This is a genomic window from Microbacterium sp. CnD16-F (assembly GCF_024124465.1).
Classification (GTDB): domain Bacteria; phylum Actinomycetota; class Actinomycetes; order Actinomycetales; family Microbacteriaceae; genus Microbacterium; species Microbacterium gawkjiense.
Map to the genome: position 1 here is coordinate 1 of NZ_JAMXSA010000019.1, position 45,688 is coordinate 45,688.

The 45,688-nt window shown below is 66.7% G+C and carries 53 protein-coding genes and 4 pseudogenes; 21 read left to right on the forward strand and 36 right to left on the reverse strand.

Annotation, left to right across the window (positions count from 1 at the left end; genetic code table 11):
* The 6 genes from NH287_RS07150 to NH287_RS07175 form a co-directional block, all read right to left on the reverse strand.
* A partial coding sequence (locus tag NH287_RS07150) for a recombinase family protein (protein ID WP_253035028.1) occupies nt 1–359 on the reverse strand: 359 nt, incomplete at its 3' end.
* A gap of 235 nt (nt 360–594) precedes the next feature.
* Nucleotides 595–966 carry a fluoride efflux transporter CrcB gene (gene crcB / locus NH287_RS07155; protein WP_137751081.1) on the reverse strand — a complete coding sequence of 124 codons (372 nt, stop codon included), beginning with the start codon at nt 964–966 and terminating at the stop codon, nt 595–597.
* The gene (locus NH287_RS07160; RefSeq protein WP_181405609.1) at nt 963–1,466 is read right to left on the reverse strand and encodes a CrcB family protein; all 504 of its coding nucleotides are present in this window, start codon (nt 1,464–1,466) and stop codon (nt 963–965) included. The genes crcB and NH287_RS07160 overlap by 4 nt, the downstream gene beginning before the upstream one ends.
* The gene (locus NH287_RS07165; RefSeq protein WP_253035029.1) at nt 1,463–2,209 is read right to left on the reverse strand and encodes a 2,3-diphosphoglycerate-dependent phosphoglycerate mutase; all 747 of its coding nucleotides are present in this window, start codon (nt 2,207–2,209) and stop codon (nt 1,463–1,465) included. Before NH287_RS07165 ends, NH287_RS07160 begins: the two co-directional genes overlap by 4 nt.
* A complete protein-coding gene (locus tag NH287_RS07170; RefSeq protein ID WP_137751079.1) occupies nt 2,206–2,712 on the reverse strand; it encodes a universal stress protein in 507 nt (168 codons plus the stop codon). The genes NH287_RS07165 and NH287_RS07170 overlap by 4 nt, the downstream gene beginning before the upstream one ends.
* Before the next feature lie 468 nt (nt 2,713–3,180).
* On the reverse strand, nt 3,181–3,426 hold the full coding sequence (locus tag NH287_RS07175) for a hypothetical protein (protein ID WP_137751078.1): 246 nt from the start codon (nt 3,424–3,426) through the stop codon (nt 3,181–3,183).
* Between the two features lie 172 nt (nt 3,427–3,598).
* Between NH287_RS07175 and NH287_RS07180 the strand changes: the two genes are divergently transcribed.
* The 6 genes and pseudogenes from NH287_RS07180 to NH287_RS07205 form a co-directional block, all read left to right on the forward strand.
* A complete protein-coding gene (locus NH287_RS07180; RefSeq protein ID WP_253035030.1) occupies nt 3,599–4,258 on the forward strand; it encodes a CDP-alcohol phosphatidyltransferase family protein in 660 nt (219 codons plus the stop codon).
* The gene (locus NH287_RS07185; RefSeq protein ID WP_253035031.1) at nt 4,255–5,385 is read left to right on the forward strand and encodes a zinc-binding alcohol dehydrogenase; all 1,131 of its coding nucleotides are present in this window, start codon (nt 4,255–4,257) and stop codon (nt 5,383–5,385) included. The genes NH287_RS07180 and NH287_RS07185 overlap by 4 nt, the downstream gene beginning before the upstream one ends.
* Before the next feature lie 20 nt (nt 5,386–5,405).
* Entirely contained in the window at nt 5,406–5,795 is a 390-nt protein-coding gene (locus NH287_RS07190; RefSeq protein WP_137751075.1) for a 6-carboxytetrahydropterin synthase, read from the forward strand.
* Nucleotides 5,770–6,828: a glycosyltransferase family 4 protein gene (locus NH287_RS07195; protein ID WP_253035032.1), complete on the forward strand. Its 1,059-nt coding sequence runs from the start codon at nt 5,770–5,772 to the stop codon at nt 6,826–6,828. The genes NH287_RS07190 and NH287_RS07195 overlap by 26 nt, the downstream gene beginning before the upstream one ends.
* Entirely contained in the window at nt 6,822–7,682 is an 861-nt protein-coding gene (locus NH287_RS07200; RefSeq protein WP_137751073.1) for an SAM-dependent methyltransferase, read from the forward strand. The genes NH287_RS07195 and NH287_RS07200 overlap by 7 nt, the downstream gene beginning before the upstream one ends.
* Nucleotides 7,679–8,491, forward strand: a pseudogene (locus NH287_RS07205) (lysylphosphatidylglycerol synthase transmembrane domain-containing protein); the annotation flags it as partial. The gene NH287_RS07200 and the pseudogene NH287_RS07205, both read left to right, overlap by 4 nt.
* Before the next feature lie 102 nt (nt 8,492–8,593).
* Here the strand turns inward: NH287_RS07205 and NH287_RS07210 are convergent.
* Nucleotides 8,594–9,376, reverse strand: a complete 783-nt coding sequence (locus NH287_RS07210; RefSeq protein ID WP_253035033.1) for a RibD family protein — start codon at nt 9,374–9,376, stop codon at nt 8,594–8,596.
* Nucleotides 9,377–9,621: 245 nt separating this feature from the next.
* Nucleotides 9,622–10,533 (reverse strand): LysR substrate-binding domain-containing protein, encoded by a 912-nt coding sequence (locus NH287_RS07215; protein ID WP_253035034.1) that lies wholly within the window; start codon nt 10,531–10,533, stop codon nt 9,622–9,624.
* 84 nt (nt 10,534–10,617) lie between these two features.
* On the opposite strand from NH287_RS07215, the gene NH287_RS07220 reads away from it, so the two are divergent.
* The 3 genes from NH287_RS07220 (at nt 10,618) to NH287_RS07225 (ending at nt 15,598) form a co-directional block, all read left to right on the forward strand.
* On the forward strand, nt 10,618–11,781 hold the full coding sequence (locus tag NH287_RS07220; RefSeq protein ID WP_253035035.1) for a TDT family transporter: 1,164 nt from the start codon (nt 10,618–10,620) through the stop codon (nt 11,779–11,781).
* Entirely contained in the window at nt 11,778–12,350 is a 573-nt protein-coding gene (locus tag NH287_RS15435) for a uracil-DNA glycosylase family protein (RefSeq protein ID WP_374209366.1), read from the forward strand. Before NH287_RS07220 ends, NH287_RS15435 begins: the two co-directional genes overlap by 4 nt.
* A 587-nt stretch (nt 12,351–12,937) precedes the next feature.
* Nucleotides 12,938–15,598 (forward strand): excinuclease ABC subunit UvrA, encoded by a 2,661-nt coding sequence (locus NH287_RS07225; protein ID WP_253035036.1) that lies wholly within the window; start codon nt 12,938–12,940, stop codon nt 15,596–15,598.
* A gap of 60 nt (nt 15,599–15,658) precedes the next feature.
* Here the strand turns inward: NH287_RS07225 and NH287_RS15360 are convergent.
* A pseudogene (locus NH287_RS15360) lies at nt 15,659–15,945 on the reverse strand (putative quinol monooxygenase).
* Nucleotides 15,946–16,022: 77 nt separating this feature from the next.
* On the opposite strand from NH287_RS15360, the pseudogene NH287_RS07230 reads away from it, so the two are divergent.
* Nucleotides 16,023–16,304, forward strand: a pseudogene (locus NH287_RS07230) (IS5/IS1182 family transposase); the annotation flags it as partial.
* A 4-nt stretch (nt 16,305–16,308) separates the two neighbouring features.
* On the opposite strand, the gene hxlA reads toward NH287_RS07230, so the two are convergent.
* A complete protein-coding gene (hxlA, locus tag NH287_RS07235) occupies nt 16,309–16,932 on the reverse strand; it encodes a 3-hexulose-6-phosphate synthase (RefSeq protein ID WP_253035071.1) in 624 nt (207 codons plus the stop codon).
* Nucleotides 16,933–16,960: 28 nt separating this feature from the next.
* A complete protein-coding gene (hxlB, locus tag NH287_RS07240; RefSeq protein WP_253035037.1) occupies nt 16,961–17,539 on the reverse strand; it encodes a 6-phospho-3-hexuloisomerase in 579 nt (192 codons plus the stop codon).
* Between the two features lie 100 nt (nt 17,540–17,639).
* Between hxlB and NH287_RS07245 the strand changes: the two genes are divergently transcribed.
* Nucleotides 17,640–18,464: a LuxR C-terminal-related transcriptional regulator gene (locus NH287_RS07245; protein ID WP_253035038.1), complete on the forward strand. Its 825-nt coding sequence runs from the start codon at nt 17,640–17,642 to the stop codon at nt 18,462–18,464.
* 760 nt (nt 18,465–19,224) lie between these two features.
* Here the strand turns inward: NH287_RS07245 and NH287_RS07250 are convergent.
* Nucleotides 19,225–20,166: a GlxA family transcriptional regulator gene (locus tag NH287_RS07250; RefSeq protein WP_253035039.1), complete on the reverse strand. Its 942-nt coding sequence runs from the start codon at nt 20,164–20,166 to the stop codon at nt 19,225–19,227.
* A gap of 107 nt (nt 20,167–20,273) precedes the next feature.
* Between NH287_RS07250 and NH287_RS07255 the strand changes: the two genes are divergently transcribed.
* Nucleotides 20,274–20,585, forward strand: coding sequence for a putative quinol monooxygenase (locus tag NH287_RS07255; protein WP_033107114.1), 312 nt, complete (start codon nt 20,274–20,276; stop codon nt 20,583–20,585).
* 363 nt (nt 20,586–20,948) lie between these two features.
* Here NH287_RS07255 and NH287_RS07260 read toward each other — a convergent pair.
* The 4 genes and pseudogenes from NH287_RS07260 to NH287_RS07275 all read right to left on the reverse strand — a co-directional run.
* Nucleotides 20,949–21,283 (reverse strand): annotated as a pseudogene (locus NH287_RS07260) (transposase); the annotation flags it as partial.
* 78 nt (nt 21,284–21,361) lie between these two features.
* A complete protein-coding gene (locus NH287_RS07265) occupies nt 21,362–22,120 on the reverse strand; it encodes a glucose 1-dehydrogenase (protein WP_253035040.1) in 759 nt (252 codons plus the stop codon).
* 552 nt (nt 22,121–22,672) lie between these two features.
* On the reverse strand, nt 22,673–24,040 hold the full coding sequence (locus NH287_RS07270; protein ID WP_253035041.1) for a glutathione-independent formaldehyde dehydrogenase: 1,368 nt from the start codon (nt 24,038–24,040) through the stop codon (nt 22,673–22,675).
* A gap of 146 nt (nt 24,041–24,186) precedes the next feature.
* Nucleotides 24,187–24,888, reverse strand: a complete 702-nt coding sequence (locus NH287_RS07275) for a TetR/AcrR family transcriptional regulator C-terminal domain-containing protein (protein ID WP_253035042.1) — start codon at nt 24,886–24,888, stop codon at nt 24,187–24,189.
* Nucleotides 24,889–25,124: 236 nt separating this feature from the next.
* Here NH287_RS07275 and NH287_RS07280 point away from each other — a divergent pair, with 236 nt between their 5' ends.
* Together NH287_RS07280 and NH287_RS07285 are read left to right on the forward strand one after the other, a co-directional pair.
* A complete protein-coding gene (locus tag NH287_RS07280; protein WP_253035043.1) occupies nt 25,125–25,805 on the forward strand; it encodes a hypothetical protein in 681 nt (226 codons plus the stop codon).
* Between the two features lie 58 nt (nt 25,806–25,863).
* Nucleotides 25,864–26,235: a hypothetical protein gene (locus NH287_RS07285; protein ID WP_253035044.1), complete on the forward strand. Its 372-nt coding sequence runs from the start codon at nt 25,864–25,866 to the stop codon at nt 26,233–26,235.
* Nucleotides 26,236–26,278: 43 nt separating this feature from the next.
* Here the strand turns inward: NH287_RS07285 and NH287_RS07290 are convergent, their stop codons facing one another.
* Nucleotides 26,279–26,743 (reverse strand): MarR family winged helix-turn-helix transcriptional regulator, encoded by a 465-nt coding sequence (locus NH287_RS07290; protein WP_253035045.1) that lies wholly within the window; start codon nt 26,741–26,743, stop codon nt 26,279–26,281.
* 334 nt (nt 26,744–27,077) lie between these two features.
* On the opposite strand from NH287_RS07290, the gene NH287_RS07295 reads away from it, so the two are divergent.
* Nucleotides 27,078–27,422: a hypothetical protein gene (locus tag NH287_RS07295; protein WP_253035046.1), complete on the forward strand. Its 345-nt coding sequence runs from the start codon at nt 27,078–27,080 to the stop codon at nt 27,420–27,422.
* A 277-nt stretch (nt 27,423–27,699) separates the two neighbouring features.
* Here NH287_RS07295 and NH287_RS07300 read toward each other — a convergent pair whose 3' ends face one another.
* The 3 genes from NH287_RS07300 to NH287_RS07310 all read right to left on the reverse strand — a co-directional run bounded on the left by NH287_RS07300 (nt 27,700) and on the right by NH287_RS07310 (nt 29,895).
* Entirely contained in the window at nt 27,700–28,575 is an 876-nt protein-coding gene (locus NH287_RS07300; protein ID WP_253035047.1) for an MT-A70 family methyltransferase, read from the reverse strand.
* A gap of 80 nt (nt 28,576–28,655) precedes the next feature.
* Complete coding sequence (locus NH287_RS07305) at nt 28,656–29,525, reverse strand: BglII/BstYI family type II restriction endonuclease (RefSeq protein ID WP_253035048.1); 870 nt, start codon at nt 29,523–29,525, stop codon at nt 28,656–28,658.
* 100 nt (nt 29,526–29,625) lie between these two features.
* Nucleotides 29,626–29,895, reverse strand: a complete 270-nt coding sequence (locus NH287_RS07310; RefSeq protein ID WP_253035049.1) for a hypothetical protein — start codon at nt 29,893–29,895, stop codon at nt 29,626–29,628.
* 64 nt (nt 29,896–29,959) lie between these two features.
* Here NH287_RS07310 and NH287_RS15225 point away from each other — a divergent pair, with 64 nt between their 5' ends.
* Complete coding sequence (locus NH287_RS15225) at nt 29,960–30,469, forward strand: hypothetical protein (protein ID WP_290440420.1); 510 nt, start codon at nt 29,960–29,962, stop codon at nt 30,467–30,469.
* Here the strand turns inward: NH287_RS15225 and NH287_RS07320 are convergent.
* From NH287_RS07320 to NH287_RS07355, 8 genes are all read right to left on the reverse strand, one after another.
* Entirely contained in the window at nt 30,466–30,615 is a 150-nt protein-coding gene (locus tag NH287_RS07320; RefSeq protein ID WP_253035050.1) for a hypothetical protein, read from the reverse strand. The genes NH287_RS15225 and NH287_RS07320 overlap by 4 nt on opposite strands.
* Before the next feature lie 77 nt (nt 30,616–30,692).
* The gene (locus NH287_RS07325; RefSeq protein ID WP_253035051.1) at nt 30,693–30,935 is read right to left on the reverse strand and encodes a hypothetical protein; all 243 of its coding nucleotides are present in this window, start codon (nt 30,933–30,935) and stop codon (nt 30,693–30,695) included.
* A gap of 75 nt (nt 30,936–31,010) precedes the next feature.
* Nucleotides 31,011–31,376: a single-stranded DNA-binding protein gene (locus NH287_RS07330; protein ID WP_253035052.1), complete on the reverse strand. Its 366-nt coding sequence runs from the start codon at nt 31,374–31,376 to the stop codon at nt 31,011–31,013.
* Nucleotides 31,377–31,390: 14 nt separating this feature from the next.
* Nucleotides 31,391–31,633 carry a glutaredoxin domain-containing protein gene (locus NH287_RS07335; protein WP_253035053.1) on the reverse strand — a complete coding sequence of 81 codons (243 nt, stop codon included), beginning with the start codon at nt 31,631–31,633 and terminating at the stop codon, nt 31,391–31,393.
* A 314-nt stretch (nt 31,634–31,947) separates the two neighbouring features.
* Entirely contained in the window at nt 31,948–32,271 is a 324-nt protein-coding gene (locus NH287_RS07340; protein WP_253035054.1) for a hypothetical protein, read from the reverse strand.
* Entirely contained in the window at nt 32,271–32,903 is a 633-nt protein-coding gene (locus NH287_RS07345; RefSeq protein WP_253035055.1) for an AAA family ATPase, read from the reverse strand. Before NH287_RS07345 ends, NH287_RS07340 begins: the two co-directional genes overlap by 1 nt.
* Before the next feature lie 240 nt (nt 32,904–33,143).
* The gene (locus tag NH287_RS07350; RefSeq protein ID WP_253035056.1) at nt 33,144–33,344 is read right to left on the reverse strand and encodes a hypothetical protein; all 201 of its coding nucleotides are present in this window, start codon (nt 33,342–33,344) and stop codon (nt 33,144–33,146) included.
* Nucleotides 33,341–34,303 (reverse strand): DUF3560 domain-containing protein, encoded by a 963-nt coding sequence (locus NH287_RS07355; RefSeq protein WP_253035057.1) that lies wholly within the window; start codon nt 34,301–34,303, stop codon nt 33,341–33,343. The genes NH287_RS07350 and NH287_RS07355 overlap by 4 nt, the downstream gene beginning before the upstream one ends.
* 418 nt (nt 34,304–34,721) lie before the next feature.
* Between NH287_RS07355 and NH287_RS07360 the strand changes: the two genes are divergently transcribed.
* On the forward strand, nt 34,722–35,126 hold the full coding sequence (locus NH287_RS07360) for a hypothetical protein (RefSeq protein WP_253035058.1): 405 nt from the start codon (nt 34,722–34,724) through the stop codon (nt 35,124–35,126).
* A gap of 27 nt (nt 35,127–35,153) precedes the next feature.
* On the opposite strand, the gene NH287_RS07365 is transcribed toward NH287_RS07360, so the two are convergent.
* From NH287_RS07365 to NH287_RS07400, 8 genes are all read right to left on the reverse strand, one after another.
* Nucleotides 35,154–35,363 (reverse strand): hypothetical protein, encoded by a 210-nt coding sequence (locus NH287_RS07365; protein ID WP_253035059.1) that lies wholly within the window; start codon nt 35,361–35,363, stop codon nt 35,154–35,156.
* A gap of 52 nt (nt 35,364–35,415) precedes the next feature.
* Nucleotides 35,416–36,792, reverse strand: coding sequence for a ParB/RepB/Spo0J family partition protein (locus NH287_RS07370; protein WP_253035060.1), 1,377 nt, complete (start codon nt 36,790–36,792; stop codon nt 35,416–35,418).
* Nucleotides 36,793–37,041: 249 nt separating this feature from the next.
* Entirely contained in the window at nt 37,042–38,988 is a 1,947-nt protein-coding gene (locus NH287_RS07375) for a hypothetical protein (RefSeq protein ID WP_253035061.1), read from the reverse strand.
* 195 nt (nt 38,989–39,183) lie between these two features.
* Nucleotides 39,184–39,426: a hypothetical protein gene (locus NH287_RS07380; protein ID WP_253035062.1), complete on the reverse strand. Its 243-nt coding sequence runs from the start codon at nt 39,424–39,426 to the stop codon at nt 39,184–39,186.
* A gap of 59 nt (nt 39,427–39,485) precedes the next feature.
* Entirely contained in the window at nt 39,486–39,917 is a 432-nt protein-coding gene (locus tag NH287_RS07385; protein ID WP_253035063.1) for a helix-turn-helix domain-containing protein, read from the reverse strand.
* A gap of 80 nt (nt 39,918–39,997) precedes the next feature.
* Nucleotides 39,998–40,801 carry an FHA domain-containing protein gene (locus NH287_RS07390; RefSeq protein WP_253035064.1) on the reverse strand — a complete coding sequence of 268 codons (804 nt, stop codon included), beginning with the start codon at nt 40,799–40,801 and terminating at the stop codon, nt 39,998–40,000.
* Nucleotides 40,801–41,913: a M23 family metallopeptidase gene (locus NH287_RS07395; protein WP_253035065.1), complete on the reverse strand. Its 1,113-nt coding sequence runs from the start codon at nt 41,911–41,913 to the stop codon at nt 40,801–40,803. The genes NH287_RS07390 and NH287_RS07395 overlap by 1 nt, the downstream gene beginning before the upstream one ends.
* Nucleotide 41,914: 1 nt before the next feature.
* On the reverse strand, nt 41,915–42,442 hold the full coding sequence (locus tag NH287_RS07400; RefSeq protein WP_253035066.1) for a hypothetical protein: 528 nt from the start codon (nt 42,440–42,442) through the stop codon (nt 41,915–41,917).
* A 348-nt stretch (nt 42,443–42,790) separates the two neighbouring features.
* On the opposite strand from NH287_RS07400, the gene NH287_RS07405 reads away from it, so the two are divergent.
* From NH287_RS07405 to NH287_RS07420, 4 genes are all read left to right on the forward strand, one after another.
* Nucleotides 42,791–43,228 carry a DUF6668 family protein gene (locus NH287_RS07405; RefSeq protein ID WP_253035067.1) on the forward strand — a complete coding sequence of 146 codons (438 nt, stop codon included), beginning with the start codon at nt 42,791–42,793 and terminating at the stop codon, nt 43,226–43,228.
* A 10-nt stretch (nt 43,229–43,238) separates the two neighbouring features.
* Complete coding sequence (locus NH287_RS07410; protein WP_253035068.1) at nt 43,239–43,529, forward strand: hypothetical protein; 291 nt, start codon at nt 43,239–43,241, stop codon at nt 43,527–43,529.
* A gap of 21 nt (nt 43,530–43,550) precedes the next feature.
* Nucleotides 43,551–44,264, forward strand: coding sequence for a hypothetical protein (locus NH287_RS07415; protein WP_253035069.1), 714 nt, complete (start codon nt 43,551–43,553; stop codon nt 44,262–44,264).
* A 3-nt stretch (nt 44,265–44,267) separates the two neighbouring features.
* The coding region (locus NH287_RS07420) for a hypothetical protein (protein ID WP_253035070.1) at nt 44,268–45,688 on the forward strand (1,421 nt) is incomplete at its 3' end.

A 45,688-nucleotide genomic window follows, 5' to 3' on the forward strand; every position in this document is an offset into this window, starting at 1 on the left:
TCGTACTCCGCGAGCGTGGCCAACATGTTCAACATCAGCCGGCCCGTCGACGTCGACGGATCGATGCCATCCGAGATCGACCGCACCTGCACGCCGCGCTCGCGCAGCAGATTCACGGTGTTCAGCACGTCGATCAGGGAGCGGCCGAGGCGGTCGACTCGCCAGACGACGACGGTGTCGCCGTCTTCGGCGTACTCGAGGAGCTTCTTCATCCCGGTCCGCTCGATCGCGGTCTTGCTCCCCGAGGTGACATCCGCGAAGACGTCGCGCTTTTGCACCCCGGCAGCAACGAGCGCGTCGAGCTGCAGCTGCGCGTCCTGACTCGACGTACTCACGCGCGTGTATCCGAGAAGCCTCACGAGCCCATTCTGACTCGGAAACACCCTTTATGACCCCTGCTGAGACGAATTATGGCGAGACGCCTTTCTGAGACGACGCGCGGCCCGAGATTTCGGGCAAAGGGGCGCTGTCGAGGGCCACTTGGTCCGGCGTCTCAGAAAGCTACAGCTACCTGAGACGCTTCCTTTCGGGTCGAGCCAGCTACACAGCAGCTCCCGCGACGCAAGAGTTGTGAACGGTGAAGGGTGACGACGGTCATAGTGCGCCGCCGAGAAGGATGCCGACGGTCGCTGCGGAGACGGAGACGACGAGCATCCCGAGTCCGTTCACGGCGGCAGCGGTCAGCCGGCCGCTTCGGGCGAGTCGAACGGTCTCGAAGCTGGCCGTGCTGAAGGTGGTGTACCCGCCCATTACCCCGGTGCCGAGCACTGCGACCGGTTCCGCACCGAGGTGGCTTGCCGCTCCGACGATGACGCCGAGCAGCAGGGACCCGGTGATGTTGATCGTCAGGGTTCCGGCGGGGAGGCGGAATTGCCGGCCGGTGTTGATTAGGCCGTCAAGGAGGAACCGGGCGGCAGCGCCGACACCACCGCCGACAGCGATGAGAAGGACCAGGAGCGCGCTCATGCGGGTACCGTCCGCGGGCGCATCGAGGAGGCGGCCATGAGGCCGCCCGCGGTCGCGATCGCGCCGGACACCACGGTCAGAAGTGCGTAGCCGGTGCCGGCGAGGCCGTGTCCGTCGAGGAAGAGTGCGGCGGTCGCTTCTGCGAGGGCGCTGTAGGTGGTGAAGCCGCCCAGCACCCCGGTTCCCAGGAGCAGCCGCAGGGTGCGGCGGTGACCGTGATCGGGTCCGCGGCGCGCGAGTGCCTCCAGGAGCAGGCCGAGCAGCAGCGCGCCGACAATATTGATCCAGAAGATGGACCAGCTCACCCCATCGACAGCGGGGAACATCTCGGCGACGATCTCGCGTACCGCGGTACCGATGGCGCCGCCTAGAGCGACCAGCGAGAGGTAGCGCCAACGCAGGTGGATCGGACGCGTTGCCGCCGACGGTGCGGGGGTATAGACGTCGGGGTCGGGTGGGAGCTGATCATCGGGCATCGAGGTGTCCGTGGGGGTGTTCATGTCCCGCCTTCTGCCGCGACGAGTGCTGCGGCGTCGTGTGCTGCCGGATCGAGGTAGGCCCCGCCTCGGGGCGTGAGCGTGTTGTCTGCGTCGTCCATCCGGTAGAGCAGGGGCTGTCCTGTGGGGAGGTTGAGGTCGGCGAGCTCTGCATCGGAGAGGTCGTCGATGACGGCGCAGAGGGCGCGCCAGGAGTTGCCGTGCGCGACGATGAGCACGCTCTGCCCTGACTGCAACGCGGGAAGAAGCCGTGTCCGCACCACGGGCGTGAGGCGGTCGATGACATCCATCAGCGCCTCCGTCCGCCGGACCGCCGCTTCGGGGAGTCCGCGCAGTGCGGGTGTTTGTCGCAGAGCTCTCCAGTGGTCACCTGACATTTCCGGTGGTCGACCGTCCCGCGACCGACGCATGTGTGTGTACTGGTTGTCGCCGAGCTCGGCGCGGGCCTCTGCTTTGGTGCGTCCGGTGAGGGCGCCGTAGTTGCGTTCGTTGAACTCCCACATCGCGGTGGTGGGGGCACCCGTGCCGAGAGTGTCTCGAACAAGGTCAGCGGTGTGGACGGCGCGCTGCAGCGTCGATGTGAATATCAGATCCGGCATCACGTGGTGGGTTCGCAGTAGGAGCCCGGCATGGTGGGCCTGCTGGATACCGCGGGTGGTGAGCTGCACGTCGAGTAATCCCGTGAAGATCCCGGTTTGGTTCGCGGTGCTTTCGCCGTGTCGGAGGAGCGCGAGGGTCCCGGTCATGACGGATCCGCTGGTGAGTGGTGATTGAACCCGACGGGGTCTGTCGGCACGACCAGCACCGGGCGGTGCTGGTGACGGGTGAGTCGCGCAGCGACGCTGCCGTTGAACAACTCCGCCAGCCGATGCCACCCGGTGTTCGTGCCCACCACGATCATCACGGCGTCACGCTCCTCGGCGATCGTGGTGAGGGCTCGGACAGGATCCCCGACTCTCGTCAACACTGCGACCTCGACCGACCGGGCGGCAGCGATCGCATCAATCGCGGCGCGGTCGGGATCCGAAAGATGCTGCGGGTCCCTGTCGATGGAGTCCGGGTCAAGCGGCTCGATGATCGCGGAACCGTCCGCTCGCTTTCCCAAAGCCAGCAGCCCTGCATCGACGGTGACGCACACCACAGGTACGGCGAATTTTTCGGCTACCTGCGCCGCGACTTCCATGACGTCACGCACGTGACCCGTTTGTACGCCGATGACGACTGCGCCCGGCACCGTCAAATCTGCCATCACATCTCCCTACCTCAGGCGCGCGTGAGCGCGACCAACTGAGATAGGGACTGTTGTCGACGAGTGTCGAGGTTGGGTCCGGGCAAGCCCCACTGCCGGGTCCGAAGACACCACCAGTATGCACCCACCCGGGCACCTGTCATAGAGGCAGGTCGATAGCGCCCATCATCAACGACGCGGTCGAATCCGATGCGCCTGATCTCCACCCCCGCTGGGACTTGACCTTCCCCAGCGCGCGGAGCGGCCGCGATGTGATGCCTGGCTGGCGTCGCCCTTTGCCCCGGCAACGTACTCCGCACGGATTCGTCGACGAGTTGAACGATGTGGCGGTGCACCGGGTACACCAGATGACGGGTGTCAGCCGGTGACGAGGACGCTTGCGGTGGTTTCGATGTCGTCGTCAGTCATGGTTTCGAGTTGATTGACGCGCAGTACTCGTTGAACTTGGGAAAAGAGGCGTTCGAGGAGTCAGAAATTGCCGCGCGTGATGCTTTCGGTAGCGGCGACGGTTTGTGTCGGTGAAGTCGTGGAGGTCGAGAACGCACCGAGGCGTTTGCAGTGACAGTCGAGGACAAACAGGAGTTCGTCGAAGCCGAGCACTTCTGTACCGGTGAGAGAAGCCGAGCCGGCTGTCGACCGGCGGGCAATGGCGGGATCGTTAGTCGATACCGGGCATGCCGATGAGTGCGACCGCGATCCGGGTGCGGTCGTCATGGTCGCGGATCAGTTCGAGGCCAGTCGTCGCGTCGACAACGGCGTCGGAATGCGCTCTTAGCCGCGGATGTTTGCGTCGCGTTACTGTGAGGGAATGACTCCCCATCGATTAAAGACCGCTTCTGGCGAGGCGCGCCCGTCGCGGTCCGGCGGAGCGGTCGACGTGGGCGTCGTGGTGCTCTTGCCCCTGATCGTCGCGTTCGTGTGGGCGCGGCTGTACACCCCGCACGGCGTCGAGATCGTCGTGACGGTCGCCGTGGCCCTCGTCGTTCCCCTGGTCGCCGCCGCCTCGATCCTGCGCCGTCGGCCCCGCACGATCACCCCCGCCGATCGCGTCACTCTGGGGCGCGTAGCGCTCACCGGGTTGATCGCCGCCGTCACGGTGCTGGTCCTCTTGGACAGTTTTCCCGTCCGCACCTGGACGACGGCCGCGGTGGTGAGCGCGGCACTCCTCCTCGACGCCGTTGATGGGTGGGTGGCACGCCGCACGGGCACCGCCACCGACGCTGGTGCACGCCTCGACATGGAGTCGGATGCCGCCCTCTTGCTCGTGCTCTCGGTCCTCGTGTCGCAGACGGTGGGCTGGTGGGTGCTGGCGATTGGCCTCATGCGCTACGTGTTCGTTGCGGCATCCTGGGTGCACCCCAAGCTGCGGGCTGATCTGTCGTACAGCTCGTTCCGCCGTGTGGTTGCCGCGATCCAGGGGATTGCCCTCCTGCTCGCGCTCGTTCCGATCGTGCCGCCCGCGATGGCCGTCGCATCCGTCGCGATCGCCTTGGCACTGTTGACGGTTTCGTTCGGTCGGGACGTCGTCGCCTTGGAACGCGCGTGAGTATCGCGGACGACGACGGGTTCGCTCCGCGCGAGCGGCACCCAGCCGCTGTAACGGCCCGCGCCTTCTGGTTCGTTGCTCCAAATGAGGGTCGGATGCAGATTGAAGAGCTGCCTCCGGTGCGCGACGGCGAGGCGCGTGTGCGGACGCTGTACACGGGCATCAGCCGGGGAACCGAGCTCCTCGTGCGCCGCGGCGAAGTTCCCGACTCGCAGCATGCGCGCATGCGCGCCCCGTTCCAAGAGGGCGACTTCCCTTTTCCCATCAAGTACGGATACCTGTCGGTGGGAGTGGTCGAGGCGGGGCCCGACGCGCTGCTTGGTCGCCGCGTGTTCTGCCTGTATCCGCACCAGGACCAGTACGTCGTCGATGCGCGCGCGCTCACGCCCCTCCCCGATGAGCTGCCGTCGCGTCGCGCCGTGCTCGCCGGAACGGTCGAGACGGCGTTGAACGCCCTCTGGGATGCCCCTCCCTGTGCGGGCGACCGAGTGGCGGTCGTCGGGGGCGGGCTCGTCGGCGGTGCGGTCGCGCTACTGCTGCGGCGTTTTCCGCTCGCGCGCCTGCAGATCGTCGATCCGGATGCCGCGCGCCGGGCACGCCTCATCAGCGCGGGCCTCGACGTGGTGGAGGCCGGGGAGGCGATGAACGACTGCGATCTCGTGTTTCACGCGTCGGCGTCGGAGGAAGGCCTAGCGCTCGCCCTGGGCCTGCTCGGCGACGAAGCGGAGCTGATCGAGATGTCGTGGTTCGGCACTCATCCGACGCGGGTGCCGCTGGGCGAGGACTTTCACTCCCGGCGGTTGCGAATCACGGCGAGCCAAGTCTCGCGGATCGGCATGGCGCGACGCGCCCGCCGCGATGCAGCAACCCGTCTCGCGACGGCGCTCGAGCTGCTCACCGACCCTGCCTTCGAGGAGCTGATCGCCGCCGACGTCACATTCGACGACATCGGTGACGCTTACGCCGCGATGGAGAAGGGCGAGATCGGCCCCGGCTGCGTGGTCGTGGCCCATCCCGGGGCCTCCGACGATCCCCGCTCGAAGCGAGCGGCCACCCCCGGGCCGCTTGATCCCCCGACCGGTTCGGTCATCCGTCCGAACCCCTCCGCAGAGATCGCCGCGACCTGACGCGTCGCCGAAAGGACCCCATGTTCGGACTCACCGTCCGCGATCACATCATGATCGCTCACAGCCTGCCCGACCCGTTCTTCGGCCCTGCTCAGGGGCTCCATGGCGCGACGCTCGTCGTGGAGGCGACATGGCGCAGCCCCAGCCTCAACGACCACGCGGTCGTGATGGACATCGGCGAAGCGTCGCGCCATCTGTCCGAGGTGCTCGATCCGCTGCGGTACGCCAACCTCGATGAGCACCCCGCCTTCGCCGGGACGCTGAGCACGACCGAGGCCGTGGCCCGGCACATCGCCAATGAGCTGGCGGCACGACTGGAGGCCGACCGCGGAATCGCGAGCATCGGCATCGTGGTTCGCGAGCACCCCGATGCGTGGGTGACCTTTGAGATCGACCTCTCGGGTCGCTGATCGCGCTTTCGTCGTCCCCGCCGATCTCGGTGGTCCGAGCGGCGGCAGCGCATACAACGACGCGGTTCTCGCCGCGCTGCGGGCGGGCGGCACGCACGTGGCGGAGTTCCGTGTCGCGGGCGCGTGGCCACGACCCTCGAGGTCCGACCTCGAAATTCTCGCGCGCGCCCTTTCGCACGCGGACGAGGTCGTCGTCGACGGGATCGTGGCCTGCGCTGCGCCCCGTCAGATCCGGGACGCCGTAGCCTCCGGCATCCGCGTCGTCGTGCTTGTTCACCTTCCCCTCCCCGCCGAGTCCGGACTCGGGCGCATCGATGTTGACGCCCTGGCCCGGTCGGAGCGCACAACGCTCGAGGCGGCGAACGCGGTGCTCTGCACGAGCGATTGGACGCGCGCCGACCTCGCGGCACGGTACGGGGTAGATGCCGATATCGTGCGTCCAGGCGTCGAAGAAGCCGCACTGTCCGCGGGGAGCAGCCCACCGCGTCTGATGCTGCTCGGGTCGGTGACGCCGCGGAAGAACACCCTGCTCGCGCTCCGCGCGCTAGCCTCGGTTCGTGAGCTGCCGTGGGAGGTGGTGGTGGCAGGGCCCGTGATTCCCGGCGATCCCTTCCCCGCCGAGGTCGCTCGCGCCGTTCACACCCTCGGAGCCGACCGCGCCCGCCTCGTCGGCGCCGTGACCGGGCGTCGCCGCGAGCGTCTGTGGCACGAAACCGACCTCCTCCTTCTGCCCTCGCTCGTCGAACCGTACGGCATGGTCGTCACCGAGGCCCTGGCCCGAGGCATCCCGGCCCTTGTCGCCTCGGGGACGGGGGCCGTCGAGGCGCTCGGCGACGGCACGCCGCCCGGTGCCCCGCTGCCTGGCGCAGCACTTCCCCCCGGCGACCCCGCGGCCTGGAGCGACGCCGTCGCCCGCTGGTCGGACGATGCCTCTCTCCGCGGCGCCTGGCGGTCCGCCGCTCTGCAGGCGCGGTCTAGACTTCGACGATGGCCCGACGCCGCAACTCAGCTGCGAGAGCTGCTCCGATGGTAACCCGGCCGGTTCCCGCCGCCTGGCTGTCGCTGCGCCGAGGGGCCGACCACGCCGCCCGTGAGGCGTCTCTCCCCCTTGTTGATGAGCTCGTCGGAACCCTCGTCCGCCGAGATCGGGCCCGCACCGAGGGGACGGTACCCCGCCCCGACGAGACGGTCGAGGTCCGCGTGGTCGACGTCGGCGCGGGCACCGGGTCGAACCTCATGTGGCTCGCCGATCGCCTGGCGCCGCTGCCGCAGCACTGGATCCTCGTCGATCACGACGCTGAACTCATCGGCACGACCGATCTGGTCGCCCCGCCGTCCATCTCGCGACTCACCCGCCGTATCGCGACCGTCGCCGAGCTTCCGGACATCGTCACCGGCGGGGCGGGACCCGTCGTGATCACCTGCGCGGCGCTTCTCGATCTGCTCTCCCCCGATGACGCTGCCGTGCTCGTCGACGTCATCGTCCAAACGGGCTCCGCGGCCCTGCTGAGCCTCAGCGTGACCGGGGAGGTGTCGATCGATCCTCCTCACCCCGCGGATGCGCCGATCTCCGCGGCCTTCGACGCCCATCAGCGGCGTGATGACCTGCTCGGTCCAGATGCGATCGACCACGTCGGCGCTCTGCTGCGCGACCGTGGACACCGGGTGCGCGTGATGCAGACGCCCTGGCGGTTGGATGCCGCCGATCAGTCCGCACTCCTCGCGCGCTACCTCGCCGATCGTGGCGCCGTCGCCGTCGAGCAGGACCCGGCGCTCACCGATCTCGTCGCCGTGTGGGGTGCGGCGCGGCAGGAGCAGATCCGACGCGGTAACCTCGTCGTGCGCGTCGGGCATGCCGACATCCTCAGCTTGCCCCCCAACGGATGACGGGCACCGTGGGCCGGGGGCGATACGTGTTCTTCTCGGTCGCGCAGGCGGCCGCTACGGTCGGCATCCTCTCTTTTCTCGTATGGAGCTTCGGTCTGACGCCATTCGTCAACGCCGTGATGCGCCTTCCGCCGTGGACCTACCCCGCCGGTATCGGCCTGGGAGCGCTCGGCGTCGTCGCCCAGGCGCTTCGATGGAGCATCGTCGCGCGACACCACGCCATCCGCGTCCCATTCGGATCGGCGGTCGCCAGGTGCTGGCAGGCGTCGTTCCTCAACAGTGTGCTCCCCGGTGGTCTGGCCGGAGACGCACTGCGGGCGGCCGACGACAGCAGCGACGCGCGTGTGGACCGAGGTCGCCGGGCTCTCGCGAGCAGCTTCGCCGCGGTCGCGGCGGAGCGGTTGATCGGCACGGCGGTGGTCTTTGCGGCGGCGTCGATCGCGCTGGCCTTTGTGGCTCCCATCTTCGCAGCCGGGTGCGCCGTGATCGCCGCGTTCGCCGCTGCCATCGCCGGACGATGGATGCGGCGGCTCTCGCGCGGCGAGACGCTCGCCGTCGTCGGCCTCGCGATCGTCGGGTGGGCGGCATTCACGGCGATCTTCGTCGTCTCCGCGGTTGCGCTCGTACCCGACCCGAGCGCTGCGGTACTGACGAGCACCTCCGCCGTCGCCGTCGCCGGGATGTCCGTTCCGCTCGGTGTCGGCGGGTGGGGCACCCGGGAAGCAGCCGCGGCGTGGGCCTTCGAGATGCTCGGGTCGACCGCAGAAGACGGTCTCACCGTGTCGATCGGCTACGGCATCCTGGCCCTCGCGTCGACGCTGCCGGGGGCGGTGATCCTCGGCGCACGCGTCGTTCCGCGCGTTCGCGAAATCGGGCGAGCGCGCGCGCGTCGCCGGGCGCACGGTACCGCGTCAGAACGTGAACTCGGTGCAGAGGTCGGCGCCGAGGGGGAACCTACGCACGGCTCCGCGCAGCGCGTCGGCGAGACGGTCCTCCCCGTCGAAGCAGATGCCGGGCACCCCGTCGCCGATCAGCACCGGAGCGGTCGTCAGGTAGAGCCGGCGGAGGGCGCCGTCGACGACAAAGCGTGAGACCGTGACCCCTCCGCCCTCGACGAGCACCCGTGACAGCCCCCGCTCAGCGAGTACGGCGAGGATCGCCCGCGGGCTGAGTGCAGAGAGCCCGGGGACGCGGACCACCTCGACGTGATTGCCAACGGTCACGTCGACGTCGGTATCGGCATCCACCAGCCAGAGGGTCGTCGCCGCGCCGTCGCGCAACAGCACGGCCTCCGACGGAATGCGCGCCGACGGGTCGAGGACCACCCGCACCGGGTTGAGACCGGCCACGGCGCGGACGGTGAGGCGGGGATCGTCCTGCGCGACGGTGCGCCAGCCGACCACGACGGCGTCGACGAGGGCGCGAAGCCGGTGCAGGTGTCGCCGATCCTCGACGCCCGTGACGTAGTTGGCGTCACCCGTGCGCGCGGCGATGAACCCATCGAGACTCTGCCCCAGCTGGGCGATCGCGAGAGACCCCGTATCGTTCATGATCGGCTCGTACATCGACGCGATCACCGGGCACGACGACGCCTCTCCGGCGATCAGCTGCCGCCAGGCCACGTCGTCGGGGTCGGGCACTGCTTCGCCGGACGAGGGAGGCGGTGGGTGTCCCGCGTCATCGATGGACGTCATTGCGTCAGCGTATCCGGCCTTCCCGGGCAAACGCAGGGCATGCGGTGGCTCCGTACTCCGCCTGCGGGGCAGGGCAGCCGCGGGGCACGGCCGTCACCAGGTGCGGAAGGATCGATAGTCAGATTGGGCTGTCGGCAGGGCGGTCGACGTACTCCGGCGCAGTTCGCTCGCGGATAATGCGTCGTAGGGCTTTCGGGCAGTCGCGCAGCAGTTCCTTCCGAGGTCGCCCCAGGGCCCGGGTAGCTCTATGGACTGAGGTGACCGAAAGCGCCGGGTCCGTGAGCGATGCTTAAGAACGCTGTCGCGGCAGACCCGGGCCGGGTGGACCACACCGCGCGCAGCGGGCGAGTCAGAGGGGGTGCGAGCAGGGGAACCTGGACGAGGGTCCCGTCGGCAAGGTCACCGTCCACCGTGCGCAAGCTCATCACCGCCGGTGCGATACCGGCGCGCGCGTTCGCTCGGATGATGCCCGTCGTGTCGAGCACCGCCGCCGGCGAAGAGAGGTGAAGCCCCGCATCGGCGAGCCAGGTTTCCAGCGTGGCGCGTGTTCCGGAGCCTTCCTCCCGCAACAGCAGGGGGGTGTCGGCGAGTTCTTTCGCGGTGACGCCGGCAACGTGTGCCCACGGATGGTGCGGCGCGACGACGACCGCGAGCTCGTCCACAGCGACCACCACCGAGGAGACGTCCGGTGCGTCGATGGGGGTCTCGACGAAGCCGAGATCTGCCGCACCGGAGCGGACCAGGTCCGTCACGGCGGCGGAGTTACCGGCGAGCAACCGCACGCTCACATCAGGTGCAGCGTCCCGGTGCACCAGCAGCCAACCGGGCATCAGCACCTCCGCGATCGTCTGTGACGCGGCCACGACGAGGGCACCACCAGGCTCCCTGAGCGCAACGATCCCCGCCTCCAACCGTCGGGACGCCTCCAACACCGGAACAGCCAGCCCGAGAACCACCCGGCCCACATCGGTGAGCTGCGAACCGGATGCCGTCCGGTGCACGAGAGGCTGACCGGTCGCCCGCTCCGCAACGCGCAAGCGCGCAGACACTGCCTGCTGCGTCACCCCCAGCGCCTCGGCGGCGCGGGTCAACGAACCGGTCTCCGCGATGCCCGCGAGAACCTCGAGAGTGTCCAGGTCCAAGGTCCGGTCCGTCAACCGCCGCGTCTTCACAAACACTCATTGTGCCCTGCCAAAACGATCGCCGTTCCGAAAGAAGCCGATGCCGCTCAGGCTGGAACCATGCCTTCCCTGCTTGCTGAGTCCGCACCCGCCCGCACGCGTGTCACGACGGATACCCGCAAGCGCTTCTTCCGCGAGTTGGAGGGACCGGCGCAGATCGTGTCGAACCTGACACCGAACTGGTTCGCATCCATCATGGGAACAGGGATCGTCGCCGTCGCCGCAGCCTCGCTCCCGCTGCAGTTCCCCGGCCTTCGCACCGCAGCGACCGTCGTGTGGGCGATCGCCGCTGTTCTGCTCGTTGCGCTCACAGTAGCCACGGGTCTGCACTGGACCCGGTACCGGCACGTCGCCAAGAACCACCACCTGCACCCGGTCATCTCGCACTTCTACGGCGCTCCGCCGATGGCGTTTCTCACTGTCGGTGCGGGCACCCTTCTCCTCGGAAAAGACTGGATCGGGTTACCCGCCGCGGTCGCCGTCGACTGGGTGCTCTGGGCCATCGGTACCGTCGGCGGGCTCCTCACCGCGGCGCTGGTGCCGTATCTGGCATTCACTCGACACGAGAACAAGCCCGACTCCGCGTTCGGCGGGTGGTTGATGCCGGTCGTCCCCCCCATGGTGTCCGCCTCCACCGGCGCACTGTTGCTGCCCTACACCCCCGCCGGACAAGCGCGAGAAACGCTGCTGTGGGCGTGCTACGGGTTCTTCGGGCTCAGCCTGATCGCCTCGCTGGTGGTCATCACCCTGATCTGGAACCGCCTCGCGCAGCACAAAATCGGTACCGCCGCGATGGTCCCAACCCTTTGGATCGTTCTCGGCCCCGTGGGGCAGTCGATCACCGCCGTGAACCTCCTCGCAACGAACGCCTCCACCGCCGTCGACGCGAGCACGACCCACGCGCTACTCATCGTCGCTTTCGTATACGGTTTCGCGATGCTCGGCTTCGCGCTGCTGTGGACCGTTATCGCCCTTGCCATCACCATCCGCACCGCCCGCGAGCACCTCCCGTTCAGCCTGACCTGGTGGTCTTTCACCTTCCCCGTCGGCACCTGCGTCACCGGGCTGAACGGCCTCGCCCTGCACTCCGGGCTCACCGCTGTTGGGGCCCTCGCCGTGATCTACTACGTCGGCCTGGTCGCGGCATGGATTACCGTCGCCGTTCGCACCTTCCACGGCTCCGTCATCCGCGGAACCCTCCTCGCACCGCCGCGTCCAGCATGAAAACTCTCGACGTGCCCGCAGACGTCCACACGCTCAACGCTCTCGCCGAAACCTGGCGGACAGCACCCGATGGCACACGGCGGTTCGTGCCAAACTTCGATCCACTCTCCGGCGGCACCACCAGCCGGGTTCTGGTTCTCATGCAATCCCCCGGCCCGCAGACGATCGCCGCCGGAGAAAACGCGGTCTGCAGTGAGGACAACCCCGGCCCAACCGCGCGCGCGTTTCGAGCAGCCCGCATCACCTCCGGGCTCGCTCGAAGCGACTACCTCCGGTGGAACCTCATCCCCTGGGCGACACACAGCCCGGTCCGCGCATCGGAGATCGAGCTGGGCCGCCGTGCGCTGGGCGAACTACTCCCACTCCTCCCCGCGCTTGAGACAGTGGTCACCTACGGCGCCGTCGCCCTCAACGGGATCATGCGCCACCTCACACTCGATGACAACGCACGCCTCGTTCACGTCATAGCCGCTCCGCACCCCTCGCCTGCAAACGGCCATCACCGCTCCGAACAAGCAGAACGCTCCGTACGAGCACTCCGACTCGCTACGCGCCCACGAACCCCCTGAACGGCATCGCGAGATGCGCGAATCGCACCACGCCCAAGCAATTCAGCGCTCGCCTCACCGTCTTCGTCATCGGAAGCTGACCGGCGCCATCGAGCGATCAGAGAACGCCGCCATCAAGCGAGCAACCCCACAGTCGTCGGGCACCCCACTGCCGAGCGCACCAAAAACGATCGTTTACGGCGGGGCGAGCATGGATCAAGCTGTTGAGAACAGCCAGGGGGAATGCGGATTCGTCATAGACAGCTTCAGCTGCGACGAACAGGCTGCTGCAACTCCGTCACCCAATCGGATTGGTTCTCCGAGACCGCCCGGACATAGAGTTCCCGACACGGACCTGATTGGACAAGCCCTCGAGTGAATATCTCGGCGTGGATCGCTTGCCAGCTCTCCGTTGAGTTCGAAGCCACTGTGGCCACACCGCCCACATCCGCGGCCTGAGTGAAAAGTCACCAAGATCTTCAGCATTCCCATCTGCTTCGATGCCGGTGTCGCACTGCGAGCCACCACTGCCGCACACCGCGCCGTTTTTGGTGTGTAACCCTTTCCGCAGGCCGTCCGACCTTTCCGTACGTGGCTAGCATTCGACCATGGTTGAATCCTCTTCGTTCGTGCCGCCCAAGCTCTCCGTGCAGCCAGACGTTCGCGTTCTCGGCGCCCGCGAACACAATCTGCAGGATGTCGACCTCACGGTGCCGCGCGATGCAACGGTCGTCTTCACCGGTGTGTCCGGCTCGGGAAAGTCCTCGCTGGCGTTCGGGACGCTGTACGCCGAGTCGCAGCGACGCTATCTGGAATCGGTCGCGCCGTACGCCCGCCGCCTGATCGATCAGGCGGGAGTGCCCGATGTCGACTCGATCACGGGGATGCCGCCGGCGGTCGCCTTGCAGCAGCAGCGCGGTGCCGGCAACGCCCGATCGACCGTGGGCAGCATCACCACGTTGTCGAGCTTGATACGAATGCTGTACTCGAGGGTCGGGGACTACCCGGATGGGCAGCCGATGTTGTATGCGGAGGACTTCTCCGCGAACACGGTCCAAGGGGCCTGCTCGGAATGCCACGGCATCGGCCGCGTGTACGCGGTGAACGAGCAGCAGATGGTCCCGGACCCATCGCTCACCATCCGCGAACGCGCGATCGCTTCCTGGCCGACCGCGTGGCACGGCCATCAGCTGCGCGATGTGCTGGTTGCGCTCGGTTACGACGTCGATGTGCCGTGGCGGGACCTGCCGAAGAAGGACCGGGACTGGATCCTGTATACCGATGAGACCCCCTTCGTTCCGGTCCACTCCCGGCTCACGCTCTCTGAGTCCAAAGCTGCGATCGAAGCAGGCGTGGAGCCGAGCTACTCGGGCACGTTCGTCGGGGCTCGCCGGTACATTCTGGACACGTTCGCGAACACGAAGAGCGCCTCGATGAAACGGCGCGTCGCCCAGTTTCTCACCGCTGCGATCTGCCCGGCCTGCGGTGGCAAGCGGCTGAAGCCCGAGGCGCTGTCTGTCACGTTCGAAGGATTCGACATCGCCGAATTCTCCCAACTGCCGCTCCGGGACCTTGCCACGACCCTCTCGGGGGTCGTCGCACGCTTGGGGGACCACGAGGCCGCCTCTTCCGACGCTGCCTCTCCGCGTGCCGCGGGGGAAGAGCAGGTCGCTGCTGGCAAGGCTCCCATTGCCACCTCGCCCGATGTGCAATCCACCGCAAGCCGAGCGCCAGAGAAGCGTGCTGCTGCGGTCCAGCTCGCTTCAGGGGTGCTGGAGCGGCTTCGTCCACTGGTCGATCTGGGACTGGGCTACTTGTCGTTGAGCCGGACGACGCCAACGCTGTCGGGCGGCGAGCTACAGCGACTCCGGCTCGCGACGCAACTCAGCTCTGATCTTTTCGGGGTCGTCTACGTCCTCGACGAACCATCGGCGGGGCTGCATCCGCAGGACGTGGCGGCGCTCCTCGAGATCCTGGATGGACTCAAGGCGCGAGGGAACAGCCTGTTCATCGTCGAACACTCGGTGGCGGTGATGCGGCATGCGGACTGGCTGGTCGACATCGGCCCCGGCGCCGGTGAACACGGTGGCCGCGTGCTCTACAGCGGCACGCCCGACGGGCTCGCCGACATCAAGGAGTCCGTGACACGCGGATACCTCTTCGGCGGCCGCGGTCTCCCTCTTCGCACCCCCCGCGAGGCACGCAGTTGGCTGCGCCTGGAGAACGTGACGCGGAACAACCTGCACGACCTCACGGTCGATATCCCTCTGGGTGTCTTCACCGCGGTCACGGGCGTGTCCGGGTCCGGCAAGTCGAGCTTGGTCAGCCAGGCGCTTCCGTCGCTGCTTGGCGATCGCCTTGGCCGGGCCGTCCGGGCCGATGACGAGCCGGTCAGCGACGAGTCCCTCCTTGCGGATGCGCCGGAGCGTCTCGATGGGCGCGTCGCCGGGCCCGTCACTGGTGTACAGCGGCTCGTCACCATCGACCAGCGGCCCATCGGCCGGACCCCGCGGTCGAACGTCGCCACCTACACCGGGCTGTTCGATCACGTACGTCGTCGATTTGCAGACACCCCGGAAGCTCGTTCCCGCGGGTACAAGCCTGGCCGATTCTCCTTCAATGTCGCCGGCGGGCGCTGCCCGACCTGCGAGGGCGAGGGATCGGTAATGGTCGAGCTCCTCTTCCTGCCTTCCGTCTACACCGAATGCCCCGACTGCCACGGCACCCGATACAAGGCATCAACGCTCGAGGTCACGTGGCGGGGGCGTTCAATCGCTGACGTGTTGTCGATGAGCGTCGAGGAGGCGAACCTGTTCTTCGTGGACGATGAGGAGATCACTCGATCGCTGACAGCTTTGTCAGATGTGGGGCTCGATTACCTCCGGTTGGGTCAACCGGCAACCGAGCTTTCCGGAGGTGAAGCGCAGCGCGTCAAGCTCGCGACCGAGCTGCAGCGCGCGCAGCGCGGAGACACACTGTACGTCTTGGACGAGCCGACCTCCGGGCTCCACTGCGCTGACACGGATCGTCTGATCGCGCATCTGCAGACGCTGGTCGATGCAGGCAACACGGTCGTCGCCGCGGAGCTGGACATGCGCGTGATCGCGGTGGCCGATCACGTGATCGATCTTGGACCCGGCGCGGGCGACGCGGGAGGGACCGTGGTCGCAGCTGGCACGCCCGCTCACGTCGCGGAAAAGGGCGTCGGTGCTTCCGCGGGCTACCTCGCCGCGGCGCTGCAGGCCGCGACCAACGTCACCCCATCATGACGAACGTGCCGCTGTGCGATATGAGAATCGGACAGCGGCACGCTCGACGAGGTCGTCGTCTCAGGCGGGGAGCTTAGAGGCCAGGACGTCCAACTTCTCGATCGTCGGCTCGCTGAACAGTTTGCCGGTCTGCTCGCCGAGAGCGGTCGCAACCGCGCCAGACAGGTGCGCGTCGCGGCCGGCGTCATCGGGAACACGTCGAAGATCCCGAAAGAGGACGGGCCGAGACGGATCGCGAACCACCCGATGGTGGCCGGTTCCTCCTCGACGAGTCCTCGCCCGATGCCGAGGAATTCCTGGACCTCGTCTTCCTCCGCCGGGAGCGGGCATCGGAAAGGTCTGCTCAGGTGGAAAGTAGTTGTATACCTAGGGCGTGTCTGAGAAATAGATCGGCGGCTCGCTGAGAGACTCTGATCGTGTCTCGGCGATCCGCGGGCACCTGCGCGCCCGCGGCATCAAGGCCGTGATCCCCGAACCATCCGACTAGTAAGGCCACCGCAAGCGCCGCCGGTCACGCGGCGGACGACCCGTCGGGTTCGATGCCGCCGACTACAAGGGCCGCAACGTCATCGAGCGCCACTACTGCCACTCCAAGCAATGGCGTGGACTCGCCACCCACTACGACAAGCATGCGATCGTCTATCGCGCCGCAGTGATCCTCAACGCCGTCATCGCCTGGACCCGGCTATTGTCAGACACGCCCTAGGTCGTCAGACGATGGCTGCTCGGAGTTCCGCGGCGGCAGCACCGACATCGGGAGCGTTGTAGATCGCGCCTCCTGCCACAGCCACCTGCGCACCAGATTCCTGCACCGAAGCGATCGTCGAGCTATTGATGCCGCCTGCGACTGAGAACGGCACGCCCGAAGCTTTGCCGTCCTCGAGCAGGGTGGCAAAGGTGAAGCCCTCTTCGGCCTGCTCGTCGAGGCCCGCGTGCATCTCGACGAACTCTGCTCCAAGTGCTACGACCTCTTTCGCACGCTTCGCCTTGTCGCTCACGCCGATGAGATCGACGACAACGCCCTTACCGTGCTTCTTCGCGGCCTTCACGGCACCGGCAATCGTGCTGTCACCGGCGCTGCCGAGGACCGTCACGAGATCGGCACCCGCAGTGAAGGCAATATCAGCCTCGAGCTCGCCGGCATCCATCGTCTTGAGGTCGGCGAAGACGACCTTGTCGGGGTGGGCCTTCTTGATCGCGGTGATCGCCGAAAGGCCGGCACTCTTGATGAGGGGGGTACCGAGCTCGAGGATGTCGACGTGCGGCGCGGCGGCAGCAGCGAGTTCGAGGGCGGCCTCGGTGGAGAGGGTGTCCATGGCAAACTGCAGTTTCATTTGGATTCCTTTCGTGCAGTGGTTTGCGTCATTCGAGATTTGCGTGGCGAGGCCAGAGCTCATCAGCGGTCAAGCCGGAGCGGCACCAGAGCGTGTGGAAAAGCGCGTCGCCGAGGACAACGACCAATTGCTCGAAGAGACTGCCGGCATACTGCTCGGATGCCGCTCCAGAGCGGTCAAGCTTGCCGGCGGCCGGCACGACTACCGTGACGGTTGCCAGCGTTGCGAGCGGAGAGTCTGGGACTGTTGTGACAGCCGCCACCCGGGCGCCCGCATCGACGGCAGTCTGTGCCGCGCGCACGATGCCGTCCGTTGTTCCGGAACCGCTGGCAGCGAGGAGCAAGTCACCTTGTTCGATCGCAGGAGCGGTGACCTCCCCGACGACGTGGACGGCCAGACCAAGATGCATGAGTCGCATCGCGGTCATTCGCAGCGCGAGCCCCGATCGGCCTGCACCCAGAACGAAGACTCGCGGAGCAGTGCCGACGATATCCGCGAGCTCCGCCAATTCCGCCCGGTCGCGAGCGATCAGTCTGTCGGTTGCGAGTTCGAGTTCGCGGGCAATGCGGCTGAGCGAGTTGCCCACACCGATTTCGAGGACATTCATCGCCCTATCATCACGGCCGTCGGCCGCGTTGGCTCCCCCGCAAAGGAGCAGGCCCACCTACCCGTAGGCATGGGCCTACCTGAGTGGGTAGGTTGTCACCGTGGACCTCACCGAACTGGCGTCGCCCGCGTCACGTCAGCATGTCGCCGACCACGCCCGAATCGTCGCCGAGCATGCCGACCGGCACGCGATCACGCTCGAATCTCTGCTCGCGCTTCTGCGGTCGCCTCGCCTCGATGACCGCGCAGCACGCAACATGGCGATCGAGGCGGCAACGAGCGCCTTGATCGGGCTGCGCGCGGTTACCGATCAGGAACGCAGCAGCATCCTCGAACCCGTCGTCGGTGCGTTCGCCCGGCTGCAGAGCGACCTGCTCCCCCTCGTCCGGTTCGGCGATCTCGACGTGCAGTTCGTTGAGCCGCCCGCGACCGGTAGGGCACTCCCCGGAGAGGTCGCGCACGCGGCGCGCGCCATCGTCCGCAGCTCGGTGCTCGCACTCGCGGATCGCAGCGAGGCCCGGCGGGTGCGCATCCAGTGGGACTGCGACGGCCTAAATCTCCTGATCGGCATCCGAGATGACGGGGCCGGCGAACTTTCCGCACACGACGACTCGATCCGGCCAATCGTCGAACGCGTCACAGCCCTCGACGGCGCGATTGCGGTCTCCTCAACACCCGGCTGGGGGTCCTCAGTCGACATCCGGCTCCCCCTCGATCCGCCGGCGGAACCCGAGCCACTTCCGCAATTCTCACAACTCTCCATGCGCGAACGAGATGTGTTACGGCTTCTCGCATCGGGAGCGCGCAACGCCGAAATCGCGGAGGAGCTCCTCATCTCCGTCAACACGGTGAAGTTCCATGTGTCGAACCTTCTCCGGAAGGTCGGCGCGCGCAATCGGGCGCAGCTTATTGCAACGTCGAGATGATTTTCACCAGCGTCACCCGTGATCTAGGGCGTGTCTGACAATTGCCGGGTCCAGGCGATGACGGCGTTGAGGATCACTGCGGCGCGATAGACGATCGGAGCCTGACCCGCTTTTCCGGACACCTGAGTTGAGGCGATGATGGTCTCGGAAGGAGTCCGTGTAATGCCTGCTGCTCACCCGCCGGAGTTTCGGCGTCGTGTCCTTGACCTCATTGCGCAGGGCAACCCGTCGGCCAGACGGCTCGTGATCTTGGGATCAGCGAGTCGTGTCTGCGGAACTGGATAAACCGGGACGCGATCGACTCCGGCCGCAAGGCCGGCGTCACCACTGACGAGCACAAGGAGTTGGGACTGCTGAAGGTTTAGGGGCTCTTCCCAGATGAGGGTGTAGGTCGGCCGGGCGCGTCGGTCCGCAGATAGACGTCGAGGTCTCCCGACGACGGAGGTTCCTACGCCATCCGTCCGAAAGACCTCGACGTGACCGACGCTACCCCGCCGGCCGGCTTCGGCCGCACTGACCTGACCGCCTTCGCGGCTCATCCCAGTCGACCCTGATCGAGTCTGCTGACCCCCTCGACGAGAACGCAGCGACATCACAGCCACCCAACCCCGACCGTCCGGGAAGCCGGGACACGTCACATGACCTGTGCTGCGGGCGTGTCGAGTGGGTAGTCCAGGGGCGACGCAGGAGCGTCGACGCGACGTGCTGAGAGGTGGTTCCAGTCGAGCGCTAGCACATCGGCTACAGGCATGGCGATAGGTCAGGAACGGCGTCGCTCCCTGCGCAGGAGGGAGCGCAGAGTCTCGGCGTTCGCGTAGCCGACCCGTAGCGCGATCTCGGCGGAGGTGAGGTCCGTGGTTGCTGAGAGGTGTCGAGCTCGTTCGATGCGAAGCCGTTGGACGAAGCCGAGCGGAGTGAGGTTGAGCGCCGCACGGACTCGTCTTTCGAGGGTGCGCCGGCTGGTGCCGAGCGACTGCGCGACGAAGGTGATGTTGAACGGTTCGTCCAGGCGGGCGCGCACGAAGCGTTCGAACTCGACGATGATCGGGTCCTCGTGCCGGAGATGTTCGTAGGCGACGAAGGCCGCCTGCGACGGGCGCTCGTCGATGATGAGGAGCTTGGCGACATGTTGGGCCAGGTCGGGGCTGATTGATCGCACGAGTGAGAGCGCGAGGTCGATGTGGGCGAAGGCGGCGCCGGCGGTGACGAGGTTCCCGTCGGCCACGACCATGGTGTCGAGATCGAGGGCGACGGTCGGATAGCGCTTCAGGAACTCCGGCCCCAGGAACCAGCTGGTCGTCGCCCTCCGATGATGCATCCGACCGGTCTCGGCGACGGCGAACACGCCGGTGCACGCCGCGGCGATCCGGGTGGTCGCCTCGTCGAGGCGCCCGAGCGAGGCGATGACCGAACGAGCATCTCGGCTCTGGAGCACGTCGTTGGTAGCGGCGGCCGTAAGGGTTCCAAGCGCAGGGACGACGACCACGTCGAACTCCCCGGACTCCGACAGCGGGTGGTCCACCGACAGGGTCATCGATGCCGTCGTGGTCACTCGCCGTTTCGGTCCGAGGATGGCGAGTTCGATCGGGTCGATCCGCGGGTCGACATCGCCGCGGACTCCGTCGGCCACCCGCACGATGTCGATGATCGACGCGATAGCCGAACCGAAGCAGCCGTCGATCGCGATCAGTCCGATACGCATGACGTAAACGATAGCAATACTGCCGTATACGCCACTGCCCACCGGCCCTCGCTCGTCATACGCTGAACTCGTCCAACGAAGAACCCCGACTGCAAGGAGAGTCCCTCATGTCCACACCCGCATCACTTCCGTATGCCTTCGTCGCCAAGATCGTCGCGGCCGATGGGCAGCACGACGCGGTCGCCGATCTGCTCGCCGGAGCTGTCGCACTCGCCAACGAAGAAGTAGGAACGATTGTCTGGTTCGCGGTCAGGACCCACGCCGACACCTTCTGGATCTTCGATGCATTCCCCGACGAGGCCGCTCGCGACGCCCACGCCAACGGCGCCATCGTCGCAGCCCTGATGGCCAACCAGCACCTCCTCGGCGCAGCACCCGAGATCCTGGCGGCCGACGTCCTCGCGTCCAAGCTCCCGTAGTCCGCCAACGCACGAGACGATCGCGCCCCGCCGAGCCGTCGCCAGGTCGCGACGCAACGCCACGCTGCGTTGCCGAGCGGTGCGAGGCCCATCGGCACACGGACAGGATGCCGGCCGCGAGCGCTCAGCCGGCGAGGGGTCCGTCGCAGAGGAGAGCGACGTCGGTGTCGGGCAGAGCCGTGAGGCCAGCGCATCGCGCGACCACCAGAACGGTTCGCCGGAGCCGCCTGTCGGAATCGAACCGACGACCTAATCACGTCGGCTTTGCGTCTATCGCTTGATGCGCCCACTGGGCGAACGAGCCGCTGACCTGCGCAAACGCCGGGGCCTTGGCCCTTGATCGTGGACACGGTGTCGGTTCGGTTATGCCGCTTCCGCGAGCGTAGCGGAGCGTGCGGCTTCGTAGGCGTTCGGGCTGATGTTGCCGATCGCGGAGTGGCGCCGGCGAGTGTTGTAGCGGTTCGCCCACCGGAACACGGCCCGGTAGGCGGTGGCCTGGTCCGGGAACGCTGACCGGCCGGCGAGGAGTTCGCGCTTGAGCGTGGCGTTGAAGCTTTCCGCGAGTGAGTTGTCGGCACTCGTGCCGACCGCGCCCGTGGACTGGGTCACGCCCAGCTGCTCGAGAGCGCGGCGTAGGCCTTCGAGGTGTAGACGCTGCCGTGGTCGGAGTGGAAGATCGCGCCGACCAGCGACCCGCGGTCGCGGTGCGACCGGTGACGGACGGGAGGCACGGTGCCAGCTGACACCGTGCCTCCCGTCCGTCGTGGCCACCTCGTCTAAATCGCGAGGTACCCGCCGTCGACGGCGAACTGCGAGCCGGTCGCGAAGGCGGCCGCGTCGGAACCGAGCCACGCGACCATCTCGGCGATGTCGTGCGGCGTGCCGAGTCGGCCGATCGGGTGCTTCGTCAGCAGCGCGTCCTTGAAGCCGGGGTAGGTCTCCTCCAGCGCGTCTATCATTGGCGTCTGGATCACCCCGGGGAGCACTGCGTTCACGCGGATGCCTTTGTCGGAGTACTCCACCGCGGCGGCTCGGGTGAGGCCGATGACGCCGTGCTTCGACGCGACGTAGGCGGACTGGTGGGCGATGGCGGCCTGCCCGAGGGACGAGGCGGTGTTGATGATGGATCCGCCGCCCTGCGCCAGCATCTGCGGGATCTCGGCCTTCATGCTGATGAACACTCCGGTGAGGTTGACGGCGATCACCTTGTCGAACTGCTCCACCGTGACGTCGGCGAGGTCGGGGCCGGTGAGCTCGATGCCGGCGTTGTTGTGCGCGATGTCGAGTCGGCCGTAGCGGTCCACCGTGGCCTGGACCAGGTGCTGCATCGACGCGAGGTCGGTCACGTCCGCCCGGACGAACGCCACGGCGTCTCCGCCGTCGATGTACTCGAGCGTCCCGTTGCCGGCATCCTCGGACAGGTCGGCGACGACGACCCGTGCGCCGTGGTCGACGAGGACCTTCGCGGTCTCGCGCCCGATCCCTCCGCCACCACCGGTGACGAGTGCGACCTTGCCATCGAGCGAGTTTGACATTGTGTGCTTCTTTCTCTCTGGGAGCGGCGTCGGTCGGCGCCGCTCGTTCAGTGCGGGAGCTGCGACGCGGTGTCGGCTGTGGGGCCTTGGCCCTTGATCGTGGACACGGTGTCGGTTCGGTTATGCCGCTTCCGCGAGCGTGGCGGAGCGTGCGGCTTCGTAGGCGTTCGGGCTGAGGCGCTTGACCCCTCCAAGATCAGGGGTCAAGCGCCGGCCATTCTGCCCAGACTGCCGGCCAAGTCATGGCGCCTACCATTAGCACGTGCAACATGGCCAACCGCCAGCTCGGACGCGGTGACCAGGAAGGGCTGCGGACGATCTACGACAATTGATCGAGTATCCGGCTGGCGCCTATCCGCGTCAGCCGGATATTCGTCGGCTCAAGCGGCAGGCTGATCGATCTTCCTCGAGCTTGCGCTTCCAAGTCGACTCGCGGACAGCGCCGCCAGCGCGACAACGACTAGCTGTAGTTCCCCGTGAGGTTGTGAACGGGTGACATAGGAGAGACCTCCGAGGATGGCGACTCTCCTGCCCTACAGCGTCTCGGCCATATCAGTTCGCCTTCTTCTCGGTGGACATCCCGGGCTTGATGAGAACCTTCGTCCAACCCTTGGACCTGGCGTCGAAGTTCTTGTAGGCATCGGCAGCCTGGTCCAGCGAGATCTCGTGGGACACGATCCAGGAAGGGGTCGCCTTGCCGGCGGCGATCAAGTCCCGCAGCTGGCGGTTGTACCGCTTGACCGGGGCCTGACCGCTCCCCAAGGTCTGCCCCTTGAACCAATGCGTTCCGAAGTCGATGGCCGCCTTTCCCTGCTTGGCGAGGTCGTCCTTGGCTCCGGGGTCCTGGGGGACGAACACACCGACGGTGCCGATTCCTCCGGTGAAACGCACCGCGTTGATGAGCATGTTCATCGTAGCGGCGATGTCCTCGTTGCCCTGGGGATCGTGGGCCTGGTAACCCACGCATTCACAACCCCGGTCAGCTCCCAGCCCCATCGTCTCGTCGAGCACAGCTTGCACGGGATCGACCTTGGAGTCATCGATGGCGATCGCGCCGATCTGCTCGGCCAACGCGAGCCGGTCAGGGTGACGATCGACCACCATCACCTTCGCGGCGCCCTTGATCATCGCGGACAGGGCGGCCATCAGCCCGACCGGACCCGCCCCGGCGATGACAACGCTGTCGCCCGGGACCACGCCGGCCATCTCGGTGGCGTGGTAGCCGGTGGGGAAGATGTCGGAGAGCATGACGTAGTCGTTCTCCTTCTCCTCCGCATCCTCGCCCAGGCGCAGCGCGTTGTGGTCACCGAAAGGCACACGGAGCAGTTCCGCTTGGCCACCGCCGTAGGGACCCATGTCGGCGAACCCGTAGGCCGCACCGGCGAATGATGGGTCGGGCTGGGTGGTGAGGCAGTAGTTGGTCAGGCCGCGTTCGCAGTTCTTGCAGAACCCGCACGAGATGTTGAACGGGAGCACAACCCGGTCTCCGACCCTGACCTTCTCCACACCACTACCGACCTCGATGACCTCCCCCATGTTCTCGTGACCGAACGTCCGACCTACCTCGAAGGACGTCCGCCCCTCGTACATGTGGAGGTCCGAGCCGCAGATGTTCGTCGTCGTTACCCTGACCAGGACATCGGTGGGTCGCTCGATCTTCGCGTCCGGGACGTCCTTCGTGCTGACCTGACGGGGCCCCTCGTACACCACTGCCTTCATGTCTACTCCGATCCGATTGGTGTTGCTCGAGAGCCTGCTGGCCTCGATAGCCTGCTGGTAGGGCCTTGACAGAGCCAGCCCTTCGCGAGACATTGAACGCCCGCCGAAACCACGTTCTGATGTGCGTTTTCGGCGCGATCCGTGGCCTCTATCGCGAGTGCACCGTAATCGATCGTTTTCGGCAGCGACGGCCGTGGCCATGCTCGGAGACGGAAACAGGTAGAAACCTGAGGTGGGCCCGCCCGGAGTGAGGCACCTCGAACCCCAGCCGGCTGCTACCCAAGCTGGTATGCCTAGTTGCCCGGTATGAGGAATGGTTGAGCCACTGAGGACGCTCGGGTTTGCCGTTACTGGGCGAGTTCGCGGTCTAACCGGTCGAGGAGGAGTTCCAGCGCGATCTCGAACTCTTCTTTGCTGTGGTCTTCGCTCAGCAGGCTGCGGAGGCGGCGGACCTCGGGAGCGTCATCCAAGGTTTGCTTACCGTCCGAGTTCGGGATGGACGCATCACCCTCGTCGAGAGGCACGTCATCGGGGCCGAATTGCGCTCCCCTAACGGTCGTTTCCAGGAGAAGCTGACCGAGGAGAAAGCTGCTGAAGGTCCGGTACGCGCCGACGGCTTGCGCATCGGTGAACCCCTGCGCGATCAGGGAGCTGAGAAACGTGTTGACCACTTGGACGCTCCGAAGAGGCGGACGCAGCCACGGCGCGGCGGGGTGACGAGTTGCGATCAAGGGGAACGCTTTGGGGTGCGCCAATGCGATGTCGCGAACCGCATGGGCAACGTTCTGCAAGAACGCCTGCCAATGCTCCCCAGCCTCCCGCTCCATCGTCGCGGTGAGCTCAGTCATCAGGGAGCCGACAACGCCCTCTAATAGGTCTTCCTTCCCGTGCACGTGGCGGTACAACGCCATCGCCTCCACGCCAAGCTGCGTGCCGAGGGTTCGCATAGAGAGCCCTTGCGGGCCAGTCTCATCCACCATCACGAGCGCCGCGTCGACGATCGCGTCACGTGTGAGCTTCGGGGACGACGGGATTTCGGGCTTTTTCATAGGGGCCTCCGCCTCGATCTTCCCTCGCCGCGACGTCTTCGTGAGGATATGCGTCCTTCGCAGCAGGTGTTTACACCGTAAACTGTGGGTGACGTGAGGCGGTACTGCCATCGCGAAGTCGCCGCCGACTAGGGTCCGGGGGTTAGTACTGTCGGCTCGCGTCATCTTGGAGAGGGAGGACGCTTTTGCCGTTTCACAGCGCCGCCACTTTGCAAAGGTGGCTGAATGAGTTCGTCGTGTCTCGCGGTGACGCGGACCTTGTCAAGGTCGTGCCCCAGGACAGCTCTGACGGTGAGGACAGTGGCCTTGTTGTGGTGCCGCTGAGGAACGCTACAACCACCGTGTACCTCCAACCGCCGACCGCCGAAAACGACCGCTGGCGAGTCGTGTTCGAGCCGCAGCCCGAAGAAACCCTGGTCACCTTTGAACAGACCCGCGCCCTGACGGCGGAGCTCAACACCGCGGCCGATCTGTGTGAGTTCTTCGAACAGAAAGACGCCTCGCACCGTGATTCCACGCCAGGGCTCTCTCGCGCCGCACGCAGTGATGGGCACGCAGGACAGAAAGGCCCAGACGTGGCGCGCCTGACACTCGGCAATGATGCGGTCAAGCTTGACGACCGCACGCTCGCGCATGTCGAAGCGGTGATAGTGACCAAGCTGCGCCGCCACGAACCCTTCGTGTTCACGTGGGAGATTGATGCCAGTTTGGGAAGCGGCCGCGTGTCACGGTGGATCAGCTCTTCAACGAACTGGGATGCCCGCTTCGATGAACGCTCCCCCATGTCCCTGAACGCGGCCTGGCTGCAACGGCTCATGAAGACAGCGAACTCCCCGGGCGGGCTCCGACTGTTACCCGAACCTTCCGCAGACGCGCCGGAGGACGCTGAAGAGCCCGCCGAGTCCGCACACCCGTGACACAGACTCCACGCCACTCCCCGGGCTTCGGCCCCACCCCTACGTGAGGACAATCCGCATGGTCTTCCACAGCAAGCAGACACTCGAGCACTGGGTGGCGGAGTTCATCGACGCTCGAAACGCGGGCGAAGATATCCGGGTGGCCGTTCAAGACGGGTCCGGAGGCGAGGACACCGGACTCGTCCTGATCCCCCTCACGAGCGCACCCAACTCGGTCTGGATCGAACCCCGCGAATCGGGCGATGACCTCAGTTGGCATGTGTTCATCGAACCGGCCGGGGAAACGCTGGACCTCACGAGCTTTGAGCTCAACGCTCTTACCCACGAACTACAGATCGCCGCAGAGCTGTGCGCCTACCTGCAGGAGCGGTCCCTCGGGCACTACGAACCCGAACCCACCCCCAAGTCCTCCTCCTCCACGGCTGAGTGACGCACACCGGAGGCGACCGCCGCGTGACGGCCCGCGAAGACCGTTACGCGGCGGCGCTGCTCCCGACGGCATCGGTGACAGCCCTCAAGAATGCTTCGACGTGTCGGAGCTCCGACGGGGTGAGTCGCTGCGCAGCAGCCTCTAACCGGTCATCCGTCACACCGATGGTGTCCCGCACCTCCTGCTCGGCAAGCTCGGTAATCGCAACCGCGACAGCTCGACGATCCCCAGCGACCAAACGCCGCGCGACCCGACCGGCACGTTCGAGCTTGTCGATCAGAGTGGTCACCGACGCCGATGAGATTCCCAAATGTCGAATGAGGGCCTGCGGCCTCGCCGCACGGCCGGGCTGCTGGGTCAGGAAGCGGAGAGCGGCGAGCTCATTCTCACTCATCAGCAGAGATCGTCTAGCGCGGGTCAGCATCTCATTCTCGGCGACCCGGTAGCTCTGCAGCCTGTCCAAAACTCGTCGCACGTCATCCCCGGCGGTCTTGTCGTTGTCATTCATAACGCTCCACTTGCCTCACGTGGCTGACCGAAACGATAACGCCGGGCGCGGCAGATACGCCCCCCATGGCGCGGTCGAATAGCACGTGATATCCGCCCGGTGGTTGGCGGTCCCGCCGGCAAAAGGTCCTCGGCGGAACCGCCTGAGCCTCGCAGCTCGCCGGCAACGGTAAACGCCGCCGCAAGCGACGCATCCGCCCTTGCGGAGGGCGCACCCTGTGGGGTAACCGCAGACTGTTACAATCAGCCGCGATGGTGTCAGCCCTGTGGCCTCACGCCACGGCTCCCAGTTAGATAACCCGTCCTCCAAGACGAGCGAGAAAGTCCCTGTGCCCATGCCGTACCGCAGCAGCGCACTCCTTGAAGCCTGGCTAGCGGAGTTCACAACTGACCACGCCCTCGGAGGGCTGGTCAGAGTGATCCCCCAAGACGGCACCCTCGGCGAAGACACCGGGCTGATCGTCTTCCCCCTCGGCGGTGGAACTACCAGCGTCTACATCGAGCCTGTAGCCGTTGGCGACTTCCGGTGGCGCATCCACTTCGAACCCCGCGAACAAGAAGCCGTGATGAGCAGCGCACAGGTACATGCGATGGCCGCGGAACTCGAAATGTCCGCTGCCCTATGCGACTTCATCGAAGCCAAATCCGCCGAACACATCGCAGCCACCAAAACCGCCTGACAGCCCCATTGCGTCAGCCGGTCGCGTAACCGAAGCACCCCCTCCGGCCCAAGTGCCACCAAGCACAGAACGCGCGCCGAAACGGTCCACCGAAACCCGGTTACGGACGACGATTGCGGTACGGCTTCGAGCGCCTATCGCCACGATGCCCCAGAAACGATCGTTTCCGGCGGGCCGGCCCTCACCCGATTCGGACTCGCGCTCCGCCGACAGGTCTCTCCCGCAGCATGGTTAGCAAGACGTGGCAGTCCTACGTTCCATAGATGATTGGGTACAGCTACGTCAGGGCGTGCTCAGAGGGGCGCTCCGAGTTCTTCGTAGGGCGACCGCGGCCACGCTTCTTCACGCCGGCGCGGTCGAGGAGACCGCGCACCCGCTGAATGCTGTAGCCGGTGTCCGTCGCGAGTTGTTGGATGCTGGCGCCACGCTCGTATTCGTCGGCGAGGATCGCACCTATCCGGTGGGCTAGCCAATCGCTCGTTCGTTCGTGAGGCTCTAGCTGCGGCACCCGCTCGATCCCGCCGCCGCCGTAGCCTCGGTGAACCTGCCCCTTTGGGGTGACCTCCTGATCCGCTTCGTTGCCCCATGCGCTCCAACCCTCGCGTGCGTATCGGGCGAACAGTTCTAGGTATGGGCCAGGGCTGCATGACTCGATGAGGTCGTATTGCTCGTCTGGCTTGCGGCTGTGCTCTCGCTTCCGCGTCTCGATCATGTTCACCGTTGACCGGGCAGGTGCCAGGGTCCGCATCGACCCCTTGACGCCGAACAGGATCGGTTCGGTTACGTTTCGGAAGTAGAAGCCGACGCCTCGTCCGTCTGGTCCGCCATCCTTGCGTCGCTTCGCCCACACGATGTTGCTGACGTACCGGAACCCCCACGCCTGCAGAACCTCGATCCCCTCGAGTAGGAGGGCGTTGGGAACCCAGAGGTAGAGGTGTGCGTTCTTTGAGGTCACATCTCCGACCGGCAGCGCCTTGATGTCGTCGAGATCCATCGTTCCGTAGCGATCCAACCGGCGATGTTCTGGAGCCACCTTCCCTGTTCGGTTAGCGAAACGCCACGGCGGGTCAGCCAGGACTGTCTGGAAGCCGCCGTCCACAGTGGGAAGAGGGGCGATGTCGGGGAGGTCTGCCATGCTGTCGATCGTGGGCACACTGAGATCCTACGCCCTAAAGATCTAAAGCGCGGGCATTGGATCTTTATATTTCGGCCGGCGAGCGCCAGTTTGCTGCGTCAGTTGTCGGAGTCGTCGTCCGTCAGCAGCTCCGGCGCGATCGATGGAGAGTGCACCAGCCCCATGCGGTGCCCGAGTCTTTCGGGTGTCTCACCTGCACCAACGGAGTTGGCCAGCTCAACAATCGCCGAGTCGAGATCGTCCGGCCACCGGTAGAGACGATCAGTGATAGCTATGGCGAGGATCGGGCATCCGCCACCGTCGCCCCGCTTCACTCTGGGGACCAGCTTCTCGAAGTTTGACGTGGTGCTCGTTCCGAGTGGGTCGTTCGGGGTTTTGGTGAGGCGACGCCGCCAATCCTCTGACCAGCCTGCACCGCTGGCGATCTCCTTGCTCCGCGCAATGGTCTCGATCCACAGTTCCCGCATCCCCGTCACGGTGCGCGTAAGGATGATCCCGGCGTCTAGGGCGCCCCCGTCGTAGAGGGCGCGGAAGTTTCCGAAATCTCGATCGAGGTTCCCATCCTTCGGGTTCCACTCAACATCCAGCCCGATGCGACCCCGGACGTTGTCGATCTTGTGCCCGCCATATTCGTTTTGGCTGACTCGGCGGTACCTCGTCGTTTCCCCCGCCGCTCGATACGGCTCAAGCGTGAGGGTGGTCGTCAGTTCCTGGTCGTAGCGACCTTCCCGCCACCCCAGCTCCCGGAACGCTTCATCAAGCTCAAGTGAGATGAGGTGCTTCGATCCGCCCGGGCGCACGATCCGATCGACATCGAAACTGAAGTGCGACAGCACGGCGCAGAGTTGCTCGAACTCCTCCGGGTGCGTAGAAGCAATGAGCGTCGCAGCGTTGCGGGTTTCAGCGAACTCATACCGATCAAGGAGGTGCGACGGCATCACAGCGCGCCAGGATTCGGTGAGCTCCACGCGACTACCGTATGCCACGGGTCGGCTGCCTCACGTGATAGTCAGCTGGCTGCAGAGGTATCGATCTCTCCAGCGCAGGTGCACCCTGTGGTCGGAGGTGTCAGCTCCAGCTTCGATGAACGTGCCACTCCCCCGGGCCGCCGTACACGTCAAACACGATCGACTCTCCGGTCTCGTTCGTGGCCTGGAACCGCCAGCCGAACAATCCGCGGCGTCCGCCGACGTCGTCGGGGTCGACGGACCACACTGAGCCTCGGAGTCGCGTGGGCGTGTCTGTCACCGTCCACCTCCGCCCCGCGTAATACATGCGTTCCGGCGTCTCTTCGACGAGCCAGAGTGTGACCTCCGTGGCGGTGGCGGTGTGGGTCATGGCATCCGAGAATAGAACATAAGTTCGATATTGGGTAGCGTGTCACCTTCGGGAGGAGGTCGCCGTGGGGACGAACAAGCGGTACGCCGCGGCGGTCGATCACCGGATGGATACGCGCATCCTCGAGCGGATCGCGGCGGAGGCCGGCCCCCTGCAGTCGCTCTCGAGCGCCGAGCTGCGGTTAGACGTGGAACCGGTGACGATCGACCCGCGGCCGAAGCCGGCGAAGGCGTGGGTGCGCTTCGGCGCGACGCCGGCGCTCGTCGACGCGGAGGTCTGCCGGTGGACAGCGGATGCCTGCGCGATCAGGTTCCGCGTGGGTGAGACGGAGATGAAGGCGTGGGTGTGGGCCTCGGCGGTCACGCCGGCCTCTCCTGGCGGGCGCTGGGCGCCCCTGTGGACGGTTTCTGCGGCGCCGCCGGCATCCTGGTTGCCTGGCGTCGTGGATGACGACGAGTGGCCGGGCTTCTCCCCTACCTGTGAGCGCTGCCTGGTGCAGCTGCAGCCGTCGTGGACCCCGCCGGCTCCCCCGGTGTGGCGGTGCCCGGATTGCGGCTTGGTGCGCGTGTTCTAGCCGATCTGTCGCACGAAGAGGATGACTTCTTCTGCCGGGATCCTCGACCGCAGCTGCTCGATCGCGACGCCGGAGGACGGCGCCTCGAGCTCCACGCGCGTTGCCTCGTCGACGTCGCGGGGGCGGTGTGCGAGTTCCCAGAGCATGTGTCCATTCTCCCGGCACAGCGCTGCCCCCGGCCGGGGAGAGAGGTCGGCCGGGGGCAGCGCTGGTGCCTGGGTAACTATCTCGTGGCGCGCACCTCGCAGTCCGACTCGCCTTCCGCGATGAACAGACTTTCAATAGAGACGTCCCAGTGCTTGTAGCGGCCGGATGCCTCGAGCTCGCGCTCGAGCATGCTCGTAAACGAGGTCGTCGCGCTGCCCACGTGGGGCAGGAACGGGCCATAGTAGACCGCTCTCTCGTCGCCCTCGTTCGTGAGCATGACAGCTCGGACGATGACAGCTGTGGCAGTGCGCGTGGTCATGGATGCATTCCTCCAGTGGCTCGATTCGCCGGTGGGCGGCGAGGTCGTCGCCCACCTTCTCAGGGATCGGGGACGTTACTGCTGCTGGTCGTCGCGCGCGTTGCGGGTGATCGTGGCGGTGGCGCGGGTGAGGTCGGCGCCGATGCTGTCAGCGTCGATGACGCGGCCGTACTGCTTGTTGCCCTCGTCGCCCCAGCTGGTGGTGTGCTCGCGTCCGATGACGATGACGGCGTCCCCTCGGTGGAGTGAGGCGGCGGCGTTCTGGCCGAGCTCGAACCGCGCTTCGACGAAGTGGGTGGTGGGGGTGTCGTGGGGTTGCCACTTGCCCTGCCGGTACTCCCCCGTGTTCTCGATGACGCGGAGCTTGGTGATCTGAATGGTTCCCGCCTGCACAACTTCGGGATCGGCTGCCAGGTTTCCGGTGATGGTGCGGATGGACATGGTCGTTCTCCTTCTCAGTGGGTTGCGATGCGGTCGATGTGGTCGGGACGGAACCCGGACCAGTGATCCTCGTCGGTGACGACGACCACGGGTGCTTCGGTGTAGCCGAGGTCCTCGACGACGTAGGCGCGGGCATCCTCGTTGTCTCGGATGTTCACCTCGTCGTACTCGATTCCCTTGCTGGTGAGCACGTTCTTGGTCAGCGTGCAGCGCGCGCAGCTGGGGCCTGTGGTGTAGACCGTGATCCGCTCAACCATTGCTCTGCCCTTCCCTCAACCAACCGTTTTTCTTTGCCTGCCGGCAATCGAGAGATTTACGGCGAGCGGAGCGGGAGGGAGCAACGGACGTGGAATACCGGAGTGAGCGCAGCGAGGGAGGATATGCCGCGAAAGCCGTTGGCCCGACGTGGAGCCGACGTATCCTCGACAGCCGGACAGGTCAAAGACTGCGGGAAATGGTGCGGGCCGCGTAGCGGCGCCTCTTGAGCGCCGGTCTCCGTGCCGGCGGGAACAGCCCGTAGGGCGGCGTGCTTTCACGGTGATATCACTCTGAAAGCGAGCCACGGCGAGTGTCAGCCTTTGTGCTCTGCCCGTATGACCTCGAGGCCGCGCTGCAGCGCGCGGAGCGCGGTCTTCTGCTGTGTGCGGTCCTCGAGCTCTGCGACTTCTGCGAGCAAGGCGGGAAGCTCGGGGTTCTTGCCCCACCGGAGCAGGAAGGTCTTGGACGTACCCTCGGGCCACTCCCCCGCGCTGGTCGCTCGCGGCGCGGGTCGGGATGCCGGCTGCGCCTTGGGCGTCAGTGCCGGCGTCTCAACCTCCTGCGTGGGAGCGTCGGCGGCTGCGCCGAACGCTTCGATCTTGGCGGGGTCGACGGGGGTGCGCTTCTTGATCGCCATTAGGACACCAACTCTGCTACGAGGGCCTGAATCTCGTTCTTGGCTTTGGGGTTGTTCCACTCGACGACGCCGAGACCTTCCCCGATCACGTCGCGGTATGCCTTGCGCTCGTAGATGACGGTGTCGAGGGGACGGATGCGCGGGTAGTCGGCCAGGTACTCCCCCGCGTCGTGGCGTTCGGTGATGCTCGGGTTCGACGGCGCCTGCGTAATGAGTCCTCGCACGTCGAGGCTCGGGTTGAGGTCGACGGCCTGGTCGATCACTTCGCTCATGTGGCCGAGGGTGTCGAGGTCGAGTTGGCTGGGGCGGACGACGACGACGAGGGTGTCTGCGGCGACCATGCCGGTGCGCATCTCCCTGCTGTCCTTGCCGGCGACGTCGACCACGACGACGTCGTAGCGGCCGGCGAGGTCCTGCAGGGTCTGGTTGATGTTGCCGAGCTTCTCGACGCACGCGATCGCGGGCGTGTGCCGCTGTTCCTCGCGGTCGGCGTGCCAGCGAGCGGCGGAGCGCTGCGGGTCGGCGTCGACGAGGCACACGTCTTTGCCTTGGCGGGCGAACTCGACGGCGAGGTTGACGGCGATGGTCGTTTTGCCGGGGCCGCCCTTCTGACTCCCGATGAGGATGATCATGGTTTCACTCTACTTTCAGTGTGATATCGCAGCGGTATTGAAGTGCTGTCGATCTGATACCGGTTTCATAGTAAAACTGTAGTGATATCACTATGACGCCAAGGCAGCGCGCTATCAAGTCGCTTTCATAGTGATATCAGCGGGGGAGTGCGAGGGGATCGCCCCTCGCCGGCCGGCCGACCGGAGGGAGGCCGGCGCGAGCTGGGTGCGGAGGGGCGACCGAGGTCGCCCCTCCGCCTGTTACTGGGGGTCGTCGGCCGTGAGGGTGTCCACGAAGGTCACGTGATCGGGGCCGTCGACGGTGGCTGTGTGCGCGAGCGTGTAGCCGCGCTGGGCGTAGTAGTCGAGCTCCTGGGCGCGGTAGGCGATCTGTCGCCCTTGGGCGACGACGTCGCTGGTCTTGCTGACGCGGTTCTCGATGACGACGATTCGCTGGCTCATCGTGCGACCTCCTCGGCCGTAGCGTCTGCGGTGCGGTGGTCCTGAATCTCAGCGTAGGCGACGCGGTCGGTCCAGCTGTAGCCGGTTTCGACGCTGACGGTCTTGGTGTTCACGCGGGCCACGCGCCGCCAGTGGCCGCGGATCTTCACGGCGTCGCCCTTGTGGACGGTGGCGGGGGAGTAGCCGGTGGCCTTGCCGGTTGCGATCTGGTCGGCTCGTACCTGTTCCCAGTAGGCGAGCTGGTCGCGCAGCTCGTCGAGCTGCGGCGCGTAGTGCGCTGCTCGCTTCGCCTTCTGCTCTGCGGTTGCCGGGCGGTATCCGGTTTCTGCGTCGTAGACGTCGTCTTCGATGCGCCGCTCGACGCGCCGGATATCGGCGGCGATCTTCTCGATGCGGTTGGCGACGGTCACGGGGTTGTAGCGCGCGTCGGTCGTCACGGCGGCCGCGTTGGCGCGTCTGACGGCTTCCTCGGCCTCGTGGTGGGCGTCGATGCCGCGTCGGGCGCTGTTGTGCGCCTTGTCGATCGCGTTCCGGTGGCGGCTCTCGGAGTGGTGGCCGACCTTGATCGGCTCGCCGCCTTCGGGGAGGCGTGCCACGTCGCGCATGTGCGCGTCCCAGAGCGCGTCGGCGGTGGCTGTCTTGCGGTCGGCCTTGGCGTCGAGCGCGTCGACGCGGTCCGCCTGGCGTGCGATCTCGCCGGCCTCGACCTCTGCGGTGCTTCGGCTGGTGCGGTCGATCTGCAGCGGGGCGAGGGGGAATCCTGCGGCCTCGAGCGCTGCGGCGGTGCGGGTGATGATGTGGTCCTGGGGGAGCCGGTCGCGGCTGTTGGGGACGTACCACGCGCCGATGCTTCGCCCCCAGCGCCAGCGGTTGGCCTTGAGGATTTCGGCGGTGCCGTCGCCCTTGGCGGTTCCTTCGATGATGGTTCCGGCCTCGTGCGTGTGCGTGATCGTGAGCATGTTGGGTCCTCTCTCCCTCTCGTTTTTTGCCGTGAAGGCGACTTGTCGCCGCGAGGGAGTGCCAACCGGAGTGCAAGTGACCGTGGAATACCGGACTGAGCGCAGCGAGGGAGGATATGCCGCGAAAGCACTTGTGCGGAGGGCGGCCGACCGGATGCTGCCGAAGGCTTCACGGCATAAAACGAATGCCCCGAAGGGCATAGACGCCGACCGGAGGGAGGGCCGCTTCGGCGTCAGCCGCTAGCTTGAGGGCGTGTCGTCATCTACCGGCGTTGCCGTCAACGAATGCTCGCCCGATTGCCCAAACCGTCCGTGCGCCAAGCCCGATTGCCCAAACCGTCCGTGCGCCAAGCCCGATTGCCCAAACCGTCCGTGCGCCAAGCCCGATTGCCCAAGCCGTCCTTCGACAAAGTTCGGTTTGGAGCAAGGCCACTGGTCCTTCACACTGCTGGCGTTCCTCGTCGGAATAGCTTTTGTGATCGTGGCTTTGATCCTTCTCCCAATCGCGGACTGGACTGACAACGAGCGATTCTTCGGGACATTCGCGTTCCTCGGTGTCTTGATCGCCGGCGTAGGCGCGATTGTGCGTGCGATGGTCCACGGCAGGAAGGACAGGGTGAGGGCTGATCATGTCGGCAAACTTTTTACGGTGACGGCGTTGACGTTCTCGTTTATCGGTGCGGCCATGCGGATATTGAGCTTGGACGGCCTGCCTTTCCTGGGGGCACTGATCGCCCTTGGCGTCGTCGCTCTGGCGGTGATCGGTCTGATCGGGTGGATTGACAAGAGAAAGAAGCAGAAGCGGACAGCGATAGCAGACTGATATCGCACTGGGGGGAGCGCGAGGGGGTCACCCCTCGCTGACCACAACCCCTGCGATTGCGCCGGCCTGCACCTCGTGGATCGCGTCGATGTATTCGCTCATGATGGTGTGCTCGTCGAAGGGGCTGAGGTCGTCGCCCCATCCTTCGCCGTTGTCGTGATCGGCCCAGAGGGCTGCGAGCTCGACGTCGGTGTCGGCGTTGAAGGTGTGGCCGGTGTCGGTGGTGAGAGTGAGCATGGTTCGTCCTCCTGGGGGAGTGGCGGGGGCCGCTGTGCGGCCCCCGCGCGGTTCAGTCCTGGGTGTCGGTCTCGGTGGGGTCTGCGGGATCGTGGGTGACGATCTGCTCGACGTCGCTGAGCCCGTATCCCCATGCGGCGAGTTGGGTGAAGTAGTCCCGGTCGGTGCGGGACGGTGAGCGCCAGGTCTGCTTGCCGGTGATGCTCTCGACGGCTCCGAGGATGATTGCGAGGGCGACGTGGGTGGCCTTGGCGGGGTTCTGGTCGACGAGGGTGGCGAGTTTGTCGGCCTCGAAGTAGCCGGAGGGTTCCAGGCCGAGGAGTTCGTGTGCGAGCCGGTTCCCGTCGCGGGTGGCTGTGCTGACGGCGTTCCGGTGGATGGTGAGTCCTCGGGCGATGACGGCGGCGGTGTCCTTGGGGAGCGTCTTGCGGGCGAGGAACGTGGTCAGCCACTCGCGGCGCACGACCTCGGCGGATGCCCATGCCTTGTTGTTGGCGATCAGGGTCCGGCGTTCGGCTTTCTGCTCGTCGGTCATGGGGCCGCTGTTGGCTCCTGCGCCGCTGTCCTTGCGGAATCCGGCGCTCTTGTAGTCGCGGAGGTAGTAGGTCGTGGACGGCTCGCCGCCGTAGTAGACGCGGACGGATGCGAACTGCTCTTCAAGGTTCTCGATGTGCTCGACGGTGACGCGGTCGCCGTCGCTGGTGACGAGGTCGCGGATCGCGGTGTATTCGGTGTCGTAATAGCCGGGTTCCTGGGGGAGTACGGTGTAGCCGCGTTCGGTCAGGTCGGCCTCGGCGGTGGCCTTGATCTGTGCGCGTTCCCGCTCGTCGCGGGCGCGCTGTACGGCGTGCTCGAACTGGCTGGGGTTGGTGGTGGCGACCTCGATCAGGGTGGCGCGGGCGTCGGCATCGGCGTCGAACTCGATGAGTACGGCTGCCTGGTCGAGGGTCAGCGGGTGCTCGGTGATCGCTGCTGTCGCGACGGGGTTCTCCGCGACGGTGAGTGCGGTCTTGACCTCTTTGGCCTTGGTTCCGGTGCGCTTGGCGATTGCGGTGACGCTCATGCCCTCGAACGCGAGTTGCTGGAACGCGGCGGCTCGGTCGCCTTCGGTGAGTGCTTCGCGCTGGTCGTTCTCGACCATCTGCTGAATGATCCGCTCGGCGGTGGCTTCTGCGGCCTCGACGACGTAGACGGGGATCGTGCTCAGTCCTGCCTCGCGGGCGGCGAGGGTGCGTCGCTGACCGGCGCGGACCAGGACGTTGCCGTGGTCGTCGCGTCGGGCGAGGACGGGCGTGAGGACGCCGTTCTCCCGGATGCTCTGCACGAAGGGGGCGGTGATGGGTGCGCTGGGGCGCACGTTGGCCTCGATGACGAGGCTCTGCGGGTCGATGTGCTCGATAGTCCCGGTGTGGGCGGTGGTCTCAGCCATGATCTTCTCTTTCCCGATCAACTGTTTTGTTCGCCTGTCTGGCAAGAGGATCGTTTGAGAGCGGAGCGGCGAGAGTGCGGGGTCGTGGAATACCGGACTGAGCGCAGCGAGGGAGGATATGCCGCGAAAGCCCCGCACGGCAGCCGTGGGAGCGAACTACGATTCGGCGGCCAGGCAGACCGGACAACGAAAAGCCGGCCGCGGAGCGGCTCGACCGTTCGGAGCGCAGCTCCGGGCGCCTCGGTGGGGTCAAGCCGCGTCGAGCGTGGCCGCGGGGGAGAGGATGCCGGCTCGCACGAGCTGGAGGGCCTGTTTGTGGTCGCCTCGACCGTCAGGGCCTCGTGGGTACCGTGCGTAGTCGGGACGATCGTTCTGCGCGAACAATGCGACGCCGGTGGTGGCTCGGCGCCCTCGGCGCTTCTTGTTGGGTTTCCTCATCCACGTGAGCTCGGCGTTCCACCATTCCCACCGGGCTCGCTCGTTGCCGTAGGCGGCACGTCGCCGCTCGAGGTAGCCGGCGACGTCGAGGGCGTCGGCGGCCTGGTCGAGGGAATCGTGATCGCCTCGAATCCATCCGGCCGGTCCACGATGGGCCAGTCCGTGCGAGGAGAGGCGGTCGAGAGCTTTCCTGATCCGCTGGGCGTCGAGACCGGTGGTCGAGCGGAGCTCGTCGACTGTGGCGATCGCGTCAGGGTGCAGTGCAGCGTAGATGATCCCTGCGGTGCGGCCGAGGCTGCGGGGGGCAGCGAAGGTGTCGTGGCGGAGGGGGCGCAGTCGGTTATGGAGGTGGCCCAGCCAGTAGGCGCGTGTCGGGGTGGGAGGGGGGCCGGCGGGGCGTGCAGGCACTTGTGTCCGGTCGTGAGGGTGGTTCTCTGTGGAGAACTTCTGGGAGAGGCGGTAGCGCTGTCCGTGCGGTCCTTCGGGATCTCCGACGCGGACGATCCACGCTGAGTCGGGGTCGTCGGTGACGGGCTGGGAGAGCCGCTGCAGGGCGGTGTGCACGGTGGTGCGCCCGTAGCCGGTGTCGGCGGAGAGGCGCCGAACGTCCGTCTCGACGGTTAGCTGCGCGGACTGCGCGATGTAGAGGCAGAGGGCGTCGAGGACGGCGCGGGTGCTGTGCGTCCCGGTATGGCGTCGTGCCGCCGATGAGGCGCGGTCCGCGCCCCAGAGTCCCGGCATGGCGTCTGCGCGCTCCTGGGCGCGTTCTACGGCCGCGACGGCACGGTTGGAGCGGGCGAGGTAGTCGGCGTCGTCGCCGGCACCGTTGAGGGGGTGTGAGGCGACGTAGCGGACGGCGTTGTTCCATGCGTTCGTGAGCGTGCGGACGCGGCCTGTCGCGGTGCGTGGCGTGCGTTCCTGGCCTCGCTTGGTTCGCATGGTGCGGACGTGCTCGAACGCGGGGGAGTCGACCAGTTCGAGGACGTCGGCGTACCGCCAACGAGAGTGCGCGCAGCCGGCGAGGACGGATGCCAGTGTGTAGGACGCGTCCACGGCGGGGGTCTCGTCGATGAGCGCGGCGACGCGCGGGCTGAGGGCGCGCTTGGGGCCTGCGATGTAAGGGTGGCCGTCCTGGTCGACGGCCATGCCGTGTAGGGCTGCGAGTTCCGCGGTGGGGAGTTCGGCGCCGGCGTCGACGAGGAATGCGGCGAGGTCGGTGACCGCTTCGGGCGGGACGGGCTGTGTGGTGAGGGGTGCGAGCGGCCCTAGGGCCACGGATACACCGCCGAGGCGGTGGGGGGCTCCGGGCGGCCGCACGCATCCTGTGGCGGGGTTGAGTAGGGGAGTGGGGTCGAGGGAGGGGAGCAGCTGCGTGGCGAGTAGGGCGAGGTCGCGGACGGCTGTGGCGTCGACGGCTGCGGAGAGGCCGATCCAGACGTGTCGGCCGCCGGTGGGGCCGGATTCGCAGACGAGGTGCGGGATGTTGAGCTCGTCGAGCCAGAGGGAGAGTCTGCCGGCGTCGTAGGGTGCGTTTCCGCGGCTGCTGTCGAGGTCGAAGCAGAGGTAGTTGAAGGTGCGGCTGTCGGCCGAGAGGTACATCGCCCACGTGGTCTGCGGGGGCAGCCCGTTCACGGACCAGTCGCGGCTGTAGTCGTTCAGGATCTCGCCGCTGGCGTCCTGCGCTGCTGCGCGCACGACGTCCCGCAGCGTGAGGGCGCGGGTAGTCGCCCACGCGGAGGCCCGATCGGGTTCCGACACGCGGGTGTGTGCGAGGGAAACGCTGGCGCCGAGGCGCGCGCTTGGTATAGTCAGTCCCAACTCCTTCTGGGAACGACGAAGCCTCCGGCTTCACCGGACTTGGAATGTGGAAGCTCTCGAGTCGTGAGTTTGGCGACCTGGACTCAGAGCAACGAATCCTTGAGGGGCCCGCCGGAAACGGCGGGCTCTTTCGTTTTATGCGGCGGCGGAACTGGCCTCCCGGGGGATATCGAGCTCGGCCGCGCGATCGCGCGGGGGCTTGGGGGCGTACTGCGGCATGTTGAGCCGTTCGGCGGCGAGAAGAAGCAGGTAATCGCCGTAGCTCAGCCCCTCCTTGTCGGCGTTCTCCTTGAGAATCGCGCCGAAGGTGACGGGAGGCTTCGCCAGAATCGCGTCGCGCTCGCCCTTGCTAGGGCGGCCAATGCCGTTGCGTGCCATGCCTCGAACGCTAACCGCGTTTGCGTTAACGAAACGTGAGGCGAGGCGGCGTGTCGGAGTCATTCGACGTCCTCACCACTGGGGCGCTGATTGCTCGTTTCGTCGAGGAGTTCGCGCAGGCGCCACTTGTGCACGATCCAGCGGTTTCCAACGAAGGAGCCGGGGATGTGCCCCTGCTCGAGCCAGATGTAGATGGTGCCCTTGTACTTGACGCGGAACAGCTGCATCAGGTCGCGGTAGCTGAGCTCGTCGGGGTAGTCCGCCAGGACGTCGACGGGCTCGCCGGCCGGGATGGGTCGGTTGCTCGTCGCGGCCAGCCACACACGGATCTCGGCCTTGAACATGACCCACGAATCAGCGATCCGGTGGCCGGGGATGATGCCGTCGCGCAGGCGTGCGCGCACGGCGGGAGCGCCAGTGCGGATGATCTTGGCGACGTCCGCAGTGGTGAGGGTGTCGGGGAACTGCGCCCAGTAGTCCTCTTCGCTCAACGGGGGATGGTCCTCATAGTTGTTCCGATCGGGTTCGGAGGGTGGAGCTGTTGAGGGACCAGTATTCCAAGCGGCGACGTTCATGCGAGGTTTCCGTCCTCGGTGCCTGAGAGCGTGATCGTCAGCCGGACGTCACCGAGAACGGCGACGTCGCCGCTCTGTAGCCGGTAGGGCTTCCACGGTGTGAGCTCCACGGTCACGGCGCCGGTGCGTTCGATGAGGGTGCCGTTCGCGGATGCCTGGTCGGTCGCCCAGAGTGCGCCCTCGTCCCATTCGAGGCGCAGATGGGTGCGGGAGACCTGGCGGGTACCGTCGTCGGTGGTGAGCAGGAGCTCGACGGCCTCGCCGGGCTCAGGGGCAGGCCGCCGGCCGATGAGCGCCGTGGTCGTGAAAGCCCCGGACTCGCCTGTGCTGGCGTGAAGCCGCGCGGTGGGGACGACGGGACGTTTGCGCTCCGAGAGCCGCGTGTAGGGGTCCGGCTCGTCGTATTCGTCCGGTGCCTTTGGCGCCGCCCACGCGGATGCCACCGGCTCCGCAGGCGGGGTTGGTAGCACCGGTCCTCGCGGGATCTGCTGCGTCGGTGTTGCCGCGGTGGTCGGCGCCTTCCTGGGGCGCGCGCGGCGGGCGGCGGCGTGTGGATCCTCGATGACGTTGCCGGTCGGTTCGACGGCGACGTTCCACTCGCCGTCGGGGTCGACGATCTTCATGCGGACGGGACGGCGCAGCTCGACGGCGATTGTCGCCGCGTACCCGATGACCGCGTGGCGGGTGTCGGTGAGCTCCGCGGAGGGGAAGTCGTCGTGACGACCGGCGACGTTCGCGTGGGCGCTTCCGTCAGCAGCGACGGTGACGTGAATGACGGGATAGGGCGGGACTGCGGTCATCACTGCCTCTCACATGACGAGGGCGGGCAAAGCTCCATGCCGAACAGCTCGTAAAACTCTTCGGGGTGAACGAAGCCGGCGTAGCGGGCAGGCGACCCGAGCGAAACAGCGTCGGGCAGGGAGAGCACCGCTTGGTCGGTGCTGCCGATCCGGTTGATGCGGAAATCGAGGTGGCATCCGCTGGACGGTCCCTCGTTGCCGACGAGGGCGATCGGCTGCCCTGCGGTGACGGTGTCCCCAACGTCGACGGAGACCTGATCCATCCTCATGTGGAGGTACGACACGCTCCATCCCTCGGGCGCTTTGACCGTGAGTTGGTATCCGGCTTTGTAAGTGACGGTGCCGGCGCTGATGGAGTAGATCTGGTCACCGCAGGGGTTGGGCCAGTGCTGCAGGTCGACGGCGGCGTGCCAGGAAGGTGCACCGGGGACGCTGATGCTGCGAGGGCCGAAGCCGGACGTCATGTTGTAGCCCTCGGAGAGGGGGAACTGAATGGCTCCGGTGCCTGTGCATCCGCCGCCCCCGGCGAGGGCGGTGACGACCTGGTTGGCCGCGTCGAAGAACTTCTCGTAGTGGAACGGGTCGGCGTTGCGCTGCACTTTGTGCGCGGCGATGCTCGGCTCGAGCGACGCCCAGTCGTCGACGGCGGCAAGGCGGGTGAGGAACTGGGTGGCCGCGTAGGTGGGGTCCATCACCTGCTCCTTGGTTCCCCAGCTGCCGATGCACCACTGTTGCTGAAACAGCCCGAGAGAGCACGTGGGGGTCCCGTCCGGGTTGGTGACGCCGTTGACGTCGTCACCGAAGTCGATGTTGCGCAGCGAGCTCTCGCCCATCGCGGTCATCACGGCGACCACCTGAGCCTGACGATCCAGACCGAGCGGGACGGCGGCGTTCATGATGAGCGCGGCGTTCTGCAGCTGCTCCCCGGAGTAGCCGGCGACAGGCTCCTCGGGCACGTCGTCGGGGTCGGCGGTGCCGACACCGCCGCTGCAGGCGGCGGACGCGCTACCGCCGGTCATGAACAGCAGGACGAGAGCGAAGATGCTCACCACGACGATGATCGGCGTGCCGATGATCAGCGCGCCGGTGAGATTCTTCGTCCCTTGTGCCATGTCAGCCGTCTGCGGGTCGGATCCGGTCTGCCAGCCACGCCGCGTCGGCGTTCGGGCGACTGAGGCTCACGTTGTAGTCACCCGCGTCGGTTGGGAGCTGAACGATCAGCGCGACCTCCGTGGAGGCGGGGAGGATCACGCCCGGCCCTGTAACTTTCCGGACGGGGATGCGTGCGGGGTCGGTGTCCTCATATGCGGCTGCGCCGGTCTGGGTGAGGTACGGGTACAGACCGTTGATCCACTCCTGATAGGGGAGCTCGGGCTGCGCGTAGGCGGTCAGAGCTGCCGTGGCCGCGTCGATTGCGGCGGCCTGGCTGTCGCTCTCAGCCTCCGGGACGGGCGCGACAGTAGCGCCCGTGTCGCTCGGTGGGGTGGGATTGATGGGATTGGTGCTCGTGGGGGTGGGAGCCGCCGACTGCGTCGGCTCCGGCTGTGGAGGGTCGCTTACGCAACCGGTCACGGCCAGCGCAGCGACAAGAGACAGTGTGGCGCCAAGCGCCCGCTGCGTGCTCCGAGGGGTGACAGTCACGCGCCCAGCGTACCGTTTGCGCAGGCTGTAACAAATGTTTATCGACGGGTCTGCGATATCCTGGGTAGGATTACGTCATTGAATATTCGCCACCAGTGTGGACAGCGCGCCATGCGTGACGGAGTTCGAAAAGAGGATAGATGAAGTCCTCACAAGAGCGGAGCGAGCATGACGAACGTGAACCCGTGGATCACGGGGCCCGATCGGGCCGCTGATTCCGAGCCGGAAACTCCCGCAACTCCCACGCGCCGCACGGCCAGGACCGGCCCCGCCGCTCCGCAGGCCGGCGTCCCCGTTCCTGACACGGCGGACAGACTGCCGCGTTGGTCTCAGGCATGGCCCGCGAAGGTGTGGTGGCTCGGCGTACACGGCGGCGCCGGCGAGTCGACTCTGGCCGCGCTCGCGCAGGACACTCGGCCTGCGCAGCACGGGTGGCCGATCGCAGACCCGCCCAACATCGCAACGAACGTCGTCCTCGTCGCACGCTCCAACTACCAAGGCCTGACGGCTGCGCAGCGTGCCGCGACTGAGTGGGCATCCGGCGCCCTGGGCAACTCGGTGACTCTTGCCGGCCTGGTCCTCATCGCGGATGCCCCCGGACGACTCCCGAAGCCTCTGCGCGATCTGCAGCAGGTCGTCGGAGGCGGCCTGCCCCGCGTATGGACGCTGCCGTGGGTGGACGCCTGGCGGCTCGGCCCTGCAGACCCTTCGACCCCTCTACCCAAGGCATTCCGCGAGCTGTTCGCGGAACTGCATTTGGACTCGAGCAGCCCTGCTCACAACTGAAAGGACCACCATGTCGCTCTCGCAGCTCGGACACGACGTCGTCTACTACGCGCTCGCACTCCCGGACCCGGAGCCGGTTGCCCCTCCTGGTTTCGAGGCCGTGGGCACGATTCTCGGGTGGGCGAAGTGGGTGGGCCTGATCGCCGCGGTTCTCGCGCTGATCTTCGTGGCCGTCCTCTTCATGTTCAACTCTCGCCGCGGTGAAGGTGGGGAGCACATCAAGACGTTCGTGGCGATCCTGATCGGCGTCATGATCATCGGCGCCGCAACCGCGCTCGTCGGCTTCATCTCTGGCGCGTAAGCACCCTCGGGGGAAATTCAAGTGAGCACGGACACTCCTAGCCCGTTCCGCAGCCGCGGCTTCATCGTCGCGGCTGCGGTGGTGGGCCTGATCGCGGTGATCGCGGTGGTCGCTCTCATCGCCGGCCTGTTCAACGGCAATGACGACGCGACACCACCTACGCCCACCTCTACACCCGCGCAGTCGACAACGCCGGTGGCGGACGACCCCAGTGTTTGCGGCCTCACCGCGGTCGAGGATTCGAGCTCTCTAATCGCGGCACCGGCGAATACGTGGGAGCTCGTGGGCACGATGGCAGCCCCGACAGAGGCCGAGGTCGGTCCTGGCGCCGTCGACGACGGCCTCCGCTCGTGCTTCGCCCGCACAGCGGAGGGGGCCCTGTTCGCGGCCGTCAACTTCGTCGCGACGGGCACGGACGCCAACCTCGGTCCGCGTCTCATTGACCTTGTCGCACCCGGACCGGGTCGCGACGCTCTCGAGGCTCAGGACTCGGCAGGCAGCTCGTCCAGCCTCCGCGCTCAGGTCGCCGGTTTCAAGGTGGCGGCGTACAGTGCCGACAGCGCCACCATCGACCTGGCCCTGAACTACTCGGACGGTTCGCTTGTCAGCGTGCCGCTGAAGCTGCAATGGGTGGAAGGCGACTGGAAGGTCGAAATGACCGCCTCGGGCGACCTCCCTCTCGCCCCTGCGGGTCTGCAGAACCTCGGTGGCTACATCCCCTGGTCGGGAGCCTGACCCATGGCTGCTGCGGCCGAATGCGAGTGGTGGGATCTCGTCTGCAAGGGCGGCAACGCCGTGGGCGATGTCGTGTCGAAGGCGTCGAACGACGCGATTCAGGAACTCATGAATCGCACTCTCGAAGGCTTCGGCGCCGCGGTTGCGAACATGGGCAGCATGTGGGTGCAGGTTCCCACTCCGGTACTGACGGCCGGCGACGGCTCGACGACCGGGGGCGGCACGCCGCCGGGGAGCGAAGCGTTCGGCACGATCCTCAACTACGTCACGTACATCGGACTGACGGTTGCCGTGCTGTCCCTCATCGCACTCGGCGCGCTCGTCACGGTGCGCGTCCGTCGCGGTGAGGGCATTCGCAGCGTCGGGGCGCTGGGAATCATCTTCTTCGCCGTGATGCTCATTTCGGGGGCGTCTGCACTCGTCGGCGGCCTCTTGAGCTCTTCCGCCCCGGACGGTTCCTCGTCGGCGGTCGGTTTCCTGCAGAACTCCCTCTGGTTCTACGTCGGCGGCCTGGCCGTCCTATCGGTCATCGTCGGCGGCATCCGCATGGCGTGGGAACAGCGCGCCCAGCCGGGTAAGGATCTGATCCAGTCGCTCCTCACGCTCTTGGCAGTCTCAGGTGCGGGCCTCGCGATCCTCACTTTGGCGGTGACGGCAGCTGACGCGTTCTCCATCTGGGTGTTGAACAACGCAACGGATTGCGACGTCTCTGCCGGCGGGGCGTCCCAGTGCTTCGGTACCAACGTTGCGGGGATGCTCGCGCTCACCGCTTCTTCACCCATCGGCATCATCGGCGTCCTCGTTCTCGCAGCGATCGCGATGCTGATGGTCTTTGTGCAGGTCGCGCTCATGGTGGTGCGCGGTGGGCTGCTCGTCATCCTCGCCGGGGTGCTTCCGCTCACGGCGAGCTTCACCAACACGCAGATGGGGCGGCAGTGGTTCGGCCGCGTCATCGGCTGGACGCTTGCTTTCGTTCTCTACAAGCCCGCCGCAGCGCTCATCTACGCCGCGGCGTTCCAACTCGTCGGAACTGACGCCTTCCTCGACGACGGTGGAGGGCTCTGGTCGATTCTGACCGGCATGGCATTGATGCTCATGGCGCTCGTCGCCCTGCCGGCGCTGCTGCGTTTCGTCGCTCCCATGACCAGCGCCGTCGCGGGCGGAGGGGGCGCGGGCATGGCACTCGCGGGCGCCGCCGGCGCGATCGGCGGAGACGTCGCTACCGGTGCGGTCCGCCGTATGTCGAGCTCGGCCGGATCCTCGTCCGGCGGAGGCGGTGGCGGAGCGCCTGCCAACAGCCCCGGCTCTCCGGCGACCGGCGCGGGGGGTGGCTCGGCGCCGCGGCCTGTACCTACGCCCGGATCGGGCGGCGGGGCTAGTGGCGCCGCTGCAGGCGGCGGGAAAGCCGCCGCGGGGGCGACGTC

Bases quoted from the DNA above. Each gene is read 5' to 3' on its own strand.
- crcB (WP_137751081.1), bottom strand. From the start codon at position 966: ATGAGCGCGCTCCTGGTCCTTCTCATCGCTGTCGGCGGTGGTGTCGGC.
- NH287_RS07160 (WP_181405609.1), bottom strand. From the start codon at position 1,466: ATGAACACCCCCACGGACACCTCGATGCCCGATGATCAGCTCCCACCC.
- NH287_RS07165 (WP_253035029.1), bottom strand. From the start codon at position 2,209: ATGACCGGGACCCTCGCGCTCCTCCGACACGGCGAAAGCACCGCGAAC.
- NH287_RS07170 (WP_137751079.1), bottom strand. From the start codon at position 2,712: ATGGCAGATTTGACGGTGCCGGGCGCAGTCGTCATCGGCGTACAAACG.
- NH287_RS07175 (WP_137751078.1), bottom strand. From the start codon at position 3,426: ATGACGACCGCACCCGGATCGCGGTCGCACTCATCGGCATGCCCGGTA.
- NH287_RS07190 (WP_137751075.1), top strand. From the start codon at position 5,406: ATGTTCGGACTCACCGTCCGCGATCACATCATGATCGCTCACAGCCTG.
- NH287_RS07200 (WP_137751073.1), top strand. From the start codon at position 6,822: ATGGTAACCCGGCCGGTTCCCGCCGCCTGGCTGTCGCTGCGCCGAGGG.
- NH287_RS07210 (WP_253035033.1), bottom strand. From the start codon at position 9,376: ATGACGTCCATCGATGACGCGGGACACCCACCGCCTCCCTCGTCCGGC.
- NH287_RS07220 (WP_253035035.1), top strand. From the start codon at position 10,618: ATGCCTTCCCTGCTTGCTGAGTCCGCACCCGCCCGCACGCGTGTCACG.
- NH287_RS15435 (WP_374209366.1), top strand. From the start codon at position 11,778: ATGAAAACTCTCGACGTGCCCGCAGACGTCCACACGCTCAACGCTCTC.
- NH287_RS07225 (WP_253035036.1), top strand. From the start codon at position 12,938: ATGGTTGAATCCTCTTCGTTCGTGCCGCCCAAGCTCTCCGTGCAGCCA.
- hxlA (WP_253035071.1), bottom strand. From the start codon at position 16,932: ATGAAACTGCAGTTTGCCATGGACACCCTCTCCACCGAGGCCGCCCTC.
- hxlB (WP_253035037.1), bottom strand. From the start codon at position 17,539: ATGAATGTCCTCGAAATCGGTGTGGGCAACTCGCTCAGCCGCATTGCC.
- NH287_RS07250 (WP_253035039.1), bottom strand. From the start codon at position 20,166: ATGCGTATCGGACTGATCGCGATCGACGGCTGCTTCGGTTCGGCTATC.
- NH287_RS07255 (WP_033107114.1), top strand. From the start codon at position 20,274: ATGTCCACACCCGCATCACTTCCGTATGCCTTCGTCGCCAAGATCGTC.
- NH287_RS07265 (WP_253035040.1), bottom strand. From the start codon at position 22,120: ATGTCAAACTCGCTCGATGGCAAGGTCGCACTCGTCACCGGTGGTGGC.
- NH287_RS07270 (WP_253035041.1), bottom strand. From the start codon at position 24,040: ATGGCCACGGCCGTCGCTGCCGAAAACGATCGATTACGGTGCACTCGC.
- NH287_RS07275 (WP_253035042.1), bottom strand. From the start codon at position 24,888: ATGAAAAAGCCCGAAATCCCGTCGTCCCCGAAGCTCACACGTGACGCG.
- NH287_RS07285 (WP_253035044.1), top strand. From the start codon at position 25,864: ATGGTCTTCCACAGCAAGCAGACACTCGAGCACTGGGTGGCGGAGTTC.
- NH287_RS07290 (WP_253035045.1), bottom strand. From the start codon at position 26,743: ATGAATGACAACGACAAGACCGCCGGGGATGACGTGCGACGAGTTTTG.
- NH287_RS07295 (WP_253035046.1), top strand. From the start codon at position 27,078: ATGCCGTACCGCAGCAGCGCACTCCTTGAAGCCTGGCTAGCGGAGTTC.
- NH287_RS07310 (WP_253035049.1), bottom strand. From the start codon at position 29,895: ATGACCCACACCGCCACCGCCACGGAGGTCACACTCTGGCTCGTCGAA.
- NH287_RS07320 (WP_253035050.1), bottom strand. From the start codon at position 30,615: ATGCTCTGGGAACTCGCACACCGCCCCCGCGACGTCGACGAGGCAACG.
- NH287_RS07325 (WP_253035051.1), bottom strand. From the start codon at position 30,935: ATGACCACGCGCACTGCCACAGCTGTCATCGTCCGAGCTGTCATGCTC.
- NH287_RS07330 (WP_253035052.1), bottom strand. From the start codon at position 31,376: ATGTCCATCCGCACCATCACCGGAAACCTGGCAGCCGATCCCGAAGTT.
- NH287_RS07335 (WP_253035053.1), bottom strand. From the start codon at position 31,633: ATGGTTGAGCGGATCACGGTCTACACCACAGGCCCCAGCTGCGCGCGC.
- NH287_RS07340 (WP_253035054.1), bottom strand. From the start codon at position 32,271: ATGGCGATCAAGAAGCGCACCCCCGTCGACCCCGCCAAGATCGAAGCG.
- NH287_RS07345 (WP_253035055.1), bottom strand. From the start codon at position 32,903: ATGATCATCCTCATCGGGAGTCAGAAGGGCGGCCCCGGCAAAACGACC.
- NH287_RS07350 (WP_253035056.1), bottom strand. From the start codon at position 33,344: ATGAGCCAGCGAATCGTCGTCATCGAGAACCGCGTCAGCAAGACCAGC.
- NH287_RS07355 (WP_253035057.1), bottom strand. From the start codon at position 34,303: ATGCTCACGATCACGCACACGCACGAGGCCGGAACCATCATCGAAGGA.
- NH287_RS07365 (WP_253035059.1), bottom strand. From the start codon at position 35,363: ATGCTCACTCTCACCACCGACACCGGCCACACCTTCAACGCCGACACC.
- NH287_RS07370 (WP_253035060.1), bottom strand. From the start codon at position 36,792: ATGGCTGAGACCACCGCCCACACCGGGACTATCGAGCACATCGACCCG.
- NH287_RS07380 (WP_253035062.1), bottom strand. From the start codon at position 39,426: ATGGCACGCAACGGCATTGGCCGCCCTAGCAAGGGCGAGCGCGACGCG.
- NH287_RS07390 (WP_253035064.1), bottom strand. From the start codon at position 40,801: ATGACCGCAGTCCCGCCCTATCCCGTCATTCACGTCACCGTCGCTGCT.
- NH287_RS07395 (WP_253035065.1), bottom strand. From the start codon at position 41,913: ATGGCACAAGGGACGAAGAATCTCACCGGCGCGCTGATCATCGGCACG.
- NH287_RS07410 (WP_253035068.1), top strand. From the start codon at position 43,239: ATGTCGCTCTCGCAGCTCGGACACGACGTCGTCTACTACGCGCTCGCA.